The following is a 54,045-nucleotide window of genomic DNA, read 5'->3' as shown; positions in this document are numbered from 1 at the left end:
GCACTCGATCGACGCTGAAGGCTGCGCCCGCCTGAGCGAGCTGTTCCGCAGCTGGATGCCCCAACAGATCGACATGCGCTGGGTCGGCGGTGAGCGCCTGCTGCAGGTGCTGTCCGATGCGGCACCGACCGGCGTGCGCGATGCCGACCCCGTTTTCTGGCAGGTCCGCCTCGATGCGCTTCGCCTGGCCAACCGCCCGGACCAGTTCGACGAAGCGGCCATCGACTACTGCGTCACCTATGAGGTCTCGCCCCCGTCGTGGGAGCCGGTCACCTGCCAGGTGCGCATCAGCGGCTCCAACCTCAGCACGCAGTCGCCCCCGATGTCCGTCATCAGCGACGTCTCCACGAGCTTCCAGGAATCGCAGCTCATCGACGAGCCGGGCGTTGTCCAGGTCGCAGGCGTCGAGTTGTCCGGCCAGCTGGTGGGCGACATCAGCGCCACCCTGGCCAAGATGCAGGACGAGCTCGGCGACTCCACCATCGTCAACGTCTCCTGCGCCCGCCTGATCCGCGTCGATTTCATCGCCGCCGGTGACCTGCTCAACTGGGTGCTGGCTCGCCGCAGCGAGAACCGCTCGGTGAGCTTCTCGGACGCCCACCGCCTGGTGGCGCTGTTCTTCGGCGCCATGGGCATCAACGAGCACGCCAAGGTCAAGGTTCGCACCGTCTGACCTGGCACGCGCCGGCCGCCGTGCCGGCGCAGCGGTTTTTCGTGGGCCGGACTTGAATCCGGCCGGGCCGCCCGGATATGTCTCCGATGGAAAATTATCACGGCACCACCATCCTGAGCGTGCGCCGCGGCAACGTCGTGGCCCTCGGGGGCGATGGCCAGGTCACCCTCGGCAACATCGTCGTCAAGTCCACCGCCCGCAAGGTCCGCAAACTGCACCGCGACCAGGTGCTGGCAGGCTTTGCCGGCGCCACCGCCGACGCCTTCACCCTCTTCGAGCGCTTCGAGGCCAAGCTCGAGAAGCACCAGGGCCACCTGGTGCGCGCGGCCATCGAACTGACCAAGGACTGGCGCACCGACCGGGTACTGCGCCGGCTGGAAGCCATGCTGGCCGTGGCCGACCGCGAGGCTTCGCTGATCATCACCGGCAACGGCGACGTGCTGGAGCCCGAGATGGGCGTGGTGGCCATCGGCTCCGGTGGCGCCTACGCACAAGCCTCGGCGCGCGCGCTGTTGCAGCACACCGACCTCGCACCCCGCGACATCGTCAAGCGCTCGCTCGAGATCGCCGGCGACCTGTGCATCTACACCAACCAGCAGCACACCATCGAGGTGCTTGAATGAGCGGCATGACCCCCCAGGAGATCGTCTCCGAACTCGACCGCCACATCGTCGGCCAGAAGGACGCCAAGCGGGCGGTGGCCATCGCGCTGCGCAATCGGTGGCGCCGCCAGCAGGTCGACGAGACGCTGCGTGCCGAGATTACCCCCAAGAACATCCTGATGATCGGCCCGACCGGCGTCGGCAAGACCGAGATCGCCCGGCGCCTGGCGCGCCTGGCCGATGCGCCGTTCATCAAGGTCGAGGCGACCAAGTTCACCGAGGTGGGCTACGTGGGCAAGGACGTCGACTCCATCATCCGCGATCTCGTCGAGATGGCGGTCAAGCAGGAGCGCGAGAAGCAGATGCGCCTGCAGCGCGTGCGCGCCGAGGATGCCGCCGAGGAGCGGGTGCTCGACATCCTCGTGCCGCCGCCACGGCAGGCGGGCAGCGAATTCGGGCTGACGGCCGCGCCCGCCCCCGCACCGGCGGCTGACAACACCGCGCGCCAGGTGATGCGCAAGCGGTTGCGCGAAGGCGTGCTGGACGACAAGGAGATCGAGGTCGATCTCGCCGAGCCGCGGCAGAGCCTGGAGATCATGGGCCCGCCCGGCATGGACGAGATGACCGAGCAGCTGAAGGGCATGTTCGCCAACATCGCCCCCGTCAAGCGCAAGACGCGCAAGCTCAAGATCGCCGAGGCCCTCAAGCTGCTCACCGACGAGGAGGCCGCCAAGCTCGTCAACGAGGACGAGATGAAGACCCGGGCCCTCGCCAACACCGAGCAGAACGGCATCGTCTTCCTGGACGAGATCGACAAGGTGGCCTCGCGCTCCGAGACGGGTGGGGCCGACGTCTCCCGCCAGGGCGTGCAGCGCGACCTGCTGCCGCTGGTGGAGGGCACGACGGTCAGCACCAAGTACGGCATGGTGAAGACGGACCACATCCTCTTCATCGCCTCGGGCGCGTTTCACCTGAGCAAGCCGAGCGACCTCATCCCCGAACTGCAGGGCCGCTTTCCCATTCGCGTGGAGCTCGGCTCGCTGAGCGTGGACGACTTCGAGGCCATCCTCACCCAGACGCATGCCAGCCTGCTCAAGCAGTACCAGGCGCTGCTGGCTACCGAGGGCGTGACCCTGGAGGTGGCACCGGACGGCATCCGCCGCCTGGCGCAGATCGCCTGCGAAGTGAACGAGCGCACCGAGAACATCGGCGCCCGCCGCCTGGCCACGGTGATGGAGCGGCTGCTCGACGAGATCAGCTTCGACGCGCCCAACCGGGGCGGTGAAACGATCTCGATCGGTGCGGCCGAGGTGGACGCCAAGCTCGGCGAGCTGGCGCACGACGAAGACCTGTCGCGCTACATCCTCTGAGGTTGGCGAGCCCTCAGCGGCGCACCGGCGCCGCGAGGGCTCGAGCCGCCCGGCCCCTTCTGCTCGCAGAGATCGCCGGTGGACAGCGGCCTACAGCGCCAACCGGTGCGACTGCAAGGCCAGCAGGCCGTCGAAGATGAGCCGGTCCACCGTCTCGAACTTCAGGTCGGTGATGGCAGCGAGCTTGGGCGACGCACCGCCGCTCATCAGCAGCACCGGCTCCTGGCCGCAACGCTCGGTGAGCTTGCGGTGCATGCGCTCCACCGCGCCCACCATGGCGCTCGAGCCGCCCGTCATCAGGGCGTCGCTGGTGTTGGTGGGAAAGTCGACGATCTCGCCGGTGGGCACCTTCAGGCCTGCCGTGCTCATCTCGAGCGCCCGCTGCATCACGCCGAAGCCGGGCAGGATCATGCCGCCGAGGAAGCGGCCGTTGGCATCGAGGGCGTCCACCGTCACGGCCGTGCCCACCATCACCACCAGCACCGGCCGCGGCCCGCCATGCGCATTGACCCGCTGCCAGGCGCCGATGAGGGCGACCCAACGGTCGGTGCCCAGGCGGCCGGGGTGGTCGTAGCCGTTGGTGACGCCGGCCGCATGGGCCGACGACACGACCCAGCGCGGGTCGATGTCCCACAGTTCGAGCTGCTCCTCGACGCGGCGGCGAATGCCCTCGCCCGCCACCACGCAACCGAGCATGCTGCCGGGTGGCGTGAGTTGCTTCCACTCCTTCTCGGCCAGGGTGTCGATGGTCTCGAGGAACACCGCACCGTGCGCGATCAGGGGCGAGCCGGGAAAAGGCGTGGCGTACTGCCCCCACTTGAGGCGGGTGTTGCCGACATCGATGGCCAGGAAACTCATTCGGGGAAGGAGACCGCCGGTCAGCTCACCGAGTGGGTCGCCAGCAGTTCCCTGACACGCGACATCGTCTGGCTGGCCCACAGTCCCTTGAAGGGCTTGGTGATGCGCAACTCTACCTCTTCCAGCAGGTCTTCCAGATCGGGTCGCGTGCGGGCGCGGCGCAGGCGCAGCAGGGTGAGCGAGCCGGCGACCGGTGCCTCGGCACGCACGGCCCGCACCAGCAGTTCGCGAGCCTCCTCGAACGCCTGGTCCTGGCCGGCGGCGGTGTAGAGGTCCAGCTCGCCCATGTCCGAGGCGGGAGGCTCGTTCAGCACGGAATCGTTCAGCGACGATTCGGGGTGCAGCGACAGCGACGCGGGCAGGAGACTCGCGACGGAGTCGGGGCCGAGGGTGGAGATCGGCGGGATGGCGTCGAGGGGCACCGGACGCGAGGTGGGCACCGACTGCGCCACCGGCAACGCGGGCGCTTCGACGTAGTCGATCATGCCCAGCCCGACCAGTTCGTCGAAGCAGGTCTCGGCAGCGCCGGCCTGCAGGGCCATCTCGCGCACCTGCGCTTCGCTGCGCCGGCCATCCACCAGCAGCAGCACGGTGCGGTGCCGCTGGCTCAATCGGCGTTGTCGACTGCCCAGTTCGGCCAAGGCCTCCGGGGTCTTCACGGGAACATCTGTCGCGGCCAAGGCGTACTCCTGTTCTTGTCTCCGCAGCGGGTGGTTCCCCCGCCATTGTGGGAGGATTGTGCCGCGAAACCCGTCACGGCAGTCCCCCCGGCCGGGGGTGCCTACACTGGGTCACCAAATGCACCTTGCTGGAGCACCGCCGCCATGCCGAAACCCAAGTCCGATCTCGACCGCTATCAGTTCGCCGGCGCCGGCGCGGCTCGCTCGGCAGGACGCTTCGACCTGTCCAAGGTCTCGCCGGGCGACAAGCCGTTCTCCAGCGGCGACAAACAACGCGACCGGGCGGCCGTCGAACTGCTTGCGGACGAACTCGACGGCCTGCAGAACCTGCTCTATGCCGACGGGCGCTTCAAGCTGCTCGTGATCCTCCAGGGCATGGACGCGAGCGGCAAGGACGGCACCTTGCGCGGCGTATTCGGTCGCATGAGCGCCCTTGGCGTGAAGACCATCGGCTGGAAGGCACCGAACGAGACGGAGCGGGCCCACGACTTCCTCTGGCGGATCCACCAGCACGTGCCGGCGCGCGGGGACGTGATGGTGTTCAACCGCAGCCACTACGAGGACGTGCTGGTGCCCGGCGTCAACGGCCAGATCAGCCCGGCACAGACGCGCCAGCGCTACGCGCACATCAACGACTTCGAGCGGCTCCTGACCGAGACGGGCACGGTCGTCTGCAAGTTCATGCTGCACATCTCGAAGGACGAGCAGCGCGAGCGCCTGCAGGAGCGGCTCGACGACCCGACCAAGCGCTGGAAATTCGCCGCCGGAGACCTGGACGTGCGCCGGCAATGGGACGCCTACCAGGCCGCCTACGCCGACATGATCTCGGCCACGGGGACGAGCTGGGCGCCATGGACCATCGTGCCTGCCGATTCCAAGACGCACCGCAACCTGATGATCGCCACGCTGCTCAAGCGCACGTTGGAAGGCATGGGGCTGCGCTACCCGCCGGATGATCCCGCCCTTGCCGGGCTTCGGGTCAAGTGATGCGTGGCGAAGGCCCCGGCTGAACCACTGACCCACCCGCTTCACTCGTTGGCGATTCCTTCGACCTGCACCCGCAGCGTGACATCCATGGCGAACCCGTACGGCTTGCCCGCATCGATGCCGAAGTCGTCGCGGTTGAAGCTGCCCAGCAGGTCGGCACCACACAGCTCGCGCTTGAGCATCGGGTGCGGCACGCACTTGAAACGGTTGACCTTGAGCGTCAGCGGCTTCGTCACGCCGTGCAGGGTGAGCTCGCCGACCACCTGCGAGGGCACTCCCTGCGCAAAGCCTTCCAGCCGCCCCTTGTAGGTGGCCGTCGGGTACTTCGCCGCATCGAAGATGGAGGGCTTCTTCGCCTCGGCGTTCATGATGTCCAGGCCGAAATCGATGCTGTCGATCTCGACCGTGACCTCCACCTCGCCCGTGCCGGCGGCCCGGTCGAGCACTGCCCGACCGCTACTGCGGTTGAACTTCCCCCGCCACACCGAGACGCCCATGTGGTCGGCTTCGAAACTCGGAAACGTGTGGGTCGGATCCAGCGTGTAGCTGACCGGTGCGGAGGCGGCCAGGCTGGACGCGGTGAGGAGGGCGAGGACGATCAACGGCTTCATGGGCACTCCGTGCGGCGCGCCCGGAGGTGGACGCAGTGGGGTGGCAGTCTATCGCTCGAGGTCCGGCTCGTGTGCGGCAGGCGCCATCTCGCCACGTCGACGCGCGATCGCGCCTCGCTGCAGATGAAGGTGCAGCACGGCCGTTCATTCTGCACACCGCAACGACAACCGCTCCGTACAAACTGTTTCCCCAAAACAGCACGATCACCCAGAGGCTGCTGAGGTTTTCCCTCGCGGCGTTGTCACGTTGGCTGCTTAGCATCTGCACGCCCATGCACATTCGTGCCGAGGGCGTCGCCACCCGGCCGCCTCGGCCGCGGCCCGGCGTTCCCCCAAGCAAGAGGAGGAGACAACGATGAACCTGAACCGAAGAGATGTACTGGTCACGGGCGTGGCCAGCGGAACCCTGTGGGGGACCGGCCTGGGCTCGGCCCAGGCGCAGGTCGTGCCACCGGTGTCGGCGCTCGACGCCGCCTCGCTCGCCATCGTGCGGGTGTGGGTGCCGGTGGTGCTCGGCGACAGCGCCTTGCCGTCCGACCCCGTGGCCCGGCAGAACGCCATCCAGCTGGTCGCCCAGCGGGCGGGCGAACTGGTGAGCAACTACCACCCGTTCAACCAGGCCTCCGTCATCGGGTTGTTCAACACCCTGAAGCAGGGGCCGCAGATCTTCAACCCGGCCTTTCCGGCCACCTGGGAAGCGATGCCCCCCGCCACGTTGAGCGCCCTGCTCGACGCGTTCCGCCTCAGCGCCGCCGCCGGCCAGCGCTCGATCTACAGCGCGTTCATGGGGATCATCCCCAACGCCCACTACTCGAACCCCATCAACTGGCCCGCCATCACCTACCCCGGACCGCCGAGCATCACATGAGCACACGCATCCCCCAAATCGTTCCCGTGCCCTCGAAGAAGCCGGTCGACCCCTGGGTCGTCGGCAAGCGCGCAGGCTGGAAGATCACCGACGCCTCCACCCTCGCGGCCGACCAGACCATCACCGTGGACGTCGTCATCATCGGCACCGGTGCCGGCGGTGGCATCACGGCCGAGATGCTGGCGGCCAGCGGCCTCAAGGTCGCGCTCATCGAGGAAGGTCCGCTCAAGAGCTCGACCGACTTCAACATGAAGGAGTCCGAGGCCTACCCGGCCATGTACCAGGAAGCCCTCGGCCGGCGCACGCTCGACGGCGGTGTCGGCATCCTGCAAGGCCGCACCGTGGGCGGTGGCACCACCATCAACTGGGCGACGAGCATTCGCACGCCGGCCCCGGTGCTCGAGTACTGGCAGCGCCGCTACGGTCTGTCCGAACTCACGGCCGCCCGCATGGATCCCTGGTTCCGCGCCGTCGAGACACGCCTCGGCATCCAGCCGTGGGGCGGCGTGCCCAACGCCAACAACGCCATCCTCTCGAACGGGATGTCGCGGCTCGGGTACTCGTGGGGCATCCTGTCGCCCAACGTCAAGGGCTGCGCCAACCTGGGCTACTGTGGCCTCGGCTGCCCCATCAATGCCAAGCAGTCGATGCTGGTGACGACCCTGCCCACCGCGCTCGCCCTCGGCGCCCGCCTCTACACCCGGCTTCGCGCCCAGAACTACGTGTTCAACGCGGCACGCGACCGTGTGGAGTCGCTGGTGTGCGACGCCCTCGATCCCTCCGGCCTTCGCCCGAGCGGCCGCAAGGTGACGTTCAAGGCCAAGCACTTCGTGCAGGCCGCGAGCGCGATCAACGGCCCGGGCCTGCTGCTGCGCTCGGCCGCGCCCGACCCGCACGGCACGCTGGGCAAGCGCACCTTCGTGCACCCGTCGGCGGCGGTCAGCGGCATCTTCCCGACGCCCGTCAAGGCGTACGAGGGCCTGCCCCAGTCGGTGTACTCCGACCACTTCCTGTACCGCGACGCGATCACGGGCCCGCTCGGCTTCAAGCTGGAGGTGGCTCCGCTGCACCCGGTGCTCGTGGCCAGCTCGGTGGCGGCCATCGGTGAAGGCCATGCCGACGTCATGCGCAACTTCGCGAACTACGGCACCGTCATCTCCTTCGCACGGGATGGCTTCCACCCCGACGCACCGGGCGGCTCCGTCCAGCTGCGCGCGGACGGCTCGCCGATCCTCGACTACCCGCTCACGCCGACCGTCTTCGAGGCACTGCGCCGCGCGATGAAGGTGCAGGTGGACGTGCAGTTCGCGGCCGGGGCGACCCGGGTGTTCACCGGCCACCAGCAGTCCAAGCCGGGCGGCTACACCAGCAATGCGGAGCTGCAGGCGGCGATCGACGGCTTCAACTTCGCGCCCGGGTTGCTGCGCATGCAGTCGGCCCACCAGATGGGCGGCTGCGGCATGTCGGCGGACCCGACGCAGGGGGTGGTGAACGGCGACGGACGCCACCATCAGCTGAAGAACCTGTCGGTGCACGACGCCTCGGTGTTCCCGACGAGCCTGGGTGCCAACCCGCAGGAGACGATCTTCGCCCTGTCGGCCCGCATGACAGCCAAACTGGCGCTCGACATCTTCCGCATCAGCAACTGCACGCTGAAGACGAGCTGACCGGTCGGGTCGGCCGCGGGAGCGGCCGACCCGGGAAGCCGGCCCGGCGCCATGCCGGGCCGGCCGTCAGCGCGGTCGGAGTCGGCAATTCCCCATCCACCGTCGGACCATTGCACGTCCCCTTGCCCTCGGACGTGGCGAGGACGAGGATACGGTTCGTCGATTGCGAGGATGCGTCCATGTCGAACGACCGCCACGTCACCTTGTTCCACGCCCCCAACACCCGCTCCTTCGGCGCCCGCGTGCTGCTCGAGGAGCTCGGCGCCGATCACGACCTGCATGTGCTCAACGTGAAGGTCAACGAACAACGCGGCGCGCGCTACATGGACATCAATCCCATGGGCAAGGTGCCGGCGCTGCGCCACGGCGAAGTGCTCGTCACCGAGCAGGCCGCGATCTACATGTACTTGGCCGACCTCTACCCCGAGGCCGGCCTCGCGCCGGCGCTCGATGACCCCCTGCGCGGCCCCTACCTGCGCTGGATGGTGTTCTACGGGTCGAGCTTCGAGCCGGCCCTGGTCGACCGGGCCATGAAGCGGGCGCCCGCGCCGCTGTCCACCTCGCCCTATGGCGACTGGGCCACGATGTTCTCCACCTTGACCGGCCAGCTGGCGCGCGGCCCCTGGATGCTGGGCGAACGGTTTTCCGCGGTCGATGTCCTGTGGGGTGCGGCGCTCACCTGGACCAGCGGCTTCCAGCTGGTCCCGCTCGAGCCGGTCATCAAGTCGTACATCGACCGCTTCAACGCGCGGCCGGCAGTCGCCAGCGTTCGCGCCGCAGACGCCGAGCTCGCGCGCACCCAGGCCGGTTGATCAGGCGCTCCGCGCCCCGGGGACCTGCAGCACGAGGTCGGTCAGGGCGACGGCCACGCAGGGCAGGACATGGCCGGTGCGCTTTTCATCGGCACTCAACCCGGGCCAGTCGATGCGGTACGCCACGGCGCCGGAGGTCACCATGCACAGGCAGGCCCGGCAGGTGCCATTGCGGCAGGAACTCGGCAACACCACGCCCGCCGCCAATGCCGACGCCAGCAGCGTCTCGCCCGAAGGCGAGTGGAAGTGCCGACCGAGCGGCTGGACCAGCACATCGTGGACTGCGGACGAGGCGCCGTCGACGGCGGGCGGAGACAGAGTGGACGGCTTCATCGAACGTGGCGCTGTGACGGGATTGGCGGCGAGAGAGGCGGAGCGGCGCGCCTTGGCGACAGCCGGCCGCACGACCCCATGTTAGAACCTGCGGCACAGGACTCACCGCCTTCCGACATGTCGATCATTCTTGTCCGTCACGGCGAAACGCTGCTCAACGTCGCCCGCACCCTGCAACCTGCCGACACGCCCCTGAGCCCGAACGGGGTGGCGCAGGCCGAGGCGCTCGCCCGCCGGCTGGCACCCCTGCAACCAGCCGCGGTGCTGACGAGCGATCTGCCCCGGGCCCTGGCCACGGCGCAGACCATCGCGGCGGCCTGCCAGGCCCCCATCGTCGAAAGCGCCCTGCTGCAGGAACGCAACTACGGCGAGCTGCGAGGCCGCTCCTACGACGCGCTGGGCTTCAACCCGCTGCGCATGGAAGAAGCCCCGCCCGGTGGGGAGTCGGCCTGCGCCTTCCACCTGCGCGTGGCCCAGGCCTTTGCCGAAGCGCTCGCGCTGCGCGAAACGCTCGATGGGCCGCTGGTGGTCGTGACCCACGGCCTAGTCATCCATGCGCTGCTGCAGCGCCATCTGCGGCTCACCGCTGAACAGATGCTGCCCGTCCGCTTCGGAAACACCTCGATGACGGTGTTCTCGCCGCAGGCGCCTTACGCGGTGGAGCTGCTGGACTGCACGCGGCACCTGGGCGCGGCTGGCGTGCACGAAGACGCCCGCAGCCTGTCCGGCGGTTGACGCCTCAGGCGGTGGGCGGCTTCCAGCCCAGGCGCGCGAGCAGTGCCTGCGCTGCAGCCGGGGCCTTTTCCTTGGCACCGGCGATGAAGAGCATGAACACGTCCCGCGGCGCCTTTGTCCCGGCCTTCGGGGGTGCCACGCGGGGCAGATCCGCCGGCTCGCCGCCTGCCTGCCAGGTGCGCGCCGCCTCGGCCCAGGCATCGAGTGCCTTGGGCGCGTAGCCCGCCTTCAGGCGCGACTGCGTGCGCATCAGGCGGGCGTACACGAAGGGCCCGGTCACGTCGGCCAGCATGGGGTACTCGTCGGAGTCGGCGAACACCGTGGCCACGCCATGCCGACGGGCGAGCGCCAGGTACTCCGGCACGAGGAAGCTCTCGTGCCGCACATCGAGCACGTGGCGAAGCCGCAGCCCGTCGACCTCGGGCGGCAGCAGGGCCAGGAAGGCGGCGAGGTCATCCGGGTCGAAGGCCTTGGTCTCGGCGAACTGCCAGACGATCGGGCCGAGCTTGGGCCCCAGTTCGGAAATGCCGCTGTGAATGAAGCGGTCGATCGACTCGCCGGACTCGGCCAGCACCCGGCGCGCGGTGCAGTAGCGCGAGGCCTTGACCGAGAACATGAAACCGTCCGGCGTGTCGTCGCGCCACTTGGCGAAGGTGGCGGGCTTCTGGGACCCATAGAAGGTGCTGTTGATCTCGATCATCGAGACCTGCCGACTGGCCCAGGACAGCTCGCGTGAGTTGGGAAGGTCGGCGGGATAGAACGTCTCGCGCCACGGCTCATAGCTCCAGCCGCCCATGCCCACCCGGATCGTCGTCTCTTTTGCCACGTCTTGCTCCTTCCCCGAAGGGCTGCAGCATGCACGCTGCCATGGGCTTGTGCACGATGCCCCCGGAGGCCTTGGGTGGTTGCGGCGCCACGACGAGGCCAGGCCCTGCCCCGCCGCTAGACTGCGCCGCTCACGCTACGCCCATTGCCATTGGAGTACCCGCATGCCCTGGATCCTGCTCATCATCGCCGGCCTGTTCGAGGTGGGCTGGGCCGTGGGCCTGAAGTACACCGAAGGCTTCAGCCGGCCACTGCCCACGGTGCTCACGGTGGCGGCCATGCTGGCGAGCGTCGGGCTGCTGGGGCTGGCGATGAAGCACCTGCCGGTGGGCACGGCCTACGCCGTCTGGACCGGCATCGGCACGGTCGGCACGGTCGTGCTCGGAATCGTGTTGATGGGCGACGCCACCACCCCCGCGCGCCTGGCCTGCCTGGGGCTCATCGTCGCCGGCATCGCCGGGCTGAAGCTCACCAGTTGAGGCCGGCCGGCGAGGCTCGCGACCTCAGCGGGCGGCCAAGGCGACCCAGGCCAGGCCGCCGCCGAGCAGCGCCAGCAGCACCAGGTTGATGGCCACCAGCCACCGCGCCCGCGCTCGCAGGATGGAGAGGGTGGCAACAATGGCTGCGTTCTGTTCGGCCAGGGCTTCGATCAGCTTGGCCGACGCCTGCTCGCGCTCACCCATCTCGCGCAGCTGGACCTCGAGCCGCGCCAGCCGCTCCGGAGGCTCGCCGGTGGGGACCGGCGCCGTGACGGGAGCGGCCTCCTCGGTGCGCGAGAACATCTTGCGCGCGCCCTTGACGATGGAGGGCGCCGCATTGATCACGTCACCCCAGGGCACCACCTTCAGGGCGGTGATCAGGTTGCCGATTGCCACGGGACGAGCCTTTCAGGGAGAAGCGGAATGCATGAGGGCGAGTGTCGCACCAGCCCGGCGAGAGCGGCGTAGTCGTCGTCCTACGAAGCGTCGGTCGATCGCCCGATAGCCGAACCTGGACGCCTCCAGCAGCATCCTGTCCCATGATCCTGCGCGGCGCGGGGTCGTGCAGGAGCTGCAGCATGAGCAACGATGAGCAATGGCTGGAAGACGTGCACCGCTGGTACTACGGCGGCACGGCCCCCGAGGCCTACCGGGACGACCCCTACCCCCAGGACGATGCCATCGGCTATGAGGCCGCGCACCCTGCACTGCAGGCGCAGCACTGGCCCGATGCGCCGTGGGGCAGCGTGGCACCGGCGGCTCGATGAACTCCGCCTCGCCCACGAGCGCTCGGCCAACGCACCGGCCGCCAGCGCTCGGGCGGCTGCCCGCCTGGGTGCGCTCGCCCTCGGTGCTGGTGCCGGCGTCGCTGGTGCTGGCCCTGGTGCTGCTGGCCACGCTGGCCCTCGTGGTCCGGGGCGAGGTGGAGCAAAGCGAGGCGCGGCAGCGCGGCAGCGGCACCAGCCTCGCCGCCTCACCAGGTATCGATCGGGTGGCTGACAGCCGGATGGACCCGCGCTGAGGCCAGGCCCAGCGACAGCCAGCGGCGGGTCTCCGCGGGGTCGATGACGGCATCGATCTCGAGCGCGCCCGCCATGTGCACCGCTCGACCCCGCTCGTACTGCTCGGCCACCAGCCGCTGATACAGCGCCTCGCGCTCCGGTCCCTCGGCCGCGGACTCAAGCTCCTTGCGGTAGCCGAGCCGCACCGCGCCTTCCAGGCCCATGCCCCCGAACTCCCCGCTCGGCCACGCAGCGGTGAACACCGGCGCATGGAAGCCGCCGCCCGCCATGGCCATCGCGCCCAGCCCGTAGCCCTTGCGCAAGACCAGGGCGAACACCGGCACCCGCAGGTGCGCCGCGCGCACGAACAGGCGACTCACGTGGCGGACCTGCGCCTGGGCCTCGGCCTCCGGCCCCACCATGAACCCGGGCGTGTCGATCAGGCTGACGACCGGCAGGCCGTGCCCGTTGCACAACTGGAGGAAGCGGGCTGCCTTGTCGGCCGCCTCGGCGTCGATGGCGCCGCCCAGATGGGCAGGATTGCTGGCCAGCAGGCCGACCGGACGGCCTTCGATCCGGCCGAGCGCGGTGAACACGCCGGTGCCGAATCCGGCGCGCAACTCGAGCAGCGTCCCCACGTCCACTACCCCGCGCAGCACTTCGCGCATGTCGTAGCTGCGCACCCGGTTCTCCGGCAACACCTCGCGCAGGCGCTGCGGGTCCGGCGCTTCGCCGCCGGGCAGGGGGCCCTGGAAGTACGACAGGTACCGGCGTGCCACACGCACGGCCTCGGCTTCGTCCTCCACCAGCACGTCGATGACGCCGTTGCGGGCCTGCACTTCACTCGGCCCGATGTCCTCCGGCTTGAAGACGCCCAGGCCGCCGCCCTCCACCATGGCCGGTCCGCCCATGCCGATGTTGCTGCCGCGGGTGGCAATGACCACGTCGCTGCAGCCCAGCAGGGCCGCGTTGCCGGCGAAGCAGCGGCCGGCCGCGATGCCGACCACCGGCACCTGGCCGCTCAGGCGCGCATAGCTCGCGAAACTGGTGAGGTGCAGCCCCGCGATGGCGGTGGAATCGGTGTCGCCCGGACGACCGCCACCCCCTTCCGCGAACAGCACCACCGGCAGGCGCTGCTGCAGGGCCACCTCGACGAGCCGGTCCGTCTTCTGGTGGTTCCGCATGCCCTGGGTGCCGGCCAGCACCGTGGCGTCGTACGCCATGACGGCGCAGCGGCTGGCTTCGGCGCCGAACAGGCTGCCGTTCACGCTACCCAGGCCGGTCACAATGCCGTCGGCCGGCGTGTTGCGGATCAGGTCGTCCAGCGGCCGGCGGCGCGTCTGTGCCGCGATGGCCAGGGCGCCGTACTCGATGAAGCTGCCCGGGTCGCACAGGTCGGCGATGTTCTCCCGCGCGGTGCGCAAACCGAGCGCATGGCGCTTGGCGACGGCCTCGGGACGCGCGGCGTCCAGCGTGAAGGCGAGGCGCTGCTCCAGGGCCAGCAGGTCAGGCCGCGCCGCGGCAGGCGCCGTCCCCGCGGTCGGTTCATGGGTGGCGGCTTCTCCCGCCACAGGCACGACCGGTCGGGCCGGCCCGAGGCGCAGCAAGGCCTCTTCCTCGGCCACCAGGTCGCCGGCACCGACGAGCAGCGTGGCCACCGTCGCGTCGGCCGGCGCCCTCACCTCGTGCTCCATCTTCATGGCCTCGAGCACCAGCAACAGCTGCCCGGCGACAACGGGATCGCCGGCGGCCACACAGGTCTGGACGACGGACGCGGACATGGGGGCACGGAGCGTTTCGTTCATCCGCTGACTTTAGCAAGCCCCCGGGACTGCTCGCTGTCACCCGATCGCCGCACAATGGGGCCATGGCCACACCCACCCTGCTCAAAGCCCAGTTCTTCACCGACGCGGAGGCGGCCCTGGCGCATGCCACCAGCATCTACAACGCCGGCATCGCCCACCTGCGCGACAGCCTGCAGCGCTTCGTGGCTGGCGAGGCGCTCGGGCAGCATGTGCGGGCCTGCTACCCCTACCTGCGGGTGCACACCGACACGGTGGCCCGCGCCGACAGCCGGCTGGCGTACGGCTTCGTCGCCGGGCCCGGCACCTACGAGACCACCCTCACCCGGCCGGACCTCTTCGGTCGCTACTACCGGGAGCAGTTCTCGCTGCTGTTGAACAACCATGGTGTCTCGCTCGAAGTGGGCATGAGCTCGCAGCCGATTCCGGTGCACTTCTCGCTCGCCGAGAACGACCACCTGGAGGGCAGCCTCACCCGCGAACGCCGCCTGCTCCTGCGCGACCTCTTCGACCTGCCCGACCTGGCCGCCATGGACGACGGCATTGCCAACGGCACGCACGAGCCGGAGCGCGGGGCGGACGGCCGCATCCGCCACCCGCTGGCGCTCTTCACCGCGCCCCGGGTCGACTACTCGCTGCACCGCCTGCGCCACTACACGGCCACGGCGCCCGAGCATTTCCAGAACTTCATCCTCTTCACCAACTACCAGTTCTACATCGACGAGTTCGTGCGCCTCGGCCATGAGGAGATGGCCAAACCCGATGGCCAGTACGACGCCTTCGTGGAACCGGGCAACGTGGTGACGCGGCGCACCGGCCTGCCGAGCGAATCCGGCGACGAAACCGGCATCGCCCCGCCCCGCCTGCCCCAGATGCCGGCCTACCACCTGGTGCGCGGCGATCGCGCCGGCATCACCATGGTGAACATCGGCGTGGGCCCGGCCAACGCCAAGACCATCACCGACCACATCGCGGTGCTGCGCCCGCACGCCTGGATCATGCTGGGCCACTGCGCGGGCCTGCGCAACACGCAGGCGCTGGGCGACTACGTGCTGGCCCACGGCTACGTGCGCGAGGATCACGTGCTCGACGAGGAGCTGCCGCTGTGGGTGCCCATTCCACCGCTGGCCGAAGTGCAGGTGGCGCTCGAATCGGCGGTCGAGGAAATCACCCAGCTCAAGGGCTACGAGCTCAAGCGCATCATGCGCACCGGCACGGTCGCGAGCACCGACAACCGCAACTGGGAGCTGCTGCCCTCGCACCATTCGGCCAACGCGCCGGAGCGCCGCTTCAGCCAGAGCCGTGCGATCGCGCTCGACATGGAAAGCGCCACCATCGCGGCCAACGGCTTCCGCTTCCGCGTGCCCTACGGCACCCTGCTGTGCGTGAGCGACAAGCCCCTGCACGGCGAGATCAAGCTGCCCGGCATGGCCAACCACTTCTACCGCGAGCGGGTCGACCAGCACCTGCGCATCGGCATTCGCGCCGTCGAACTGCTGCGGGACCAGGGGGTCGACCAACTGCACAGCCGCAAGCTGCGCAGCTTCGCCGAAGTGGCGTTTCAGTAAGGCGCGTCGTCCACGCGCCAGGTGCGCGGCGGTTGGCTCGCGAACACCGACTCACCGTGCAGCCAGCGCGGTGGGCCGTCGACATGCACCCATGTCAGGGCGAGATCCGCGCATTGCCAGGTCCAGGCATCCACCGGCGTCCCGACGGGCGCTCGCCGGGTCGCCACGCGGGCCAGCCGGTCGGGGCTCGCGCCTTCCGTGAGCCGCTTGATCCACGCTTCCTTCACGGTCCAGAGTTCGCGGAAGGCCTCCTGTTGAGGCGTGTCGGAGAGCATGGCGAGTCGCTGCTGCTCCTCGGCATTGCAGACAGCTGCGGCCAGGCCCATCACGTCGCGACGGCGGCCGGCCGCCTCGATGTCCAGGCCGGCCGGCGTGTTCGAAATGGCCGCCGCAACCCAGTCGCCGCTGTGGCTGAGCGCCAGCGCCGGACCGCCGCCGGGAACGACAGGCGGCAGGTCCTCGGGCGCGTCGAGCGGCCAGTCGAAGGCTGGGTCACCGCCGCACACCGTCGCCAGCAGGCGGCGCAGCAGCACGCGGCCCGCCAGGAAGGAGGCGCGTCGCCGTGCCGAGGTGAGGCGCGCCAAGCGCGCCTGCTCCGGCGCGCTCAGCCAGGCGATGAGCCCGCCTTCGGCCTCCGCCGCCAAGGGGGCGATGCGGTCCAGCCAGAGGACCGCGCCGTTCAGCGCGACTCGGGCCACCGCCGGAAGACCAGCGAGGTGTTGAGGCCGCCGAAGGCGAAGTTGTTGCTCATCACCAGATCGGTCCGGATCTCGCGACCTTCGCCCACGATGTAGTCGAGGGGCGCGCAGCGCGGGTCGACGCGGGTCAGGTTGATGGTGGGCGCGAACCAGCCCTCGCGCATCATCTCGAGCGTCATCCAGGCCTCGAGCGAACCGCAGGCCCCGAGCGTGTGGCCCATGTAGCTCTTGAGCGAGCTGATGGGCACGCGGTTGCCGAAGACGGCATGCGATGCGGCCGATTCGGCGATGTCGCCCTGGTCCGTGGCGGTGCCGTGCGCGTTGACATAGCCGATGTCGTCGGCCGCCACGCCGGCGTCCTCGAGGGCGAGGCGCATGGCCATCGCCATGGTGTCGGCATTCGGGTGCGTGACGTGCTTGCCGTCGCTGTTGGTGCCGTAGCCGACCACCTCGGCAATGATGCGCGCGCCGCGCGCCTCGGCGTGCGACAGCTCCTCGAGAATGAAGCTGCAGCCCCCTTCACCCAGCACCAGGCCGTCTCGTTCGGCATCGAAGGGCCGGGGCGTGAGCTCCGGTTCGTCATTGCGGGTGCTGGTGGCGAACAGCGTGTCGAACACCGCCGCGTCCATCGGGTGCAGCTCCTCGGCGCCGCCCGCGATCATCGCGACCTGGCGGCCGGACTGGATCGCCTCGTAGGCGTAGCCGATGCCCTGGCTGCTCGACGTGCAGGCGCTCGACGAGGTGATGACGCGCCCGGTGATGCCGAAGAACACGCCGATGTTGACCGCCGCCGTGTGCGCCATGCACTTGATGTAGGTGTTGGCGGTGATGCCTTCGGTCGTGGTGCCGACGATCATGCGGCCGAAGTCGCCGATGGCGGCCGGCGAGCCGATGGACGACCCGTACGAGATGCCCATGCGGCCGCTCTGCACGAGCGGGTCACCCAGCAGGCCGGCATCGGCGAGCGCGAGCTCGCTGGCGCGCGTGCCGAACAGCGCGACGCGGCCCATGCTGCGCATGGTCTTGCGGTTGTAGTGCTCCGGCAGGTCGAAGTGCTGCACGAGCGAGCCGAGCCGCGTGTTCAGGCCCTCGTAGACCTCCCAGCCGGGCATCACCTGGATGCTGCTGCGCCTGGCCAGCAGGCGCTCACGCACGGTGGGCCAATCGTGACCGAGGGGGCTCAGGGCACCGATGCCCGTGACGACGACGCGCTTGCTCATCCGACCATCCCTCCGTTCACCGAGATCACCTGCCGCGTGATGTAGGCGGCATCGGCCGACATCAGGTAGGCCACCAGCGAGGCCACCTCTTCGGGGCGGCCCATGCGGCGCAGCGGGATCATCTTCATCGCCTCGTCGAGCACCTCCTGCGGAACCATCTCGGTGTCGATCAGGCCGGGGGCCACGCAATTGACGGTGATGTCGCGCTTGGCCAGCTCGATGGCCAGCGCCTTGGTCGCACCGATGATGCCCGCCTTGGCCGCGCTGTAGTTGGTCTGCCCGCGGTTGCCCACGAGGCCGGAGACCGATGCCAGGGTCACGATGCGCCCGGGACGGCGGCGGCGAACCATCGGCATCACGACCGGATTGAGCACGTTGTAGAAGGCATCGAGGTTGGTGTGGATGACGGCATCCCACTCCTCGCCCGACATGGCCGGAAAGGCGTTGTCGCGGGCAATGCCGGCATTGCAGACGACGCCGTAGTAGGCGCCGTGGGCGTCGGTATCGGCTTGCAGGGCGGCGGCAGCCGCCGCACGGTCGGCCACGTCGAAGCTCAGCACACGCGCCTGGCGGCCGGCCGCGCGGACCTCGGCAGCCACGCCTTCAGCCTGCTCGAGCCCCGTGCGGCAATGGACGACGATGTCGTGCCCGGCCTGCGCCAGGCGCAGGGCGATGGCGCGGCCGATGCCGCGGCTCGAGCCGGTGACGAGGATGGTGGTGGGATCGGACATCAGGGGGTACTGCCTCTCAGAATGCTTTCGCCATCCTCGGGCTCGAAGATGGACAGACGGGCGGTGGCGACTTCCTCGCCTTCGCGCAGGATGCGGCAGTCGAACATGCCGAGGCCGTTGGCGCCCACGAACTCCTGGTGCACCTCGACGCGCAGCCGGGTGCCGGCCGCGAAATCGGGCACATGGGCCTGGTAGCGCCGGGTGCCGAGCAGCATGCCGAGGCGGGGCGATCCGCCCTGCAGCGCATGCTGTGCGCCCGACCATGCGGAGATGGTCTGGGCCATGTATTCGAGACCCACCCAGCCCGGCATGCGGCCTTCGTGCACGAAGAGCCCGTCGGCCGGCACGGTGACCTCGGCCACGGCATCGGTGGGGCCGGCCTCGACGAGCCGGTCGATCAGCAGCATGGCGCCGCGGTGGGGGACGTAGGCTTCGATCGGGTTCATGCGGCACCGAACAGCAGAGCGGCATTGCTGCCGCCGAAGGCGAAGGACTGGCTCAGCACGTGGCGCGGCGAGCGCCCGAGGCGCTGGCCCGGCGCCACCAGGTGCAGGGCCGGCAATTGCGGGTCGCGCGCGCCATCCCACCAGTGCGGCGGCAGTCGGCCCTGCGGATTGTCGACCAGCGTGAGCCAGGCGATCGCCGCCTCGATGGCCCCGGCCGCGGCCAGCGCATGGCCGGTGAGCGGCTTGGTGGAACTGACCGGCACGTCGCGGCCGAGCACCTGTGCCACCGCGGCGCTTTCCATCGCGTCGTTCAGCGGCGTGGCGGTGCCGTGCAGGTTCACGTAGTCGATCGCCGCGGCGGCCAGGCCGGCGCGGGCCAGCGACTGGCGGATCACCTCCTCGGCGCCGCGGCCGGTGGGGTCCGGCGCCGACATGTGGTGCGCGTCGGATCCTTCGCCCCAGCCGGCCAGGCGCAAGGGACCCGGCTCGCGCGTCATGAGAAAGAGCGCCGCCCCTTCGCCGATGTTGATGCCGTTGCGATTGACCGACATGGGGTTGCATCGCGCCGCGGACACCGACTCCAGCGCGCTGAACCCGGCGATGGTGAACTCGCACAGGGCGTCGACGCCGCCAGCCACGACCGCATCGACCAGTCCCGCGCGCAACAGGCGGGCGCCGGAGGCCAGGGCCTTGGCACCCGAGGAACAGGCGGTGGAAATGACATGGGCCGGACCACGGGTGCCCAGTTCCCCGGCCAGCCACTGTGCGGCGTTGCCCATCTCCTGCAGCGCATAGCTGAAGCCGTCGGGCCAGCGGCCTTCGGCCTGCCAGAGGCGGCTTGCCCGCTCGCCCTCCTCGACCCCCGACGTGCTGACCCCCAGGATCACGGCCACGCGGCCGGGCCCGAAGCGCGCAATGGCGGCATCGATCGCTGCGCGTGGTTCGGCCAGGGCCGCGGCCAGCACCGCGTTGTTGCGGCTGCGCTGGTGCGGCGGCGCATTCACCGGCAGCATCACGTCCGCCGGCAGCAGGCCGAGGTGCAACGGCCGGCCCGGCGTGTAGCGATCGGTCTCGACGACGCCTCCGCAGGCCTCGGCGAAAAGGCTTCGCCGGACCGCGGCCTGGTCCATGCCAAGGGCGCACACCACGCCCATGGCGTTGAGGAACACGGAACCGCTCATGGCCCGTCCCTCGTGTCGACGACGAGGTGATAGCCGTCGCGAAGGTGGTGGATCTCGATGCGCTGCGCCGACGGATAGCTGACGGTGACCACCGGCGCGGCCGCCTGACGCAGCACGCGGCCGCCGGCGGGCGTGTCCAGGAACCAGCCGCTCGGCAGCGCCGCGCGCACCACGTCCTCGGGCCACATGGCCAGCTGCAGGTCGCTCAGGATGCGCTCGCCGGATACCACGGCGGGCAGCCACGAGGCGCGTTGCTCGTCCAGCCGAACGCCGTCCCAGGTGAGCCGCGCCGCGGTCTGGCCCATGCTGACAAGGGCCAGCCGGACCGCCTGTGCATCGGCCTCCAGCAGCACGTCGATGCGCTGGGTACGCCCCTGCACCGTGGCCGCGAGCTGCTGCTGCACCGCCAGGCTGCGCCCGAGCGACGCCGGCGAGAGGCGCAGGGTCGGGGCGTCGTCCGTTGCCGCCGGGCCGCACTCGGCCGCCGCGGGCGACGCAGGCGGCTGGGGCCGGGTGGCCGCGCAGCTGGCCAGCAGCGCCAGCACCACGAGCGGCATCAGGGGCGTCAGGCGAAGCATGAGTTCAGGCCGCCTTGCCGAAGCGCAGCAGCGAGTGGCAGTAGCCGATGCCGTCGCGCGAGGTGATGAGCTCGAGGCCGGCGTCCTTGGCCAGACGCAGGTAGTCGGCGCTCTCGTAGACCTTGCTGTTGCCGCTCGCCATCGCGGTGAAGTACGGCGAGGTGTTGATCAGGCAATAGGCCGCGATGTCGTAGCGCTGCCGGTCCCAGAGGGTGTCGAGGATGAGCACCTGCCCACGCGGCGCCAGCGCATCGGCGGCGCGTTTGAGGATGGAGGCGATCACCGGCTCGCTGAAGCAGCTGAGGAACTGGCTCATCCAGATGAGGTCCATGCCGCCCGGGAACGCGGAGTCCGGCTTGAGCATGTCCACCGGATGAAAGTGCGCCCGTTCGGCGAGGCCCTCTTCCTCCAGCCGCCGTTGCGCCACGGCCAGCTGCTGCGGCAGGTCGACCAGGTGCAGCGCCACCGTGGGCTGGTGGTTGAGCGCCGCGATGCTGAACTTGCCCGTGTTGGCCCCGATGTCCATCACGCGGGCCGGCGCGGTGGCGAACACGTCCGGGAGGATGGACGGGAAGGAGGTGTCGGAGTAGAGGTGGTCGAAGGCGAACCAGCTGCTCTGCGCGGGCTCGGCCAGTTCGGCAAGACCCTGGTACAGCGTCGGCCACTGGCCGAGGGCCGGCAGGCCGGCCGGTGTTTCAGTGACGAGGGACTGGTCCAGATGGAACAGGCCTTCGTAGCAGACGTCATTCACGAAATCGATGTTGACCTGGGTGATGCTGTCGCTCAGCACGCAGTAGCCGGCCTTGTCGAGGACGTAGCGGCCCTCCACCAGCTGCACCACGCCGGCGGACAGGCAGGTCTCGAGCACCACCTTCAGGCGGTAGGGGCTCCACCGGCCGGTCGCGGCCAGCTGCTCCACCGCGATGCCGGCCTCGCCGGCGGCGGCCAGCGCATCGAGCATGCCGTGCTTCCAGGCGTGCCGCACGCACTGGAACACCACCGGACCGAAGGCAATCTTCTGGGCTTCGAAGCGGGCCTCGAAGGCGGACTGGCCCTCGGGAGAAAAACGTTTGGTGAGCAAAGGAAGTCGCCTTGAAGTCAGAGTGAAGTATCCCAGGCTGCGCGGGGCGTCAGCTGCAGATCTCGGCCAGCACCGCCAGGCGGCGCTTGGGTTCGGCCACGAAGGGGTTGCGCGTGTCCCAGGCGTAGCCGGCGAGGATGGAGGAAATCATGCGGTGCACCTCGGGCGAGCCCCCCTCGTGGAAGATGATCTTCTGGAAGCTCCCCTGGTACCAGGCCTCGACGTAGGCACGGAAGGTGTCGACGCCGGCCTTGAGCGGCACGGCGTAGTCACGCTGCCAATCCACCGTTTCGCCGGCGGCCTCGCGGGCGAGGCACTCCGAGGCAAGGCTCGCCGACTTGAAGGCAATCGTCACGCCGCTCGAGAAGACCGGGTCGAGGAACTCGCCGGCATTGCCGAGCAGGGCGAAGCGATTGCCCCAGAGCGAGCTGACGTTGGCCGAGTAGCCGACGATCTGGCGCGCCGGGGTGTCCCACACCGCACCGGCGAGCAGCGTCGACAGGCCCGGGTCCTCGGCGACGATGGCGCGCAGGCGCTCGGTCTCGGTGCCGGTGCAGCGCGACAGGAAGTCGTTGTGGGCGACCACGCCCAGCGAGCAGCGGCCGTTCGAGAAGGGAATGGTCCAGTACCACACGTCCGGGTGCTCCGGGTGCACGGTGACGCGGATCTTCTGGCGGTCGAAGTTGCTTCCCATGGGGATGCGGTCCTCGACGTGCGTGAAGATGGCGCCGCGCACCGGGAAGTTCGAAGGCGACTCGAGCTTGAGCAGGCGCGGCAGGATGCGGCCGAAGCCGCTGGCGTCAAGCAGAAAGCTCGCCTCGATCTCGCGCACGGCGCCTTCGGCGTCCTTCACGGACACGCGCGGGCGTGCGCCCGTGACGTCCACGGCCACCACCTCCTGGCGGTAGCGCACGTCCGCCCCCGCACGGGCGGCCGCGTCGGCCAGCACCTTGTCGAAGCTCGCACGCTGGACCTGGTACGTGCTGCCCCAGCCGGGCGAGAACTTGTCGCGGAAGTCGAACTCGGTGTACTTGCCGTTGCAGGCGAAGGCCGCGCCGTTCTTGTACTGGAAGCCGGCTTCCACCACGTCACGCAGCATCCCGGCCGCCTCGATGTACTCCATGCTCTGGGGCAGCAGGCTTTCGCCGATCGAGAAGCGCGGGAACTGCTCGCGTTCGATCACGGTCACCTGGCGCCCCTGCTTGCGCAGCAGGCCGGCGGCCACGGCGCCGGCAGGCCCGGCGCCGATGATGAGGATGTCGGCTTGTTCGGTTGTTTGGGGCATCGCGGCGTCCGGAGATGGGGTCAAGAGGTGGCGCAGGCCAGGGCCGCGTCGTCGCGGACGGCCTGCAGGAAACGGAAGGGGCAGCCGCATTCGTCCTGCTCGACACGGAAGCCGTGCCGGGCCAGCAATGCGGGAAGGGGTTGACGGTGCCAGGCGTCGGCGAAAGGCTCGAACACCCGCAGCGCCAGCAGCTTGTAGTACAGCCCGGCCAGGCCGTGGGCGCGCCACACCTGCCAGGGCGACTGCTGCCATTGCACCGGCGAGGGTTCCAGCATCACCACCCGGCCGCCCGGCCGTACGATGCGCTGCATCTCGGCCAGCACCTGAACCAGGTAGCGCGGAGGCACCTCGTGCAGCAGGAAGCACACGGCAGCTCCGTCGACGCTGGCATCTGCCAGCCCGGTGTGCTCGGCCATGCCCTGCTGCCAGTCGATGCCGGGGTAGGTGCGGGCCGCACACTGCAGCAGGTACGGCGACGGGTCGAGCCCGATCACGTTCGGGATGCCGGCGGCCTTCAAGGCACCCGCCATGTGGCCTGCGCCGCAACCGAGGTCGATGACCCGGCGCGCGCCCGCGGCGGCCAGCACCCCGGCCACGCGGGCACGGCCCCGGGCCATGCTGCCCAGCATCACGCGGTCGAACCAGCGGGCATAGCCGGCGCTGATGTGCTTGGAGTAATTGCCGTTGGGCAGGTTGTGGAACTCTTGCAGGACGTAGCGACTGATGCGCTCGGTGCCCGGCATGCCCGGCGGCAGCTCGACGCGCGCGCGAGCGCGGCCCAGCACATGTCGCGCCAGGCGCCACGGCGTGCCCGGGCGGCTCCAGTCGAGCCGATCCGGCCAGGCGTCAGGCAGTTCCACTGCCGCCCAGTCGATCGTCGAATCGGCAGATGTCCCCTCGGTCATGGCTCGCGCTTGGTCGAAACCAGCGATTTTGGCTGATTGAACGGCCGTCCGATTCACCCATGCAGGGGAATCGACAGCGTGGGTTCACATCCCCGGGATTTGTGCACGGCGGCCGGGCCGTGCGAAGTAGAACCATTCCTGGCCCGGTTGGGCGCGAGGGTTCGGAAAGACCACGTGGCCATCGGCCGGGGCCCGGACGGGGGTGCCGTCGTGCCGGGTGCCGATGAGCTCGCCTTCGGACACCGGGTCGAAGCTGGCCCAGTCACGGGCCAGCCGGTCGCCCGGGTGGTCCAGGTCGGCCACGTCCACGAGGGTCAGCAGCTGGAAGGCGGCCGCCGGCGGGGCGAGCGGGCCGTCGCAGAGGCCGAGCAGCGCCAGCGTCTGGCGGATGGCGCGATAGGCCACCTCGGGCGCGGCCGGGTCGTCGTGCTGGCCGCACTCGAGCGTGATGCCGTAGCCCCCTCGGGTGCGCATGTACTCGGTGGTGCCGACACCGTAGGCCGGGTCGCATTCCAGGCCGGCAGGCCCGGGACGCGCGCAGCGACGCGCCACGCCGCGGGCGTAGGTGTCGAGCCAGCCCTCCACCAATCGGGTGGGGCCCAGGTGGACGGCCAGGCGCGTCTCGGCCTCGGCATGGCCGAAGGCCTCCAGCGGGCCCGGATTGTCGGGCGGGCCGATCATGGCGAAGGGTTCGCCCGCGGTATGGAAGGAGTGCAGGTCGAGCAGGACCTCGTGCGCCGACAGCATGGGGCACAGCACGTTGGCGAGGTGGTCCTCGTAGTCGCGCGGCGTGTCAGTGGGCAGGAGGCGGCGGTTGAGGTTGCGCTCGCCCTGGCGCTCGCGCCGGGCGTGCGCCAAGGGGTTCGCCACCGGGACGAGGGTCAGCAGGCCGCGGCTGATCGCAAGCTCGCCGCGCTCGATCTCGGCCAGCAGGCGGCGGATTGCCAGGGTGCCGCAGACCTCGTTGCCGTGCACGCCACCCAGGATGATGAGGCGCGGGCCCGGGCGCAGGCCGGCGAACTGGTGAGCCCGCAAGGTGCCGGTCGCGCCGGCCGTCACGTGAGGAGAAACCATGCGGCATTGTGACGCGCGGCCTCGCCGGGCGCGGTGACGAGGGTCATGGCCGCTCGGTACACTGCGCCGCGACGCCACCTTGCGGAGTTGCCATGCCCCTCTTTCCCCAAGCAGCGCTGAACGAGGGCGTCAGGCGGCGTGAACTGCTCGGCTGGGCCCTGTACGACTTCGCCAACTCCGGCTACACCACCGTCGTGTTGACCGCGGTGTTCAACGCCTACTTCGTGGCGGTGGTGGCCGGCGGGGCGCCCTGGGCGACGCTCGCCTGGACCGGGACCATCGCCCTGTCGAGCCTGATCGTGATGATCGCCCTGCCCCCGCTGGGCGCCTGGGCCGACCTGCACGGTGCGAAGAAGCGCCTGCTCGGCGCTGCCACGCTGGCGTGCGTGCTGGGCACCGTGGCACTGGCCTTCGCCGGCCCCGGCATGCTGGTCTGGGCGGTGGCGGCCGTCGTGGTGTCGAACGTGGCCTACGCGAGCGGCGAGTCCCTGATCGCGGCCTTTCTGCCGGAGCTGGCACGTCCCGAGTCGATGGGCCGGGTGTCGGGCTGGGGGTGGAGCCTGGGCTACCTCGGCGGCATGCTTGCGCTCGGACTGTCGCTCGCCTGGGTGCTGTGGGCGCAATCGCGTCAGCAACCGGCCACCGACTACGTGCCGGTGACGCTCTTCATCACCGCCGGCATCTATGCCCTGGCGGCGCTTGCGACCTTCGCGCTGCTGCGGGAACGTGCCGCGCCGGCGCGGCACGACGCCGCGCAAGGGACCGGCTTCGCAGCGGCCTGGCGCCGCCTGGCCGCGACCTGGCGCGACGCCCGCCGTTACCGGGACTTCGTCTGGTTCCTCGCCTGCAGCACCAGCTACCAGGCCGGCATCGCCGTGGTCATCACGCTGGCGGCCGTCTACGCCAAGGAGGCGATCGGCTTCGGCGACGCCGAAACCATGCTGCTCATCTTCCTCGTGAACATCGCCTCGGCCGTGGGTGCCTTCGGGTTCGGGTATTGGCAGGACCGCATCGGCGACCTGCCCGCACTGCGCATCACGCTGTTCGGGTGGATCCTGATGTCCGGGCTTGCCGTGGCCTCGACCGGCCCCGGGCTGTTCTGGGCGGCCGCTGTCGTGGCGGGCCTGTGCATGGGGTCGAGCCAGTCGGCCGGACGCGCCATGGTGAGCCGCTTCACTCCGCAGGACCGCCACGCCGAGTTCTATGCCCTGTGGACCTGGGCGACGCGGCTGGCCACCATCGTGGGGCCGGTCACCTACGGGCTCATGACATGGCTGCTGCAAGGCAACCACCGCGTCGCGATGGGGGTGACCGCACTGTTCTTCGTGGGCGGCCTGCTGTGCCTGCGACGCGTCGACATGGCCCGGGGCCAGCAGGCCGCAGCCACCGCATGAACCGCCCACACGCCAAGGTGGCATGACCAACGTCATTTTTTCGAGACACTCCCCCCAGATGATGCATGACAGCAGGGCACCACGAGGCCTAACCTGCAGCCAGGGTCACGGTTGGACGGCCCTGTGAGGAGCAGCAGATGAAGACGTCGACGATGAACCCATGTCGCTACGAACTTCGATTCCAGCCGCTCGTGCCGGAAGGGGAAGTCTTTGCCTTTCCCTGCGACGCCGAAGGCCACGTCGACCTCGACGGGCTGAGCGACCGGGACCGCGGCGAATACCTCTACGCGCGGGCCGTCATCGGCCGAGAGGTGGCGATGCCGGCGGTGCGCCAGAGCGGGCACTGACAGGCAGGCGGAACATCGGCGCCAGCGCCCAGACGAGCAGGATCCCGAACAACAGGGTCAGCCCGAAGGCGCGCAGCGCCGGCGTGGACGACAGGCCGAGCAGGCCGAACGACAACCAGGTACTGGCCGCGCCCAGCGCCACGGCGAGCCAGGCGGAACCGTCTCCATCGTGCTCGATGAGGAAGATGCCGTAGTCGACGCCGATGCCCAGCAACAGCACGAGCGCCAGCACGTTGAACAGCTGGAAGGGCTGGCCGATCCACCCCAGGATGCCGAGCGTGAGGCCGGTCGCGATGAGGGTGGGCAATGCGGCGCGCCAGGCCAGTCGCCGCAGCCGCCACCACAGCACGCCGTAGACGATGGCGTGGGCCGCCACCAGCAGCCACGTCATCGCAAGCCGGTAGCGGCCGAGCAGGCGCGACACCTCGGCGGTCTTGTCGACCCAGCGGACGCCAGCGAGCCCCTCGGGCACCTCGGCGAGCGTGCCCAGCAGCGACGGGTCGTGCAGACCGCGCAGCATCACCACGCTCGCCACCCCGTCGCGCACCGGGCCGAGCCACAGGTCACGCGCGGGTGCCGACACCGGATGCGCCCGCCAGCGCTCGATGTCGAGCGGGTCGGGCTCGAAGTCGGCGCGTTGCAGCGTCTCGCCGAGCGAGGCGTTGACCGCCGCGACGACAGCGCCCTCGATGCGGGCCGTGAGGCGCGCATCCTCGGCCTGCCGTGCCGCGGACGGCACCCAGTCCGAGACGGCACGGTAGCCCCCGAGGCGACCTTCGCGCACCAGCGTGTCGAGTCGCGACTTCAGGGCCTCCTCGCGGACCAGCACCTGCTCGGCGTCGGCACCCGACACGAGGTAGAACTGCGCCGGACTCGGCACCCCCAGCAAGCGGCCGGTCTCGCGCTGCGATTGCACCAGCGCCGCGGGCGAGCCCTGGAGCTGGCGGATGTCGTCGCGTGTCTGCAGCTGCCACCAGCCGGCAGCGCACACGGCCGCGACGACGACGTGGAGCGCCATCAGCGACGGCGAGCGGCTGAAACGGGGCCAGCGGGACAGGCTGGCGGCAACCGCCGCACCGAATCGCGTGGGGCGCACTCGGCCGCGGTCGAGCAGCGGGAACCAGCACACCGCCGTCAGGAAGGCCGCGGCCAAGCCGATGGCCGAGAACACGGCCATCTGTCGCAGGCCGGGGAACGGGGCGAGCCCGAGCGTCAGGTAGGCGACCACGCTGGTCGCCAATGCCAGCAGCAAGCCGGGCAGCAGCTGGCGCATCATGGTGCGCGGCGCCACCTCGGGATGCCCCTGGCGACTGGCGAAATAGTGGATGCCGTAGTCCTCCGCCACACCCACCAGGCTCGCGCCAAAGACAAGGGTGATGAGGTGCACCTCGCCGAAGAGCCAGGCCGTCACCGAGAGGGCCGACGCCACCCCCACCACCAAGGACAACGCCACCAGCGTGATCGGGCGCAAGGACCGGAAGGCGAGCCACACGAGCAGCAGCACCGCGGCGAGCGACCCCCAGCCGATGGTGTTGATCTCGCGGCTGGCCTGGACGGCGGCCGCCTCGGCATGAAGCGGAACGCCTGCCTGCAGCACGAGCAGGTCGGGGGTCTTCTCACGGGCCGCTCGTTCGCCAGCGCCCAGCAGGCCACCCAGCACCGGCTCCCCGTCGAGCGCGAAGGCGGAGCCCTTGACCTCGTACGGGAGCGCGATCCATTCGCGCCCTTCGGCGCTCAGGGCAAGTTCACCGTCGCGCGGACGCAATCGCGTGTCCGCCGCGCGCTCGCTCCACCAGGGCGCCCAGAGGGACAGCGGGTCGGCCGTCCAGTCGGACAGGCGGCCTCCGGCCGCCGGTTGGTACAGCGCGGCCAGCGCCCCCTGGACCCAGCGATCGGCCGGCTCGGTGCTCAGGCGGGTGCGCTGCTCGGGCGTGAGAAGGCGGTCACGCCAGGGACGGTAGAACTCGATGCTGCGGCCGAGCGCCTGTGCATCCATGCCGGCCGACGGGACCAGGGCCGCTGCCCCGGGGTCGCGCGCCATGGCGGCGCGCCATGCCGTGGCCGCTGCACGGGCTGCCGCCCAGTCGGGCGCTCCCAAAAGCACGATCACCTGGCGCGACGCGCTGTCGGCGAGCCGGCGGGTGGCCTCGCTCACCTCGGGTGCATGCTCGTCCTCGGGCAGCAGCGCCAGCACATCGGTGTCGATCGCAGGGGCGCGCCAGAACTGCACCTGGTGCACGACCACCACGGCCACGAACACCAGCCACGCCAGGGCCGCGAAGGGCCAGGCGCGTGCGCGCCAGGCCGGTGCCGCCATGGGAACCCGATCAGTCAAAGCGGGCGCCGTCTTCGCGGCTGAGCGAGGTGGCCGTCGCCTGGCCGGACAGCGCGATGGCGCTGCTGTCACCACCGGCCTCGGCCAGTCGCACCTGGCGCACGAAGCGGTCACCCTCGAGCTCAATGCGGGCCACCCACTGGGCGAGGGCGGCATCCTTCGGGGTCAGCACCAGGCGCCAGGCGGCTGCCCCTTGCAAGGCACCCTCGATCTGGAAGCGCTGGGCCAGCACATCGAAGTCCGCGGCCATCAGGGCGAACAGCATCTCGTTGACGGCGCGGATGCCGGGCTCGCGCGCCGCATCGACCTGCGTGTCGACGGCGCCACCGGCCTGTCGGGACAACAGCCGGTCACGCGTGATGACGAGTTCGGAGGCGAAGGGCTCCCGGGTGTGCCACAGCACGCCGCGGTCGCGCGCAACGATGAAATCGCCTCGCGACACCAGCGGTTGGCGGAATCCCTTGACCGTCTTGCGCTGCTCGAAGCAGCCCTTGAGCACCGGTGCGTCGGCGAGACGGCGACGCACCTGCTCCAGCAGCGAGGGTGCAGCGCCCGCCGGGGCTTTGGCGGCCGGCGCGGCACCAAGGGCCATGCCGCCGAGTCCCGCCAGGCCGAGGCCGAGGCCGAGGCCGAGCATCGAGCCCCTCAGCAGGGTGCGGCGCTTCATGCCGACACCCCCAGGCGGTCCCACAGCACCTGCGGGCAGACATAGCACATCTCGCGGGTGGCCACGTCGATCGCCACCTGGATGGTGTAGCCGGTGGTGAGCTTGCGGCCGGTGGACTGCTCGCGAATGACGTACTCGACGCGCACCCGGTTTTCCCACTCGACGACCTTGCAGTGCACGACGACGGGCTCGCCGTACGTCGCGGACGCCACGTACTTCAGCCGGATGTCCACGATGGGCCAGGCATAGCCCGACTCGCCCATCTGCCGGTAGCCGTAGTTGAATTTCTCGAAGAGCGCGGCGCGGGCTGCCTCGAAGAACTTGACGTAGTTGCCGTGCCAGACGATGCCCATCGGGTCGACGTCGTAGAACTCCGGGCGCACCACGTGCGCATGGGTGAGGTCAGGCGTGCTCATGCAGGGACTTCCAGTGGCCGCCCCGCTGGCGCGTCAGCAGCGCCTGCAGGTCGGTGTCGAGCGCCCGGTCTTCGGCGACGAAGGCGATCAGGTCGGTGAGTTCGGACTCGAAGGCCGCCAGGGGCGCGGAGAGCACGAGCGTCGGTTCAAGCCGACGGCGCAGGGCCAGGCCCTGGCGTGCGGTGATGAGCATGGCTGCCACGACCTGCTCGGTGAGCTCGAGCACGCGCAGGCAATCGCGGGCGGCAATGGTGCCCATGCTGACCTTGTCCTGGTTGTGGCACTCCGTCGAGCGCGAGAACACGGAGGCGGGCATCGCCTGCTTGAGGGCCTCGGCCGTCCATGCGGACACACTGATCTGCAGCGCCTTGAGGCCATGGTTGATCGCCGCGCGCGGGCCGGTCGCGCCCGACAGGTTGGACGGCAGGCCATGGTTGAAGCGGGTGTCGACGAGCAGCGCCATCTGGCGATCGAGCAGGTCCGCCACGTTGGCCACGGCGGTCTTGAGCCCGTCCATCGCGAAGGCGATGTGGCCGCCGTAGAAATGGCCGCCGTGCAGCACGCGCTCGCCCTCGGCGTCGATGATCGGGTTGTCGTTCGCGCTGTTGAGCTCGTTGTCGACCAGCGTGCGGAAGAAGGGCAGCGCGTCCTCGAGCACGCCGATGACGTGGGGCGCGCAGCGCAGCGAGTAGCGATCCTGCAGGCGCTGGTCGTTGCGGCTGGCACGCGCGGCGTGCCCCGTGTCGAGATCGGCGCGCAGGCGGGCCGCGACCCGCTGCTGGCCGGCGTGTGGCTTGACGCTGAACAGCGTTTCGTCGAAATGGTGGGCATTGCCGCTGCTGGCCACGACGTTGCAGGCCGTCAGCCGCGTGGCGAGACGGCTCACCTGTTCAGCCCGCTGGAACGCGAGGCAGGCGAGCGCCGTCATGACGGCCGTGCCATTCATGATGGCCAGGCCCTCCTTCGGCCGCAGGCGCAGCGGCTGCACGCCCAGCTCGGCCAGCGCCTCGGCGGCGGGCCGCCGGCGGCCCGCATGCAGCACCTCGCGTTCGCCGCAGAGCACGGCGGCCACATAGGACAGCGGCGTCAGGTCGCCGCTGGCGCCCACCGAACCTTCGGCGGGGATGAGCGGCAGCACGTCGTTCACCAGCAGGCACTCGAGCTGCTGCAGCAGCGCCACGCTGACGCCGGACATGCCCTGGGCGAGCGACGCCAGCCGCACGGCCAGCACGGCCCGCGTTTCCTCGGGCGTGAGGAATCGGCCCGCCCCGCAGCCGTGGTAGGTGTACAGGTGATGGGGCAGCTCGGCCACCAGGGCCGGCGGAATGGTCACCGTGCACGAATCGCCATAGCCCGTCGTGACGCCATAGATGACGCCGTCCTCGCGCAGCAGGCGATCGAGGAAGTCGGCGCCGCGGGCGATGCGCGCGCGAAACGCCGGGTCTGTCGACAGTTCCGCACGGGCGCTGCGGGTCGACAGGGCGACGATGTCGTCCAGCGTCAGCCGGCTGCCGTCGAAGCGGACGCAGGGAAGCGCAGAGGGAGAGGCAGTCATGGTCGGGCCCAGAAGGGAAAGAAGTTGAACCACTCGTACGGCGCCTTGGCCAGCATGGCTTCAAGGCGCTGGGCGTAGCGGTTGGCGCAGTCAGTGAGCACCTCGTCGCGCACCTTGCGCGGCAGGGCCAGTTGTTCGGCGAGCGGTTCGAACCGGACGGTGTGGCCGTCGCCTTCGCGCAGGCAGGCCATCAGGTAGAGCGGGCACTTGAGCAGCGCGGCCAGCACGTAGGGGCCGACCGGCCAGCGGGCATCCTGCCCCAGGAAGGGCGCCGTCACCGTGCGGCCACCACCGACGGGCACTCGGTCTCCGGCGATGGCGACGAACTCGCCGGCCGCCACCCGTTCGCCCAGCAGCACGGCCGTGGCCGGCGTGATGTCGGTGACCTGGATCAGGCGCACGGCACCAGCCGGATCGAGGCGCCCGAGCACTCGGTTGAACTGCTCCGCATGGGCCGTGTGAACCAGCACGTTGAGGCGAAGGCGGCGGGTGTGGGTGGCGGCGGCCTGGCACATCTCGAGGCAACCCATGTGGGCGGTGACGAACACGCCGCCCTGCCCGCGCGCGATCATGTCGAGCACCGCCTCGGCGCCTTCGAAGCGCAGGCGCTCGAAGCGGTAGCGGCCGCTCATGGCCAGCGTCTTGTCGAGCAGGGTGTCGGCGAAGGACAGGAAATGCCGAAGCCCATGACGCCATCCGGGCGGGCCGCCCAGCGCGCCGTGCGCTGCCTGCATGCGCTGCAGGTAATCCATGGAGGCGCGCCGCGCCAAGCCACGACGCAGCCAGTAGTACGTCACGACCGGGTACAGCACGATCAGGAAGGGCACCCGCCCGAGAAGCCGGTGCACGGCCATGAGCAGGCGCATGCCGAACACGAAGGTGCTCTCGCCGATGTCCGCCCAGTGCGGCGATGCGCCGTTCGGCGCGGCCGCCACGGCGGGCTCGGCCGCGGGCGTGTCCGTGCGTTCCTGCGGCCTCACGTGCGCACCTTGCGCCACAGCAGCAGGGGCAGGCGCAGCAGCATGCCGGCAAAGAGCCGGGCGTGCATGCGCGAGATCAGGACGTTGTCCTGCAGGCCGCGAAAGTGGGAGATGCCGTCCTGCGGGTAGGTGACGGCGGTGGGCACGTTGACCATGCGCACGCCGCGCCAGTGGAGCCGGACGAGCACTTCGGAGTCGAAGTCCATGCGGCGGCCGAGCCGGGCGCTGTCGAAGACGGCGACCGCCGCCCGCAGCGGGTAGACCCGGAAGCCGCACATCGAGTCGACGATGTCCAGCGAGAGGGTATTGATCCACACCCACACGTGCGTGAGGTAACGGCCATAGAGACGCCCCTTCGGCACGGAACGGTCGTACACCGGCGTGCCGCAGATCACGTCGGCGGGGTGGGCACGGGCAAGGTCGAGGAAGCGAGGGATGTCGCCCGCGGCATGCTGGCCGTCGGCGTCGATCTGCAAGGCGTGGCTGTAGCCGAGGCGCAAGGCCTCGCGCAGGCCGGCCATCATGGCGCCGCCCTTGCCTTGATTGAGCGGCAGGCGCACCAGCGTGACGCCTTCGACTTCCGCAGCCAGACGGTCCAGCACGGCCGCGCAGTGCGGCTCGCTGCCGTCGTCGACCAGCACGCACGGCAGGCCGTGGGCGCGCACGGCGGCCACCATGGCGCCGATGGTGGCCGGGTGGTTGTAGACGGGAATCACCGCCGTCGCGCGGAAGGAGGAAGCGTCAGTCATGGCCATCCGGACGGAACACCACCGACCCGCCAGCATGCGTGCCGGCGTCCGATGTGTAGACGAACCCCAGCACGCGGTCGGCCGCGCGCCAGTGCAGGCTCAGTTCCAGTGAGGTACCCGGGCGCACCGGTCGCTGGAACTTGAGCGCATCGAGCCGCAACATGCGGTCCGGCAAGGAGAAGCACTCGGCGGCATAGCGAACCGCCCAGTCGACCTGCGCCACGCCGGGCAGCACGGGCGTGCCGGGAAAGTGGCCGTCGAAGACCAGCAGGTCGGCCGCCACGTCGAGACGGGCCACGGCGCGCTCCGCATCGCGCGACACCCACTGCGCCTCGGGTCGCAGCGGGCGGAACAGCGCCTGCAAGGCGGCCAGCGGCGTCTTGCCCTGCGCGTTCGCCGGCAACCGGTCGACAAAGCGGAACCGGCGCGGCAAGGCGACGCGCTCCACACTCTGCAGCAACACCGCACGCAGGCGGTCGTTCAGGGCGCGCTTGCCCTCAGACAGCACCGCGCGGCCGGCGTCGTTCGGCACGCCGACCACCCCCAAGCGGGAGGACGACGCATCGGGCAGTTCCACCACCCGCGCCTCGACCAGCAGGCCGCTGGACAGCAGGGCTTGCTCCATGGCGTTGAGGGACACGCGCTTTTCCTCGATCTTGACGATGCGGTCGGCACGGCCGCGCAGCAGGAACCCACCGTCGGCATCGGCTTCGGCCCGGTCGGCCGTCACGTACCAGCCGTCGTCGGGCAAGTGGGGGGATTGCACGGCCAGCAGGCCATCGGAGTCGACCTCCCAGCGCACGCCGGGCAGGGCCGTCCAGTGGTCCGCGTGCAGGGCACGCTGCCGCCAGGCGATGCCGCCGGTCTCGGAGCTGCCGAACACCTCGATCGGCGACTGGCCGAGCAGGGTCTGCGCGGCCTCGCTGGCCTCGGGTGGAAGCGGCCCCCCTGACGAGAACACCGCCACCAGTCGGTCGCGAGCGGCTTGCCATGGCAAGGATTGGGGCAGGCGCTTGAGATGGGCCGGACTCGTGACCAGGACACCGGGAGCGTCGGCCAGGCGCGCGGCAATGTCTTCCGGGTAGCGCAGGCGCTCGGCGACCAGGGGGCGACCGGCGGCCAGCGGCCACAACGCATGGAACAGCAGGCCGTAGATGTGCTGGTGCGACACGGTGGCATGCACCTGGACCGGCCCCTGTGTGGATCCGCGCGAGGACAGCAGCGGACCGAAAGCCTGCTCCAGCGTGCGGACCTCGGCATCGAGCTGGGCCAGGGATTTGTCGATGGCCAGCGGCTCGCCGCTCGAACCGGAGGTGTGCACCACCACGCGGGTGCCCTGCAGGTCCAGGGGCGCGAGAGCCGACGGACGGGCAACGTCGATCGCGATCGGCCGCACGGCCCCGGGCAGGTCGCCTGCGCAGGCCGCCACGTCAGGCAGCAGGCGGGCCAGGGTGTCGGCCTGGGTGTCGCCCGGGAGGGCCACCGACTTGCCGGCATGCCAGGCGCCGTACAGTGCGCCGACGAAGGCGTAGGTGTCCTCGAAATGGAGGGCGACGCGGGGACCCTCGACGCGAGCGAAGGCGGCGCGCCAGCCGAGGACCTCCTCGATGAACTGTTCGCGGGTGCGGATCACGTCGCCGACACGGGCCACGGGGCGCTGCGACAGGCCCGCCATGCCCGTGGCCGACACCACATCGGCAAGCGACAGCCACTCACCCATGGGTCACTCCCGCTTCGGCACGGGCGCGAACCCGGCGGCGCACCAGCCATTCGCCCGCGAACAGCAGGCCCATCAGCAGGTAGCTCACGAGCCCGTTGTAGAGCGCCCAGACTTCGTTCGACGCCCACAGCGCCGACCAGAGCGCCACGGCCCCGTTGAACACGAAGAAGCCGCACCACACCTGCGTGACGCGGCGGGTGTAGGCGACGCCGGAGGCCGGCAAGTCGGGTTCGGCGAGTCGGGCGAGGCGCTCGATGGCGCTGGGAGGGTGCGAGAGGCTCACGGCAAACACGATGAGAAAGACGGCATTGACCAGCACCGGGTAGAGCTTGAGCGGCAGCAATGCGTTGCCCACGGCACTCAGCGCCGCCAACAGCACGGCCCCGGCTGCGGCCGCCGACCAGAAGACGGTGCGCGCGACCAGCGCGCGCACCAGGGCGAGCGACCCGAGCAGCAGCGCCAGCCACTGCGGCTGCAGCCGCGTGATGCCCGCGTAGACCAGGAACGGGTACGCGACCGTGACGGCGCCGAGCAGCACCGCCATCGGTTTGACGGACCGGTTCACGCCCGGCCGAAGGGCATCAGGCGGGGTCATGCACCATTCGGTGCAGCGAATCGACGACGTCCTGCACGGTGCGAACCGACTTGAACGCCTCGGGCTGCAGGCGCTTGCCCACCAGCGGCTTGAGCTGCACGATCAGGTCGACGGCATCGATGCTGTCGATGTCCAGGTCGGCGTTCAGCGAGGACGAGAGCGAGATGCGCTCCGGCGCGATGTCGAAGGTCTCGTGGAGGATGGAGACGATCCGGTTGAAGATGTCGTCTTTGGTCATGATGGTCGGCCCACGGTCAGGCAATCAGGTCGAAAGGGAAGGCTTGCGGTTGGCCGCGACGAACGCAGCCAGGGCCTGCACGCTGGCGAAGTGCTTGCGGGTCTCGGCGGAGTCGGCCGACATGTGCACGCCATAGCGCTTCTGGAGCGCGAGGCCCAGTTCGAGCGCGTCGATCGAGTCGAGGCCGAGGCCTTCGACGAACAGCGGGGCGGCAGCATCGATGTCGGCCGGCTGGATGTCTTCCAGCGCCAGCGACGAGATGATGAGCTCCTTGATCTCTTGCTCAAGTGGCAACACGGTGGATCTCCTTGGAAAAGTATTCGGTGAGGTGGTCGGTCAGCTGGCGCGTGGCAAGCGCCTGGCTGCGGGCCTCGAGAAAGGGCGCGACGGGGATGTCGTCGCACACCTCGATGACGAAGTGCCCGCGCTGTGGCGGCACGCGGTACCAGGGCACGCCCTTGGTCAACATGGGCGGCTGGCAGCGGATGCGGACCGGGGTGATGTCGAAGGCGCCGCGCACCGCCACGTTGGCCGCGCCGCGCTGCAGCGGCAACGGAGCACCCACCGGTGTGCGCGAGCCTTCGGGAAAGATGATGAGGTTGTTGCCGCGGCGTACCGAGGCGACACAGTCGTCGACGAGGCCTGCGCCGGAGTCGTTGCAGATGAAGTTGGCCGCCACCACCGGCCCGCGGGTGAACGGGTTGCGGGCCAGCGAACTCTTGACGATGCAGTCGGCCCGCTCCACGAAGGACATCAGGAAGACCACGTCGACGAGCGACGGATGGTTGGCGATGATCAGGAGCCCTTCGCGACGCAACTTGTCGAGGCCGTGCACCTCCAGGCGCAACACGCCCAGGCGCCGCATCATCGAAACGAACACCCGGAAGGTGACCCGGATGATGCCTTTCACGCGGTCGGAGCGTCGGGCCGGATCGGGGGTCGCGAGACGCACGAGCGGGAAGACGACGAGGCGCAGCAGCAGGCCGCCGATGCCGAAGGTGGCGAAGCACAGGCCCGTCGCGACGATGCGCCAGGCGCGATCAAGGCGCTCACGCATCATGGCGCCGCCAGGTCCAGGTGGCGTGGGCATCGCTGCGGCACAGCGCGGCGGCGCCCGAGGCGACGAAGCGCATCAGGTCGAGCGCATGCGGCAGGCGCGCATCACCGACATCGCCTGCCGCGCCACCGGTCAGGCTGTAGCGGGGCTCGGACTCCACCGGCCTGGTGACGCGCCAGGCCCAGGCAAACAGGCAGGCGGAATGGTCGTCGAATGCGGCGTAGGGCTCGGGCAACGGCGCTTCGCAATGCACGACGAGCACTTCGGGTGCGCCGTCGGCGAGCAGGCCGGCCGCCTCGATCAGGGCGGCCGCAGGGGTGGCGTCACCGGCGGCCACGGCCACATGATTGGCCCGGTCGCCGCGGATGATCGCGTACATGGCGCCGATGGCGTTGTGCACGGAAAGCCCGAACGCCGTGGGCGACAGCGGTTCGCCGCGCACCAGCTCGGCCAGCAGTTCCAGTGAACGGCCGGCGTCGCCATAGCGCGAGCCGAAGACCACGGGCACGTCGGCGGCCGGCGCATGCACCTCGAAGGCCGCCTGCAGCGCCGTGCGCCCGAGCGGGCTGAGGCGGCGGCGCACCATGGCCGGAACCTGCGGCAGGTCGGCGGCAGCAGGGCCGCAGGGCAGCTTCGGCTCCCCCTGGGCCCACGCCGCCCATTGGGCGGGAGTGACCAGGCCGGGGGCGAATGCGGCCCACGCAGGTATCGCGAAATCGAGGTTCACACTCATGTCGGGTTGGGGGGCGCTTGGGTCGATTCGGGACCGACGCATGCGCTCGCTCCGCCTCGTGCCGACGCTCCGCCCCATTGCGGACCGCCGGCGCTCCACCCGATTACTCCAGGGTGAATTGTAAGGAAGGCACCTCCGCTCAAAAGGCCGGAGAAGGCCCCCAAAGCGGGGTGTTTGCCACGGAGGGACCCACGGAGTTGTCAGCGGGTGTACGGCCGGGTCAGGGCAAACCCGTGCGCTTCGACCGGCTCCGGGTCACGCCTGTCGTCGATTGCCAGGGCGCTTGCCTTGAGTCGTTCGATCTCGGCGTAGGCATGCTGCAGCTGTGCTTCGAGCCGTCCGACGCCGGCTCGGTGTTCCGCGGCGGCCGCGGTCAGCCGGCCCTGCAAGGCCTTCTTTTCCTGGTCCAGCGCGGCTTGCAGCCGCGTGTTGGCGGCACGCAGATTCTTCGTGCCGTTCACGTACTGCTCCTTGGCGAGCACCACGAGCTGGCGCTGCTTGACACGTGCCTGCCGGGAGCGAACTTGCCAGGCGACCAGCGCGCCCAACACGCCACCGGCCGCCACTGCGGCGCCCGTGGAAATCATCCAAGCCAGGTTCATGAGGGTGCCTCGTTCGTGGGCCGTCGGGCCCACGAATGGCGGGCCCGGTCGGCACACTACCAGTTGGCACCCGTCAGGCGGGCCGCTCGACCGGCGCCAGCGTGACAAAGTGGACCGCTGTGCACTTGGACGTCAGAACTGTCCCTTGACGTACACACCCACGCCGTTGCGGCGCACCTTCACGGACATCCGGTAGCCGGAGTCCAGGCGGAACGCGAGGCTGCGGGCGGCGCCATCGAGGCCGAAGCGACTGCTGCTGCCCTTCCATTCGACGCCCACCTTCGTGCTGTAGCGATCAGCGCCCTCCTCGTTGAAGGCGCGCTGACCGGACGCGTCGGCAAAGACGGTCGATCGGGCGTTGACCTGGTAGCGCCAGCCGAGCGTCAGGACCGACGCGCCGGGGGTGAAAGCGGGGGAGCCGCTGGCGTCCGGGCTGGGCACGAGATAGCCCACGGTGCCGAAGCCCACGCCGAAGTTCGATGCGCCGCGGTTGACCCACCACCGGTAGGTGACGCCGCCGAGTTCGACCAAGGGGCGACCGTAGACGTCGAGCCCGTGCTGCGCGGCCTGGAACCGTTCCGACTCGAGGGCGCGACTGCGCTCAAAGGTGACGCGGGGCGCAGGGATGCCCCGGCTGGCGGCGACCGCGACCGGTGCAATGCGGCCCAGCAACGAGTTCATGGACTCGCCCGAAGCGGCCGGCAACGCGGCCACATCCTGGGCACTCACGGGGTCGGCGCCGAGCAGCAGGCCGCAGCACAGGGCGATGGCGAGCCAGCCGGTGGTGCTCAGTGCAGAGGCTGCGCCCGGTACGGGGCGAGTCGGGAAGAAGCAGGGACCGGTGGCGGTATGCATGGCGACCTCGGCGAGCTGGCGGTTGAAGGATTCCGCGGCGGCCGGTGCATCGATGTGGACGCGACAGCCGCCTTGGAGAAACTATCCGTCAAAGCCCCGGCGATGATTGTCGGCACCCCTTGCAATTGCCTGTAGGACAAGGACACTGCGCGCCAGCTGCGCCTGCGCCCCTGGGATGTCGGTTCAGCGCCGGGGGCGCACCTTGGCCGCGGCATCCTTGGCGCGCGCCCGGGCCTGCTCGACATCCTCGGCGCAGGCCAACGCCACGCCCATGCGCCGCTTGACGAAGGCTTCCGGCTTGCCGAAGAGTCGCAGGTCGGTGCCGGGTACATGCAGGGCCTCGGCCACCCCGTCGAAGCTCACGCCCGTGGCATCGAGGCCGCCATAGATGACGGCGCTGGCCCCGGCGCTGCGCAGCGTCGTATCGACCGGCAGCCCCAGGATGGCACGGGCGTGCAACTCGAATTCGCTTTGCCACTGCGTGGCCATGGTGACCATGCCGGTGTCGTGCGGACGAGGGCTCACCTCGCTGAACCAGACATGATCTCCCTTGACGAAGAGCTCGACGCCGAAGACGCCGTGGCCGCCCAGGTCGTCCGTGATGGCGCGGGCGATGTCCTGCGCGCGGGCCAGCGCGACGTCGGGCATGCGGTGCGGTTGCCAGCTCTCCACGTAGTCGCCCTGCACCTGGATGTGGCCGATGGGTTCGCAGAACCGGGTTTCGGTGCCGCCCGCCGCGGATCGGGCGCGCACCGTCAGCAAGGTGATCTCGTAGTCGAAGTCGATGAACCCCTCGACGATGATGCGGCCCTGTTGCACGCGCCCGCCGGACATGGCGGCGTCCCAGGCCGCCTGCACCTCGGCAGGGCCGTCGATCTTGCTCTGCCCTTTGCCGGAGCTGCTCATGACCGGTTTGACGACGCAGGGGTAGCCGATGCCGCCGTCGATCGCGGCCTGCAACGCGGCGAGCGAATCGCAGAACCCGTAGGGGCTGGTCGGCAGGCCGAGCGTCTCGGCCGCCAGGCGGCGGATGCCTTCGCGGTCCATCGTCAGCCTCGCGGCCCGGGCCGTCGGAATCACACGGACCACGCCTTCCGATTCAAGCGCCTCCAGCGTCGCCGTGGCGATGGCCTCGATCTCCGGGACCACGATGTGCGGGCGTTCGGCCTCGATCAAGGCGCGCAACTGCGCCGGGTCCGTCATGGTGACGGTGCGCGCGTGATGCGCCACCTGGTGGCCGGGCGCGTCGGGATAGCGGTCCACCGCGATGGTCTCCACCCCGAGGCGCTGCAACGCGATGAGCACCTCCTTGCCCAGCTCGCCGCTGCCGAGCAGCATGACCTTCAAGGCAGAGGGCGAGAGCGGGGTTCCGATGGAGCTCATGGTGGCGGCAGGAGGTGGCAAGGAGGACCTGGATTGTCCCCCACGCCGCGCCCGCTGCGAGCTTGCGGCACACTCGCGCCCATGCCCCCGCCCCTCATCTCCCTCCATGACGTCGACAAGCGCTTTGCCTCCGGCACGCTGGCGCTGCAGGGGGTGTCGCTGTCGCTGAATGCGGGCGAGTTCGTCTCCCTGCTCGGCCCTTCCGGCTGCGGCAAGAGCACCGTGCTGCGGCTGGTGGCAGGGCTGGACCAGCCGACGCGCGGCGTGGTCAGCGCGCCGGCCCTCGACGCCGCAGGAAAGGTCGGCACCGGCCTCGTGTTCCAGGACGCCACGCTGCTGCCCTGGGCCGACGTCTTCGACAACGTCTGGTTGCCGCTGCGGCTGGCCGGCGTGCCCCGCGCCGAGGCGGCGCCCCGGGTGGCCGCGCTGCTGGCCGAGATGGGGCTGGCCGACTTCGCCAGCGCCCACCCGTGGGAGTTGTCCGGCGGCATGCGCATGCGGGTGGCCATCGCCCGTGCCCGCGTGACCCGTCCGAGCGTCCTGTTGATGGACGAACCGTTCGCGGCGCTCGACGAGATCACGCGACAGCGCCTGAACGGCGAGCTGCTCTCGGCCTGGCAGGCCGAGCCCATGGCGGTGATGTTCGTGACGCACAGTGTGATGGAGGCGGTGTACCTGAGTCAGCGCGTGCTGGTGATGGGCGCGCGCCCGGGTCGGGTGGTCGACACCGTGATGATCGACGCGCCCTTCCCGCGCCCCCCCGGCTTTCGGAATGCACCCGCCTTCGCCGCTGCCTGCGCCCGACTGTCGGCCTCTCTGGAAGTGGCCATGGCGACGAGCGACTGATGGACAGCCACGCCGCCACGGGGTTGTCCGCGCTGTTCGACCGGCTGCTGCCTGCCGCCGTTGCGGTGCTGCTGGTGCTGGCCTGGGAAGGACTGGTTCGCTGGGCGGAAATCCCCCACTACACGCTCCCGGCGCCGTCGCTCGTGGCCCAGACCCTCGCCGCCCATGCCGCCTCGCTGGCGGCCAGCTGGTGGTTCACCCTGAAGGTGACCTTCGGTGCGTTGGCCCTGGCCGTCGCAGGCGGCGTGCTGGCAGCCTGCGCGTTCGCCCTGTCGCGCCCGTTGGAACGCGCCTTTCTGCCCGTTGCCGTGATGCTCCAGGTGACGCCCGTGGTCGCGGTGGCCCCGCTGATCCTCATCTACATCGAGAGCACCACCGCGGCCCTGCTGCTGTGCACCTGGCTGGTCGCGTTCTTTCCGATCCTGTCCAACACCGTCATCGGCCTTCGCGCGATCGACCCCGGGCTGCGCGACCTGTTCCGGCTGTACCGTGCCACGCCGCTGCAGCGGCTGCGCCTGCTGCTCGTGCCGACGGCCTTGCCCTATTTCGTGGCCGGCCTCAAGATCTCAGGCGGCCTGAGCCTGATCGGCGCCGTGACCGCCGAGATGGTGGCCGGTGCCGCCGGGCGGGAGACGGGTCTGGCGTCCCGCATCCTGGAGGCCAGCTTCCGCACCGAGACACCGAAGATGTTTGCCGCCCTCGTGCTGTTGGTGGCGACCGGTGTCCTGATCTTCTGGATGTTCGACGGCTTGTCGAGGCGCCTGTTGCGCCGGTGGCAGGGTGCCGCCATCCAGCACGCCGACCCTTGAGCCTGGAGCCCTCGTGATGCCACAGCCGCTTCGCCCGTTCGTTTCGTCTTCATTGGCCGCCCTGCTCGTCGCGCCTGTCATCGCGTTCGCCCAGGACAAGGTGAGCTTCGCCACCAACTGGAAGGCGCAGGCCGCCCACGGCGGCTTCTATCAGGCGCTGGCAGACGGGACCTACCTGCGGCACGGGCTGGAGGTGAAGCTCATTCCCGGCGGCCCGCAGGTGAACAACCGCCCGCTGCTGCCCGCCGGCCGCATTGATTTCCTGATGACGGGCAATCTGCTGCACAGCTTCGACAACGTCAAGAACGGCGTGCCGACCGTCGTGGTGGCCGCGATGTTCCAGAAGGACCCGCAAGCGCTGATCGCGCATCCGGGCCAAGGCCGCGAACGTTTCGAGACGCTCAAGGACGCGCCGGTGGCCCTGGTTGCCAAGGACGGGCAGTTCAGCTGGTGGCAGTGGTTGAAGGTGCGTCATGGTTTTCGCGACGAAGCGCTCAAGCCGTACAACTACAACCTGGGCCCCTTCCTCGCCAACCCGAAGTCGATCCAGCAGGGATACTCGGTGGCCGAGCCCATCTACGTCGAGAAGCAGGCCGGCTTCAAGCCGGTGGTGCACCTGCTGGCCGACCATGGCTTCAGCACCTACTCGACGCTGATCGAAACCCGGACCGAAACGGTGCGCAAGCGGCCGGAGCTTGTTCAGCGCTTCGTCGACGCGTCCGCGATCGGGTGGGTCAACTACCTGTATGGCGACCGCCGAGCGGCGAACGCGATGATGCTCAAGGACAACCCGGAGATGACGATCGAGGAAATCGAAGCCTCGGTGGCGCTGATGAAGGCACAAGGCGTGGTGGACTCGGGCGAGTCACTGCAAAAGGGCATCGGTGCGATGAACACCGCGCGCATCCGTGACTTTCACAACCAAATGGTGCAGGCCGGGCTGTACAAGCCTGGAGAGGTCGACCTCTCCAAGGTGGCCACCTTGCAGTTCGTGAACCGCAAGGTCGGCCTGGACCTCAAGGCGTCCCTGGGCAAACCCTGAGCCCCGGGCGCTTCAGCCGGGGGGCGGCCTGACCGATAACCAGCGTACGTACTGCCTCACCGTGTGACACCGTGAACACTTCTTCGGCCTCCCCTGCTTCAGCGCTGCTCGACGGCGCGCTGCCGGACCTGGCGTCATGGACCGCCTGGTTTCGCCGGGCCGACATTCCGGTGCTGGCCGACACGGCCGACGCGCTGGAGGCCATGCGGGCCAACGAGGACGAGGTCGATGCCAACCTGATCGGGGAGATGGTGGCCGACGACCCGCTGATGTCCCTGAAGATCCTGGCCTATGCCGCAACCCATCGCCCCGCTCGCCGGGTGACCGACGTGGAAACGGTGACGGCGGCTATCGTGGTGCTGGGCATCTCGCCTTTCTTCGGCACCTTCGGTGCGCAGCCGACGGTCGAGGACCGCCTCGGCCCGATGGAGGGCGCGCTCGACGGCCTGCGCAGCGTGATCCGCCGCGCCCATCGAGCCGCGCGCCTGGCGTTCGCCTTCGCCGTGCACCGCATGGACCTCGACGCCGCGGTCATTCACCAGGCGGCCCTGCTGCATGACTTCGCCGAGATGCTGCTGTGGTGCCATGCACCCACGCTCGCACTTCGGGTGCGTGCCGCCATGCAGGCCGACCCTGCACTGCGGTCCAGCGCGGCGCAACGGGCCCTGCTCAACATCGACCTCGCGGAGTTGCAGCAGGCCCTGATGAAGGCCTGGGCCCTGCCCGACCTGTTGGGCCGCATCAGCGACGAACGGCAGACCCGCCATCCGAGCGTGCAGAGCGTGGCGCTCGCCATCCGGCTCGCCCGCCACAGCGCCGACGGTTGGGAAAACCCGGCAATTCCGGACGACATCGCCGACATCGCCCGCTTGCTGAACCTCTCGAAGGACGCTGCGCTGGAATTCGTGCACAAGGTCGAGGACTGAGTCGCCCCCCTTCGGTGTGATTGCCCGGGGACCGGCCGGGCCCGGACACTCCGGGCGGTGAATCCGAAGTGCCCCTATCCCGCCGTGTCCTGCGTTGCCAGCCGAACGACCTCGTCGTACACGGCAGGGTGATGGACCATGTCGACATGGGCGGCGCCCTCGACATGCCGGTTGTCGGCGCCTGCCAGCGCGCCGGTGGACGCCGGGTGCACGATGTTGTCGCAGTGGCTGTAGAAGCAGGTGAAACGGCCATGCAGCCCGCGCGGCTCCCGTTCGGCCAGGAAGCCGAGGAGCGGGCTGCCGCTGCGCATCTCCACGGCGTTGTCGGTGGTGCCGAAGCGCGCGGTCCAGGTACCTTGGTGCGGCGTGCCGATGGTCACGACGCGGTGCACGCGCTCGGCAGCACCCTCACGAGTGAGCCAGGCACGCACCGCCAGGCCGCCCATGCTGTGGGCCACGATGACGACCGGCCGGCCCGTCACGGATTGCGCGCGACGTACCGCGGCGTCGATGGCGTCGGCATACCCGTGGATGGAGCCGAACACCGGCTCCAGGTTGATGGCCACATGAGGAATTTCCTGTGCGCGAAGCCGCGGCATCCAGGCATTCCAGAAGCCGCGGTTGCAAACATAGCCATGGACGAGCACCACGGCGCGCGCGGCACCGGCGGAGGGCAGGTAGTCTGGATGCACGCGCGACCTGAACGGCTGCTGCCAGCAGAACACCGCCGGCGACGTGGTGACTTCAGCCCACCAGGCGCGAGCAATCTGACCGAGGCGCGGCCGAGGAGCGGGATCGTCGCGATGCAACACCGCCATGACGATGAACTCGAATGCCATGAAGCCGGTGTAGCCGGCCAGCACGATGGCCAGTCCGCCCGCGGCCCAGGCGGGTCGACCGAATTGCAGGGCAGTCAGCGCCCAGATGCCGACAAACGTCAGCAAGCCAAGGGTGATGAACTTCTGGAGGCGGGCAAGCATGACGCGGATGCTAGCAGTCGCCAAGCAGATGAAGACAGCGTGCCTGAGGGTCCAGGCGGCAACCTTTGCTTACAAAAAGGTCGGCACGCCCCCCGCAATCGGGCGAATCGCAGTCGAGCTGACGCGTGTGACACTTCCGCCGCTCCGGGCCACGGCTCATCGGTGCAGCCGCAGGACGGCACCGCTGGCGTCGGCCCCTTCTTCCTTCTCCTTTCTCTTTTCCAAGGACACCTCGTGCGGTCGATTCTGATCAGCCTGCTCGCGTTCGCTTGCGGTCCCGTCTGGGCCGTGACCGTATCGCTGGCCGGCTTCTCCTATTCCGGCGACCACCAGTCGATCGCCTCGCGCTTTCCCTACACCCAGCGATTCAGCCAGGCCATGGCTGCCGAGAACTCCTCGCCGGACCGCCTGATCGCGCAGACGTTGGCCGGCACCCGCATCGAGAACTTCACCTTGCAGCAAGGTGAACTGGCGCAACTGAAGGGTCGTGACCAGGCGATCGCCGTGTCGCTCGTGATGACCAGCGAGACCGTGTCGTACGAGCAGATCGGCCGCGCGTACAAGCTCTTCATCAACCTGCGCGGCCAAGCCCTGTTCTTCGACTTCAAGACGATGACGGTGCTTCGCTCCTATCCGGTGACGGTGGCCTACCTCGACATCCTGGCCAATCCGCCGAGCGATGAACTGATCGATGACCGTGTGCGCCAGTTGATGATGGGCGGCAGCAAGCAGGGCCTCGTGCAGCGGTTCGCCAACCAGCTCGCCGTGGCCACGATTCCGCAGAACGTGCCGCGCTTCCTGCAGGTCGGCAAGGTGAGCATTTCGCCGGAAGCCCGCAAGGAACTGCCCGAGGCCTTGAGTGCCACGCCGACCACCGCCGAGACCTGGCTTGCCGACCAGTTGAGCGAGGCCATTGCCAGCCGCACCGGCGTGCCGGTGCTGCCCTATGCCAAGGGGTACGCCATCGGCAACACGATGGCGATGCGCTTTGCCGACGGCACGGTGTTCAACCTCAAGATCCCGGAGGCCGACTATGCCTTCTCGATCGACCTGACCGGCTTCAAGCGGGTGAAGACGGGTGAGTCCGTGGCGGGTGCGAGCTACGTTTACGGCGCCCTGATGGACCTCAAGCTCGTGGAGCCGGTGTCCGGCCGCGCCTACCTCGATGCCAAGTTCAAGAACGGCGAGGTGAAGGTGGTGCCGGCCTCGCAAACCGAGACCGACGACTTCCCGGCCTATTCGGACGCCGTGCGCGGCCTCTTCGGCAAGCTTTCTTCGGTGCTGGCCGGCAAGGACGATCCCTGGATCAAGTCCGCCACCACCGCCGACAACATCAACGCTCAACTTTCCGCAACCAAGACGGTCCTCCAATCATGCAAGTAATCCGCACCCTCCTGCTCGCGCTGTTGGCCTTCAGCGCGCAGTTCGCGCTGGCGCAGGTCGAGAACGCCAAGGGCTCGGCGACCATCACCTACGCCAAGAAGCTGACTGCCGACGAGAAGGCGCGCGCCTTCCGCGAGGCGCAGGTCAAGGCCGTCGAGCGCTACTACGCCGAGAGCGGCGATTCCGAGAGCGCCAACTTCGACAACGTGCGCGACAAGGTGCTCGAGAACCTGGACAAGTTCGTGCTGGGCGCGACCCTGATCAGCGAAGAGGACATGCCGGACCGCAAGCAGTACAACGTCGTGGTCCGCATCGAACTGAACGTGGCGCGCCTGCGCAACACGCTCAAGGCCAACTCGGCCGTGGGCAGCACGGCCGCCGCCAACAAGTCGCCGCTGACGTTCGTCTTCATGGCGCGCCAGGTGGCCTCGGTGAAGGCCTATGACGCCCGCGTCGTGCAACGCGCTGAAGTGCGTGGCGAAGCCTCCGGCAGCCTGCAGGCGCGCGAGAAGACCGCCGAATCGGAACGTGTCGGCCGTGGCTCCGTGAAGACCTCCACCGCGGTGGACCGCTCGGTCAATGCATCCGCCTCCCGTTCGCTGACCACCGAGACCGGTGGCAGCTCGACGCAGAAGTCCGACGACACCACGTGGCGCCTCATTCCGGCGCAGAGCCTCAATTCCCAGTTCACCGGCGTGTTCGCCAAGGCCGGCTTCGACGTGGTGGAAGCCGCCTATGTGGAGCCGCAGTCCAATGGCTTGCTGAGCGTGAAGTCGATCGAGCGTGACTACGAGACCGGCAACGACCTGAGCCCCGAGACGCTGCGCAACACGACGCAAGGCCTGAAGAACGCCCAGATCCCTTACCTGGCGCTGGGCACCCTCGACGTGGGCACCAAGGACACCGATCCGGGCACGGGCCTGGTGCGCGTGTACGTGACCGTCACGGGCAAGATCCTCGACCTCAACAGCCGCTTCCCCCGCGTGGTGTCCTCCGTCGGCCCGGTGCAGTTCGCCGGCACCGGCCCGACCGAGAGCGTGGCCCAGACCAACGCCCTCAAGCTGGCTGCCGACAACGCCGCACGCGACCTGGTGAGCCAGATCAACAACGTCGGCGTGCGCTGAGGCGCGACCGCTCTTCCCTTCTTCTTCCCTACGAACGCGAACTGAAAGTCCCGAGATGAACAACCACTTCAAGAAGTCCCTCGCCGTTGCCGTCACGGCCCTCTTCCTCGTCCCGGCCGTCACGTCGGCGCAGATGCTGCCCAAGCTCCCGTCCCTAGGCGGCGGATCCTCGAGCGGCGGTGCCGACGCAGCCGCCCAGCAGGACCAGCTCGTGCGCGCCTACGTGGGCGCTGACCGCGAAGTGCTGATCGCGCAATCCAAGATGGCCGATGCCGTGGGCCTGAAGGAGCGCGCCGCCCAGTTGCAGGCCACCAGCGATGCGCTGGGTGAAGGCGCGACCAAGGACAGCCTGGAGCAGTCCGAGACGATGCAGAGCGAAGCCTCCCAGGAGATCCAGGCGCGCCTGCAGGACGGCAACCTCAAGCTCGACGCCGCCGGCAAGAAGAAGTTCAGCGAGGCCTTGGGCTCGCTGGGCCGCGGCATCGTTCGCTACGCCACCCTCAAGGGCCCGATCGCCTCGTTCCAGAGCTCGGTCTCCGGCGGCGGCATCACCGGCGCCCTCGGCGCTGCCAGCAAGCTCAACGCGGGCCGCTACATCGTGACCAGCACGCCGGGCCACGTGAAGAACCTGACGAGCACGCTCAACGGCGCCGTGACGTACGCGAAGAGCAACGACATTCCCGTGCCGGCCGACGCCACCGCCGCGCTCTGAACGCACGCGACCGAGCCGACCGAACCCGCTTGAGCCCATGAGAATCCAGCCAGTGATCATCGCGGTTGCCTGCGCGGCGCTTGCCGCGTGCGACCTTCCAGGCCGGTCGGCCGATGCGCCGACATCGGCCGCCTCGGCGGTGCCGGCCCTGCCTGCGGCCAGTGCGCCGCTGGTGCAGGCGGCGTCGGCGGCCACCGTGACGGCCCCGGCCGCGCCCATGGTGGCGGGGCTCGACGTCGGCCGCACGACCACTCAGGCCGCCCGCGCGCCGGGAGCGGGGAAGTCCCTTGCGGATGCGGTGAACGATGCGATCCGCACGGCCATTCTGCAGGTCAACGGCACGGCGGTGGACCTCAGTTCACAGCAGTTCAAGTTCGCGCTCGACGCGGCCACGCCGTACAGCGACGTCAACATCCGGGCGACCGGGTTCGCCGACGTGCTGCAGCAGCGTTCGCGCGGGGCCATCACGGGCTTCAAGCTGGAAAGCGCCGAGGGTCCGGACGCCAAGGGGCAGTACAAGGTCTGGATCGAGGCCCAGGTGGCCAAGTACAACCCGCCCGAGGCAGAGAACCGCAAGCTCAAGCTCGTGGTGGCGCCGCTTCGCTTCGACGTGGCGAGCTTCACGGTTGGCGGCCGTTCGGTTCCGGCCGAACAGGTGGCGGCCGAGATCCGCAACAGGGTGCTTGAAAGCCTGGCGCAGTCGGGCCGCTTCGCCGTACTCGACCGTGAGTTCGACGCCGAGGTGCAGCAGGAGCTCGACCTCGTCGAGTCCGGGCAATCGCCGAACAGCCAGTTCGGCAAGCTGGGGCAGGCTTTCAGTGCCGACCTCGTCTGGGTCGGCCGCATCCGGTCGCTGGGCTATGTCCGGCATGCCCGCGAACTGCGCGCGACCGACCGCACGCTGGTCAGCTACTCGGGCGGCTGGGCGGTGTCCCAGAAACTGGTCAACGTGGCCACGCGCCAGGTCATGCTGGCCAACTCGCTTCAGGATCAGTTGCCTGCGACCGCGCCCACCACGCTCGGAACGTCGGTGGATGCCGACAAGACCTTGTCCACGATGGTCTCCGGCATCGCCCAACAGGTGGTGTCGTCGATCATGTCGACGAGCTTCCCGGTCAGCATCGTCTCGCGCGATGGTCATGCCGTGGTGCTGAGCCAAGGTGCCAACGCGATGAGGGTCGGCGGCCGCTACCAGGTGGTGGCGCTCGGTGCCGAGTTGAAGGATCCGCAGACCGGTCAATCGCTCGGCCGCACCGAGGGGCCTTGCTGCGAGGTCGTCATCGACCGCGTGACGCCAACCCTTTCCTACGGGCACCTGGAGTCTGTGGCCATCGCCATCGATCAGGTCCCGCCCGGCGGGCTGCTGGTTCGCGAGGCGGTGGTGGCACGTTCTGCCGCGGCCACGACGCCCGGACGCGCCCCTGCGGCACGCCGCGCTTCGCGCGACGACGACATGGGCGGCCCGACACCGCCTGCGTCGACCCGCCGCTCCGACGCGGACTGGTGACGCGCAGGCCGAGTCGCTCCGACTTGTCCCCCTTGGCCCGGCCCGTGAGGTGCCGGGCTTTTTTGTGCCCGAACGGGTGGGGTGGGAGAACTCCCGCTAGTGCAACTACCGTAGCTTGCAGCCAGCGAAGCGATGAACATCGGTCCTTTCCCAGCGACCGTCTCATCAGGAGTTCCGCTCATCATGCAAAAGCCCTGGCTCAAGAGCTATCCGCCCGGCGTTCCGGTCGACATCGACCCGAAAGCCTACAACTCGCTGGTGGAGCTGCTCGAGGAGGCGTTCCAGAAGTATGCCGACCGGACGGCTGCGGTCAGCATGGACAAGACCATCAGCTTTCGCGAGGTTGACGAAGGCTCCAAGGCGCTCGCGGGCTGGCTGCAGGCCAAGGGGCTGGCGCCGGGTGCGCGCGTCGCCATCATGATGCCGAACGTGCTGCAGTACATGATCGCCATTGCCGGCATTCTTCGCGCCGGCATGGTCGTGGTGAACGTCAATCCGCTGTACACCGCGCGCGAACTCGAACACCAACTGAAGGACTCCGGCGCCGAGGCCATCATCGTGCTGGAGAACTTCGCCTCGACGCTGGAGCAGGTGATCGTGCGCACGAACGTGCGCCATGTCGTGCTGGCCGCCATGGGCGACATGCTTGGCGTGAAGGGCCTGCTGGTGAACTTCGTCGTCCGCAACGTGCGCAAGATGGTGCCGCCCTTCCGGCTGCCCACCGGCGAGGGCCGGACGGTCACCCCCTTCAACACGGTCATTGCCGAAGGCCGGCGCCTGCCGTTGAAGCGCCCGACCCTGACGCCGGAGAGCGTCGCATTCCTGCAGTACACCGGCGGCACGACGGGCGTGTCCAAAGGGGCCACGCTGCTGCATCGCAACGTGGTGTCGAACATCCTCCAGTCCCAGGCCTGGTTCACGCCCATGTTGGACAAGATCGGCGACAAGCAGATCGTGGTCGTCTGTGCGCTGCCGCTGTACCACATCTTCGCGCTGACGGCCTGCTACATGCTCGGCGCGCGCCAAGGGATGATGAACGTGCTGATCGCCAACCCGCGCGACATTCCGGGCTTCATCAAGGTGCTGAAGAAGTACCGCGTCAACATGTTCCCGGCGGTGAACACCCTGTTCAACGCACTGGCCCACTCGCCCGAGATCGGCCAGGTCGACTTCTCCGATCTGGTCATCTCCAACGGCGGCGGCATGGCGGTGCAGAAGGCCACCGCGGAGAAGTGGATCAAGGTGACGGGCTGCCCGGTCATCGAAGGCTACGGACTCTCGGAAACGTCGCCGGTGGCCACCATCAACCGACTGGACGCACACGAGTTCACCGGCAGCATCGGCCTTCCGGTGCCCGGGACCGACATCGCGATCCGCGATGACAACGGGGCCGACGTGCCCGCCGGCGACGCCGGTGAGATCTGCATCCGGGGCCCGCAGGTGATGGCCGGCTACTGGAACCGCCCGGACGAGACCGCCAAGGTCATGACGCCTGACGGCTTCTTCCGTTCCGGCGACATCGGCATCATGGATGAGAACGGCTTCATCAAGATCGTCGATCGCAAGAAGGACATGATTCTGGTCTCGGGCTTCAACGTGTACCCGAATGAGATCGAACAGGTCGTGGCGCTGCACCCGGGCGTGCTCGAGTGCGCGGCCGTCGGCATCCCCGACGCCAAGTCCGGTGAAGCCGTGAAGCTGTTCGTCGTCCGGCGCGACCCGACGCTGACGGAGGCCGCGCTCACCGACTACTGCCGCGAGAACTTCACCGCCTATAAGCGTCCCAGGGCCATCGAGTTCCGCGCTGACCTGCCGAAGACCAACGTTGGCAAGATCCTGCGGCGTGAGTTGCGGGACAAGTGAGGGCTTGACCCGGCTCGTCTGTCGCGCGGGTCGGGACTGCCGATATGGCGATGCGTGCTCGCCTTGGCGTCCTGCCGCGTGACTGGGGAGGATGTGGGCGGGGTCGCGGGCGTTGTCTTTCCGCAGTGTTGGTTGGTTTGAACGCAAGGCTGCGTTGAGGGGGCTCTCCATTTCAGCGGCAGAGGTTTGTGGCGCTCGGACGTGGCAGATGCAGGTTGATGGCTCGGAGATGCAACTGCCTCCGACCGCGTTTCGGTCGGTGCCACCACGAGGCACCGAAGAGGGCCACTCGCTTCGGACTTCGCCCTCGCCGGGATCCACTACGCATATCCGCATCTGAACGGCAAAAGATCTGTCGTTCGGTGTGGGAGATGGAATCCGTCCCGTCGCGGTCAGCGGTTGGAGTGGGTGGCGCAGAGGGAGTCGCTGGCAGCGGGTTCGGCAGTATGTCGGCCAGCGAATCGACCGCTGAACTCAAGCCGGAATCGCCGGACGGCCGTCTCTCCCGCTGCTCTAGGTGACTGTCTCAAGCCTGCGGGCGAGGGGAAACCGTCACGGTTCTGGCCTCAATTCCTGGCGCATTGTTGATCCGCAGGACGAGAAGAGGTGCCGATGGCAATGGACCGCCGGAATGGTCCATGTCGTCGGATCCGCGACCATTTGCTGCTCGACGGTGATCCGCAGGGCCCGACGAGCGGCGCGGCCCTTCGCGGCGGAGACTACTCCTCGCAGTGCGGTAACCGCGGCGTCTGAAGCGCGTGTGCTCATCGCGGAGACGACGAAGGCAAGAAGGAAGACGATAAGGAAGCGCATGTCCGCTGGCAGTCCCGCCGCTCCAGATGGCTCCGCAAGTCAGCCGTTCGGCCTCTTTCCTTGACGTCGTGGAACTGGTCGAACGTCAGCAGCGTGTTCTTCGGCGCGGCAGCGGCCGTCCCGATCGCGTCGTGGAGCCGGATCGAGCGAAAGCCTTGGTGGCTCCAGAGTCGGTCTCCGGCGCATTGCTGATCCACAGGAGACAAGACGTATTGACGGAAGCGGAGCGCAGCAGTCCGTTTCCATCTTCATCCCGCCAGCGCCTGATTGGTGTCGAACCAGGTCCGCAGAACTAGGTGGCATCTTTCATCGCGCTGCTGCCGGACGATTGACCACCGGGATGGTGATCGCCTGACCGTTGGACAGCGTCAGCACGAGTGACGGGCCGGCCGCCACGACGTTGTTCAGCGTGGCGGTGTAGGTGATTCACAAGGTGCCCTCGCGGTACCCTTGCTTGTGCCTTAAAGGCGCGGCTTCACTACAGAAACGACCTCGATGAGGAGGCCACGCCCAGCGGAAGGTAGATGCTGGCACTTCCGAGCCAGGCCGACGCCAGCGTTGCCGTTGCCGTTGCCGTTACTGTCGCCGTTGCCGCATTTGCTTGTTACCGCTCTTGGTGCCGTTGCAGCTGCAGTCGCGCCGCCGCCCCTGCCAACAGGTCGGCGGAAGCACGGCCTAACGCAGCGGGCGGTGAACCCTTGGCCAAGCTGGCTGTCGACGGAGCGATCCCGACTCGCAAATGCAAGCGACGGACGGGCTGGGCCCGATCAGCAGGGTCGCCCTTGCGAAGATCTGCCCAGCGGCCTCCCGATCGTGCACAAAAGGTGATTCGGATAGCGACCATTCAGCCGTTCGACACGAGCCGCCACATGCGGCGCGCCGAAAGGAGCGCACTCATCGCGCCCGGAAGACTTTGCCGGTCCGATGGATAGTGTGGCAATAACTGGTCGGGCTGCGCGCAATCGGGCTACAGCGCTAACGTCGCCGGGCACCGCGCGAATCGAACCAAAGTCCAGGCGGCCGAGTTCGTCGCTTGCGGCTCAGGTGTTTACGCAATGGGATTGAATGTCAGCAAGCGGAGGCGCTGTGACGAACCTGAGGGCGGCGTAGCCGACCCGATCTGGAGCATGGAGCGGGAGACGAGGCTCGAACTCGCGACCTCAACCTTGGCAAGGTTGCGCTCTACCAACTGAGCTACTCCCGCGCTGCCAAATCAACTCCGTCAACCGCAACTGCAGTTGGCGTCAAAACACAAAGCCGGCAATTTAACGCACGGCATGCCGAATATATCCGGGCGAAGAAAGCAAACCCTTCTGCGCGCACAAGCGGACATACTCGGTATGT

Annotated in this window: 55 protein-coding genes, 1 tRNA gene and 1 pseudogene (1 of these 57 only partly in view); 23 read left to right on the top strand and 34 right to left on the bottom strand. The window is 69.2% G+C overall.

What is annotated here, in order from left to right; translation table 11 throughout:
* The 3 genes from ACSQ2F_RS00285 to hslU form a co-directional block, all read left to right on the top strand.
* Positions 1-673 carry the 3' portion of a hypothetical protein gene (locus ACSQ2F_RS00285; protein WP_436018597.1) on the top strand. The gene continues 1,022 nt to the left of window position 1, outside the view, so 673 of the gene's 1,695 nt are visible here — the last part of the coding sequence; the start codon falls outside the window, past its left edge; it ends in the stop codon at positions 671-673.
* An 86-nt stretch (positions 674-759) separates the two neighbouring features.
* Positions 760-1,296 (top strand): ATP-dependent protease subunit HslV, encoded by a 537-nt coding sequence (gene hslV / locus ACSQ2F_RS00280; RefSeq protein ID WP_436018595.1) that lies wholly within the window; start codon positions 760-762, stop codon positions 1,294-1,296.
* Positions 1,293-2,645 carry an ATP-dependent protease ATPase subunit HslU gene (gene hslU, locus ACSQ2F_RS00275; protein WP_436018593.1) on the top strand — a complete coding sequence of 451 codons (1,353 nt, stop codon included), beginning with the start codon at positions 1,293-1,295 and terminating at the stop codon, positions 2,643-2,645. The genes hslV and hslU overlap by 4 nt, the downstream gene beginning before the upstream one ends.
* A 90-nt stretch (positions 2,646-2,735) precedes the next feature.
* On the opposite strand, the gene ACSQ2F_RS00270 is transcribed toward hslU, so the two are convergent.
* Positions 2,736-3,503 carry a type III pantothenate kinase gene (locus ACSQ2F_RS00270; RefSeq protein WP_436018591.1) on the bottom strand — a complete coding sequence of 256 codons (768 nt, stop codon included), beginning with the start codon at positions 3,501-3,503 and terminating at the stop codon, positions 2,736-2,738.
* A 20-nt stretch (positions 3,504-3,523) separates the two neighbouring features.
* Positions 3,524-4,183: a hypothetical protein gene (locus ACSQ2F_RS00265; protein ID WP_436018589.1), complete on the bottom strand. Its 660-nt coding sequence runs from the start codon at positions 4,181-4,183 to the stop codon at positions 3,524-3,526.
* A gap of 144 nt (positions 4,184-4,327) precedes the next feature.
* Between ACSQ2F_RS00265 and ACSQ2F_RS00260 the strand changes: the two genes are divergently transcribed.
* The gene (locus ACSQ2F_RS00260; RefSeq protein WP_436018587.1) at positions 4,328-5,170 is read left to right on the top strand and encodes a PPK2 family polyphosphate kinase; all 843 of its coding nucleotides are present in this window, start codon (positions 4,328-4,330) and stop codon (positions 5,168-5,170) included.
* Positions 5,171-5,211: 41 nt separating this feature from the next.
* Here the strand turns inward: ACSQ2F_RS00260 and ACSQ2F_RS00255 are convergent, their stop codons facing one another.
* On the bottom strand, positions 5,212-5,781 hold the full coding sequence (locus tag ACSQ2F_RS00255; RefSeq protein WP_436018585.1) for a YceI family protein: 570 nt from the start codon (positions 5,779-5,781) through the stop codon (positions 5,212-5,214).
* 355 nt (positions 5,782-6,136) lie between these two features.
* On the opposite strand from ACSQ2F_RS00255, the gene ACSQ2F_RS00250 reads away from it, so the two are divergent.
* The 3 genes from ACSQ2F_RS00250 to ACSQ2F_RS00240 all read left to right on the top strand — a co-directional run bounded on the left by ACSQ2F_RS00250 (position 6,137) and on the right by ACSQ2F_RS00240 (position 9,128).
* Entirely contained in the window at positions 6,137-6,649 is a 513-nt protein-coding gene (locus ACSQ2F_RS00250) for a hypothetical protein (RefSeq protein ID WP_436018583.1), read from the top strand.
* Positions 6,646-8,316, top strand: a complete 1,671-nt coding sequence (locus tag ACSQ2F_RS00245) for a GMC family oxidoreductase N-terminal domain-containing protein (protein ID WP_436018581.1) — start codon at positions 6,646-6,648, stop codon at positions 8,314-8,316. Before ACSQ2F_RS00250 ends, ACSQ2F_RS00245 begins: the two co-directional genes overlap by 4 nt.
* A gap of 179 nt (positions 8,317-8,495) precedes the next feature.
* Positions 8,496-9,128, top strand: a complete 633-nt coding sequence (locus ACSQ2F_RS00240) for a glutathione S-transferase family protein (RefSeq protein ID WP_436018579.1) — start codon at positions 8,496-8,498, stop codon at positions 9,126-9,128.
* Here ACSQ2F_RS00240 and ACSQ2F_RS00235 read toward each other — a convergent pair whose 3' ends face one another.
* Positions 9,129-9,461: a 2Fe-2S iron-sulfur cluster-binding protein gene (locus ACSQ2F_RS00235; RefSeq protein WP_436018577.1), complete on the bottom strand. Its 333-nt coding sequence runs from the start codon at positions 9,459-9,461 to the stop codon at positions 9,129-9,131.
* Between the two features lie 117 nt (positions 9,462-9,578).
* Between ACSQ2F_RS00235 and ACSQ2F_RS00230 the strand changes: the two genes are divergently transcribed.
* Positions 9,579-10,196 (top strand): histidine phosphatase family protein, encoded by a 618-nt coding sequence (locus tag ACSQ2F_RS00230; RefSeq protein ID WP_436018575.1) that lies wholly within the window; start codon positions 9,579-9,581, stop codon positions 10,194-10,196.
* A 4-nt stretch (positions 10,197-10,200) separates the two neighbouring features.
* On the opposite strand, the gene ACSQ2F_RS00225 is transcribed toward ACSQ2F_RS00230, so the two are convergent.
* Positions 10,201-10,992, bottom strand: a complete 792-nt coding sequence (locus ACSQ2F_RS00225; RefSeq protein WP_436026683.1) for a DUF72 domain-containing protein — start codon at positions 10,990-10,992, stop codon at positions 10,201-10,203.
* A 193-nt stretch (positions 10,993-11,185) separates the two neighbouring features.
* Here ACSQ2F_RS00225 and sugE point away from each other — a divergent pair, with 193 nt between their 5' ends.
* Positions 11,186-11,500, top strand: a complete 315-nt coding sequence (sugE, locus tag ACSQ2F_RS00220; RefSeq protein ID WP_436018573.1) for a quaternary ammonium compound efflux SMR transporter SugE — start codon at positions 11,186-11,188, stop codon at positions 11,498-11,500.
* A gap of 24 nt (positions 11,501-11,524) precedes the next feature.
* Here the strand turns inward: sugE and ACSQ2F_RS00215 are convergent, their stop codons facing one another.
* Positions 11,525-11,896 carry a hypothetical protein gene (locus ACSQ2F_RS00215; RefSeq protein WP_436018571.1) on the bottom strand — a complete coding sequence of 124 codons (372 nt, stop codon included), beginning with the start codon at positions 11,894-11,896 and terminating at the stop codon, positions 11,525-11,527.
* A 182-nt stretch (positions 11,897-12,078) separates the two neighbouring features.
* On the opposite strand from ACSQ2F_RS00215, the gene ACSQ2F_RS00210 reads away from it, so the two are divergent.
* A complete protein-coding gene (locus ACSQ2F_RS00210; RefSeq protein ID WP_436018569.1) occupies positions 12,079-12,267 on the top strand; it encodes a hypothetical protein in 189 nt (62 codons plus the stop codon).
* Complete coding sequence (locus tag ACSQ2F_RS00205) at positions 12,264-12,521, top strand: hypothetical protein (RefSeq protein WP_436018567.1); 258 nt, start codon at positions 12,264-12,266, stop codon at positions 12,519-12,521. Before ACSQ2F_RS00210 ends, ACSQ2F_RS00205 begins: the two co-directional genes overlap by 4 nt.
* Here the strand turns inward: ACSQ2F_RS00205 and ACSQ2F_RS00200 are convergent.
* Positions 12,474-14,294, bottom strand: a pseudogene (locus tag ACSQ2F_RS00200) (carboxyl transferase domain-containing protein); the annotation flags it as partial. The gene ACSQ2F_RS00205 and the pseudogene ACSQ2F_RS00200 sit on opposite strands and share 48 nt — an antisense overlap.
* Before the next feature lie 74 nt (positions 14,295-14,368).
* Here ACSQ2F_RS00200 and ACSQ2F_RS00195 point away from each other — a divergent pair.
* On the top strand, positions 14,369-15,871 hold the full coding sequence (locus ACSQ2F_RS00195; RefSeq protein ID WP_436018565.1) for an AMP nucleosidase: 1,503 nt from the start codon (positions 14,369-14,371) through the stop codon (positions 15,869-15,871).
* Here the strand turns inward: ACSQ2F_RS00195 and ACSQ2F_RS00190 are convergent.
* The 10 genes from ACSQ2F_RS00190 to ACSQ2F_RS00145 all read right to left on the bottom strand — a co-directional run bounded on the left by ACSQ2F_RS00190 (position 15,865) and on the right by ACSQ2F_RS00145 (position 25,070).
* Positions 15,865-16,569, bottom strand: coding sequence for a 4'-phosphopantetheinyl transferase family protein (locus ACSQ2F_RS00190; protein ID WP_436018563.1), 705 nt, complete (start codon positions 16,567-16,569; stop codon positions 15,865-15,867). The genes ACSQ2F_RS00195 and ACSQ2F_RS00190 overlap by 7 nt on opposite strands.
* On the bottom strand, positions 16,551-17,789 hold the full coding sequence (locus tag ACSQ2F_RS00185) for a beta-ketoacyl-ACP synthase (protein ID WP_436018561.1): 1,239 nt from the start codon (positions 17,787-17,789) through the stop codon (positions 16,551-16,553). The genes ACSQ2F_RS00190 and ACSQ2F_RS00185 overlap by 19 nt, the downstream gene beginning before the upstream one ends.
* Positions 17,786-18,520 carry a 3-ketoacyl-ACP reductase FabG2 gene (locus tag ACSQ2F_RS00180; RefSeq protein ID WP_436018559.1) on the bottom strand — a complete coding sequence of 245 codons (735 nt, stop codon included), beginning with the start codon at positions 18,518-18,520 and terminating at the stop codon, positions 17,786-17,788. Before ACSQ2F_RS00180 ends, ACSQ2F_RS00185 begins: the two co-directional genes overlap by 4 nt.
* Positions 18,520-18,966: an ApeP family dehydratase gene (locus tag ACSQ2F_RS00175; protein ID WP_436018557.1), complete on the bottom strand. Its 447-nt coding sequence runs from the start codon at positions 18,964-18,966 to the stop codon at positions 18,520-18,522. Before ACSQ2F_RS00175 ends, ACSQ2F_RS00180 begins: the two co-directional genes overlap by 1 nt.
* Entirely contained in the window at positions 18,963-20,147 is a 1,185-nt protein-coding gene (locus ACSQ2F_RS00170) for a beta-ketoacyl-ACP synthase (protein WP_436018555.1), read from the bottom strand. Before ACSQ2F_RS00170 ends, ACSQ2F_RS00175 begins: the two co-directional genes overlap by 4 nt.
* On the bottom strand, positions 20,144-20,725 hold the full coding sequence (locus ACSQ2F_RS00165) for a DUF3261 domain-containing protein (RefSeq protein ID WP_436018553.1): 582 nt from the start codon (positions 20,723-20,725) through the stop codon (positions 20,144-20,146). Before ACSQ2F_RS00165 ends, ACSQ2F_RS00170 begins: the two co-directional genes overlap by 4 nt.
* A gap of 4 nt (positions 20,726-20,729) precedes the next feature.
* Positions 20,730-21,806: an SAM-dependent methyltransferase gene (locus tag ACSQ2F_RS00160; protein WP_436018551.1), complete on the bottom strand. Its 1,077-nt coding sequence runs from the start codon at positions 21,804-21,806 to the stop codon at positions 20,730-20,732.
* Between the two features lie 49 nt (positions 21,807-21,855).
* Entirely contained in the window at positions 21,856-23,091 is a 1,236-nt protein-coding gene (locus ACSQ2F_RS00155; protein WP_436018549.1) for an NAD(P)/FAD-dependent oxidoreductase, read from the bottom strand.
* A gap of 20 nt (positions 23,092-23,111) precedes the next feature.
* Positions 23,112-23,996, bottom strand: a complete 885-nt coding sequence (locus tag ACSQ2F_RS00150) for a class I SAM-dependent methyltransferase (protein WP_436018547.1) — start codon at positions 23,994-23,996, stop codon at positions 23,112-23,114.
* 84 nt (positions 23,997-24,080) lie between these two features.
* Positions 24,081-25,070, bottom strand: a complete 990-nt coding sequence (locus tag ACSQ2F_RS00145; RefSeq protein WP_436018545.1) for a succinylglutamate desuccinylase — start codon at positions 25,068-25,070, stop codon at positions 24,081-24,083.
* Positions 25,071-25,162: 92 nt separating this feature from the next.
* Here ACSQ2F_RS00145 and ACSQ2F_RS00140 point away from each other — a divergent pair, with 92 nt between their 5' ends.
* Entirely contained in the window at positions 25,163-26,464 is a 1,302-nt protein-coding gene (locus tag ACSQ2F_RS00140) for an MFS transporter (RefSeq protein ID WP_436018543.1), read from the top strand.
* Between the two features lie 137 nt (positions 26,465-26,601).
* Positions 26,602-26,811, top strand: coding sequence for a hypothetical protein (locus ACSQ2F_RS00135; protein WP_436018541.1), 210 nt, complete (start codon positions 26,602-26,604; stop codon positions 26,809-26,811).
* Here ACSQ2F_RS00135 and ACSQ2F_RS00130 read toward each other — a convergent pair.
* The 15 genes from ACSQ2F_RS00130 to purT form a co-directional block, all read right to left on the bottom strand.
* Positions 26,762-29,146, bottom strand: a complete 2,385-nt coding sequence (locus tag ACSQ2F_RS00130; protein ID WP_436018539.1) for an MMPL family transporter — start codon at positions 29,144-29,146, stop codon at positions 26,762-26,764. The two genes, ACSQ2F_RS00135 and ACSQ2F_RS00130, sit on opposite strands and share 50 nt — an antisense overlap.
* Positions 29,139-29,813: an outer membrane lipoprotein carrier protein LolA gene (locus ACSQ2F_RS00125; RefSeq protein ID WP_436018537.1), complete on the bottom strand. Its 675-nt coding sequence runs from the start codon at positions 29,811-29,813 to the stop codon at positions 29,139-29,141. The genes ACSQ2F_RS00130 and ACSQ2F_RS00125 overlap by 8 nt, the downstream gene beginning before the upstream one ends.
* Entirely contained in the window at positions 29,810-30,229 is a 420-nt protein-coding gene (locus tag ACSQ2F_RS00120) for an acyl-CoA thioesterase (RefSeq protein WP_436018535.1), read from the bottom strand. Before ACSQ2F_RS00120 ends, ACSQ2F_RS00125 begins: the two co-directional genes overlap by 4 nt.
* The gene (locus tag ACSQ2F_RS00115; protein WP_436018533.1) at positions 30,216-31,784 is read right to left on the bottom strand and encodes an HAL/PAL/TAL family ammonia-lyase; all 1,569 of its coding nucleotides are present in this window, start codon (positions 31,782-31,784) and stop codon (positions 30,216-30,218) included. The genes ACSQ2F_RS00120 and ACSQ2F_RS00115 overlap by 14 nt, the downstream gene beginning before the upstream one ends.
* On the bottom strand, positions 31,781-32,764 hold the full coding sequence (locus tag ACSQ2F_RS00110; protein WP_436018531.1) for an LpxL/LpxP family acyltransferase: 984 nt from the start codon (positions 32,762-32,764) through the stop codon (positions 31,781-31,783). The genes ACSQ2F_RS00115 and ACSQ2F_RS00110 overlap by 4 nt, the downstream gene beginning before the upstream one ends.
* On the bottom strand, positions 32,761-33,513 hold the full coding sequence (locus ACSQ2F_RS00105; protein ID WP_436018529.1) for a glycosyltransferase family 2 protein: 753 nt from the start codon (positions 33,511-33,513) through the stop codon (positions 32,761-32,763). Before ACSQ2F_RS00105 ends, ACSQ2F_RS00110 begins: the two co-directional genes overlap by 4 nt.
* Positions 33,506-35,233 (bottom strand): ApeI family dehydratase, encoded by a 1,728-nt coding sequence (locus tag ACSQ2F_RS00100; RefSeq protein ID WP_436018527.1) that lies wholly within the window; start codon positions 35,231-35,233, stop codon positions 33,506-33,508. The genes ACSQ2F_RS00105 and ACSQ2F_RS00100 overlap by 8 nt, the downstream gene beginning before the upstream one ends.
* Positions 35,226-35,828: a hypothetical protein gene (locus ACSQ2F_RS00095; RefSeq protein ID WP_436018525.1), complete on the bottom strand. Its 603-nt coding sequence runs from the start codon at positions 35,826-35,828 to the stop codon at positions 35,226-35,228. The genes ACSQ2F_RS00100 and ACSQ2F_RS00095 overlap by 8 nt, the downstream gene beginning before the upstream one ends.
* Positions 35,815-36,066, bottom strand: coding sequence for an acyl carrier protein (locus tag ACSQ2F_RS00090; RefSeq protein ID WP_436018523.1), 252 nt, complete (start codon positions 36,064-36,066; stop codon positions 35,815-35,817). The genes ACSQ2F_RS00095 and ACSQ2F_RS00090 overlap by 14 nt, the downstream gene beginning before the upstream one ends.
* 24 nt (positions 36,067-36,090) lie before the next feature.
* On the bottom strand, positions 36,091-36,363 hold the full coding sequence (locus tag ACSQ2F_RS00085; protein WP_436018521.1) for a phosphopantetheine-binding protein: 273 nt from the start codon (positions 36,361-36,363) through the stop codon (positions 36,091-36,093).
* On the bottom strand, positions 36,350-37,126 hold the full coding sequence (locus ACSQ2F_RS00080) for a lysophospholipid acyltransferase family protein (protein ID WP_436018519.1): 777 nt from the start codon (positions 37,124-37,126) through the stop codon (positions 36,350-36,352). The genes ACSQ2F_RS00085 and ACSQ2F_RS00080 overlap by 14 nt, the downstream gene beginning before the upstream one ends.
* A complete protein-coding gene (locus ACSQ2F_RS00075) occupies positions 37,116-37,856 on the bottom strand; it encodes a beta-ketoacyl synthase chain length factor (protein WP_436018517.1) in 741 nt (246 codons plus the stop codon). The genes ACSQ2F_RS00080 and ACSQ2F_RS00075 overlap by 11 nt, the downstream gene beginning before the upstream one ends.
* A 200-nt stretch (positions 37,857-38,056) precedes the next feature.
* Positions 38,057-38,458, bottom strand: a complete 402-nt coding sequence (locus ACSQ2F_RS00070) for a hypothetical protein (RefSeq protein ID WP_436018515.1) — start codon at positions 38,456-38,458, stop codon at positions 38,057-38,059.
* Between the two features lie 132 nt (positions 38,459-38,590).
* Positions 38,591-39,313 carry a hypothetical protein gene (locus ACSQ2F_RS00065; protein WP_436018513.1) on the bottom strand — a complete coding sequence of 241 codons (723 nt, stop codon included), beginning with the start codon at positions 39,311-39,313 and terminating at the stop codon, positions 38,591-38,593.
* Positions 39,314-39,496: 183 nt separating this feature from the next.
* Positions 39,497-40,696, bottom strand: coding sequence for a formate-dependent phosphoribosylglycinamide formyltransferase (gene purT / locus ACSQ2F_RS00060; RefSeq protein ID WP_436018511.1), 1,200 nt, complete (start codon positions 40,694-40,696; stop codon positions 39,497-39,499).
* Between the two features lie 81 nt (positions 40,697-40,777).
* Here purT and ACSQ2F_RS00055 point away from each other — a divergent pair, with 81 nt between their 5' ends.
* From ACSQ2F_RS00055 to ACSQ2F_RS00040, 4 genes are all read left to right on the top strand, one after another.
* Entirely contained in the window at positions 40,778-41,542 is a 765-nt protein-coding gene (locus ACSQ2F_RS00055) for an ABC transporter ATP-binding protein (RefSeq protein WP_436018509.1), read from the top strand.
* Positions 41,542-42,351, top strand: a complete 810-nt coding sequence (locus ACSQ2F_RS00050; protein ID WP_436018507.1) for an ABC transporter permease — start codon at positions 41,542-41,544, stop codon at positions 42,349-42,351. Before ACSQ2F_RS00055 ends, ACSQ2F_RS00050 begins: the two co-directional genes overlap by 1 nt.
* A 16-nt stretch (positions 42,352-42,367) precedes the next feature.
* Positions 42,368-43,393 carry an ABC transporter substrate-binding protein gene (locus ACSQ2F_RS00045; protein ID WP_436018505.1) on the top strand — a complete coding sequence of 342 codons (1,026 nt, stop codon included), beginning with the start codon at positions 42,368-42,370 and terminating at the stop codon, positions 43,391-43,393.
* Positions 43,394-43,464: 71 nt separating this feature from the next.
* On the top strand, positions 43,465-44,319 hold the full coding sequence (locus ACSQ2F_RS00040; RefSeq protein ID WP_436018503.1) for an HDOD domain-containing protein: 855 nt from the start codon (positions 43,465-43,467) through the stop codon (positions 44,317-44,319).
* A gap of 74 nt (positions 44,320-44,393) precedes the next feature.
* Here ACSQ2F_RS00040 and ACSQ2F_RS00035 read toward each other — a convergent pair whose 3' ends face one another.
* Positions 44,394-45,299: an alpha/beta fold hydrolase gene (locus ACSQ2F_RS00035; RefSeq protein WP_436018501.1), complete on the bottom strand. Its 906-nt coding sequence runs from the start codon at positions 45,297-45,299 to the stop codon at positions 44,394-44,396.
* A gap of 234 nt (positions 45,300-45,533) precedes the next feature.
* On the opposite strand from ACSQ2F_RS00035, the gene ACSQ2F_RS00030 reads away from it, so the two are divergent.
* From ACSQ2F_RS00030 to ACSQ2F_RS00010, 5 genes are all read left to right on the top strand, one after another.
* A complete protein-coding gene (locus tag ACSQ2F_RS00030; protein WP_436018499.1) occupies positions 45,534-46,682 on the top strand; it encodes a hypothetical protein in 1,149 nt (382 codons plus the stop codon).
* A complete protein-coding gene (locus tag ACSQ2F_RS00025; RefSeq protein ID WP_436018498.1) occupies positions 46,673-47,806 on the top strand; it encodes a hypothetical protein in 1,134 nt (377 codons plus the stop codon). The genes ACSQ2F_RS00030 and ACSQ2F_RS00025 overlap by 10 nt, the downstream gene beginning before the upstream one ends.
* Positions 47,807-47,861: 55 nt before the next feature.
* Positions 47,862-48,518, top strand: coding sequence for a hypothetical protein (locus ACSQ2F_RS00020; RefSeq protein WP_436018496.1), 657 nt, complete (start codon positions 47,862-47,864; stop codon positions 48,516-48,518).
* Positions 48,519-48,555: 37 nt separating this feature from the next.
* The gene (locus ACSQ2F_RS00015) at positions 48,556-50,025 is read left to right on the top strand and encodes a CsgG/HfaB family protein (RefSeq protein ID WP_436018494.1); all 1,470 of its coding nucleotides are present in this window, start codon (positions 48,556-48,558) and stop codon (positions 50,023-50,025) included.
* A 183-nt stretch (positions 50,026-50,208) separates the two neighbouring features.
* Entirely contained in the window at positions 50,209-51,888 is a 1,680-nt protein-coding gene (locus ACSQ2F_RS00010; RefSeq protein WP_436018492.1) for a long-chain-fatty-acid--CoA ligase, read from the top strand.
* Positions 51,889-53,829: 1,941 nt separating this feature from the next.
* On the opposite strand, the gene ACSQ2F_RS00005 is transcribed toward ACSQ2F_RS00010, so the two are convergent.
* Positions 53,830-53,905, bottom strand: a tRNA-Gly gene (locus tag ACSQ2F_RS00005).
* Positions 53,906-54,045: the final 140 nt, after the last annotated feature.

This window comes from Rhizobacter sp. LjRoot28 (genome assembly GCF_964253025.1).
In the GTDB taxonomy this organism is placed as follows: Bacteria; Pseudomonadota; Gammaproteobacteria; order Burkholderiales; family Burkholderiaceae_C; genus Rhizobacter.
Note: the sequence above shows the minus strand (reverse complement) of the source record. Positions and strands in the feature narration are given on the sequence as shown.

Excerpts from the sequence above, each read along its gene's own strand:
- ACSQ2F_RS00175 (WP_436018557.1), bottom strand. The coding sequence starts at position 18,966 with ATGAACCCGATCGAAGCCTACGTCCCCCACCGCGGCGCCATGCTGCTG.
- ACSQ2F_RS00165 (WP_436018553.1), bottom strand. The coding sequence starts at position 20,725 with ATGCTTCGCCTGACGCCCCTGATGCCGCTCGTGGTGCTGGCGCTGCTG.
- ACSQ2F_RS00105 (WP_436018529.1), bottom strand. The coding sequence starts at position 33,513 with ATGACTGACGCTTCCTCCTTCCGCGCGACGGCGGTGATTCCCGTCTAC.
- ACSQ2F_RS00045 (WP_436018505.1), top strand. The coding sequence starts at position 42,368 with ATGCCACAGCCGCTTCGCCCGTTCGTTTCGTCTTCATTGGCCGCCCTG.
- ACSQ2F_RS00210 (WP_436018569.1), top strand. The coding sequence starts at position 12,079 with ATGAGCAACGATGAGCAATGGCTGGAAGACGTGCACCGCTGGTACTAC.
- ACSQ2F_RS00255 (WP_436018585.1), bottom strand. The coding sequence starts at position 5,781 with ATGAAGCCGTTGATCGTCCTCGCCCTCCTCACCGCGTCCAGCCTGGCC.
- ACSQ2F_RS00080 (WP_436018519.1), bottom strand. The coding sequence starts at position 37,126 with ATGATGCGTGAGCGCCTTGATCGCGCCTGGCGCATCGTCGCGACGGGC.
- hslV (WP_436018595.1), top strand. The coding sequence starts at position 760 with ATGGAAAATTATCACGGCACCACCATCCTGAGCGTGCGCCGCGGCAAC.
- ACSQ2F_RS00195 (WP_436018565.1), top strand. The coding sequence starts at position 14,369 with ATGGCCACACCCACCCTGCTCAAAGCCCAGTTCTTCACCGACGCGGAG.
- ACSQ2F_RS00230 (WP_436018575.1), top strand. The coding sequence starts at position 9,579 with ATGTCGATCATTCTTGTCCGTCACGGCGAAACGCTGCTCAACGTCGCC.
- ACSQ2F_RS00260 (WP_436018587.1), top strand. The coding sequence starts at position 4,328 with ATGCCGAAACCCAAGTCCGATCTCGACCGCTATCAGTTCGCCGGCGCC.
- ACSQ2F_RS00250 (WP_436018583.1), top strand. The coding sequence starts at position 6,137 with ATGAACCTGAACCGAAGAGATGTACTGGTCACGGGCGTGGCCAGCGGA.
- ACSQ2F_RS00070 (WP_436018515.1), bottom strand. The coding sequence starts at position 38,458 with ATGAACCTGGCTTGGATGATTTCCACGGGCGCCGCAGTGGCGGCCGGT.
- ACSQ2F_RS00035 (WP_436018501.1), bottom strand. The coding sequence starts at position 45,299 with ATGCTTGCCCGCCTCCAGAAGTTCATCACCCTTGGCTTGCTGACGTTT.
- ACSQ2F_RS00145 (WP_436018545.1), bottom strand. The coding sequence starts at position 25,070 with ATGGTTTCTCCTCACGTGACGGCCGGCGCGACCGGCACCTTGCGGGCT.
- ACSQ2F_RS00075 (WP_436018517.1), bottom strand. The coding sequence starts at position 37,856 with ATGAGTGTGAACCTCGATTTCGCGATACCTGCGTGGGCCGCATTCGCC.
- ACSQ2F_RS00010 (WP_436018492.1), top strand. The coding sequence starts at position 50,209 with ATGCAAAAGCCCTGGCTCAAGAGCTATCCGCCCGGCGTTCCGGTCGAC.
- ACSQ2F_RS00135 (WP_436018541.1), top strand. The coding sequence starts at position 26,602 with ATGAAGACGTCGACGATGAACCCATGTCGCTACGAACTTCGATTCCAG.
- ACSQ2F_RS00090 (WP_436018523.1), bottom strand. The coding sequence starts at position 36,066 with ATGACCAAAGACGACATCTTCAACCGGATCGTCTCCATCCTCCACGAG.
- ACSQ2F_RS00125 (WP_436018537.1), bottom strand. The coding sequence starts at position 29,813 with ATGAAGCGCCGCACCCTGCTGAGGGGCTCGATGCTCGGCCTCGGCCTC.
- purT (WP_436018511.1), bottom strand. The coding sequence starts at position 40,696 with ATGAGCTCCATCGGAACCCCGCTCTCGCCCTCTGCCTTGAAGGTCATG.
- ACSQ2F_RS00225 (WP_436026683.1), bottom strand. The coding sequence starts at position 10,992 with ATGGGCGGCTGGAGCTATGAGCCGTGGCGCGAGACGTTCTATCCCGCC.
- ACSQ2F_RS00025 (WP_436018498.1), top strand. The coding sequence starts at position 46,673 with ATGCAAGTAATCCGCACCCTCCTGCTCGCGCTGTTGGCCTTCAGCGCG.
- ACSQ2F_RS00205 (WP_436018567.1), top strand. The coding sequence starts at position 12,264 with ATGAACTCCGCCTCGCCCACGAGCGCTCGGCCAACGCACCGGCCGCCA.
- hslU (WP_436018593.1), top strand. The coding sequence starts at position 1,293 with ATGAGCGGCATGACCCCCCAGGAGATCGTCTCCGAACTCGACCGCCAC.
- ACSQ2F_RS00235 (WP_436018577.1), bottom strand. The coding sequence starts at position 9,461 with ATGAAGCCGTCCACTCTGTCTCCGCCCGCCGTCGACGGCGCCTCGTCC.
- ACSQ2F_RS00170 (WP_436018555.1), bottom strand. The coding sequence starts at position 20,147 with ATGAGCGGTTCCGTGTTCCTCAACGCCATGGGCGTGGTGTGCGCCCTT.
- ACSQ2F_RS00270 (WP_436018591.1), bottom strand. The coding sequence starts at position 3,503 with ATGAGTTTCCTGGCCATCGATGTCGGCAACACCCGCCTCAAGTGGGGG.
- ACSQ2F_RS00050 (WP_436018507.1), top strand. The coding sequence starts at position 41,542 with ATGGACAGCCACGCCGCCACGGGGTTGTCCGCGCTGTTCGACCGGCTG.
- ACSQ2F_RS00150 (WP_436018547.1), bottom strand. The coding sequence starts at position 23,996 with ATGACCGAGGGGACATCTGCCGATTCGACGATCGACTGGGCGGCAGTG.
- ACSQ2F_RS00065 (WP_436018513.1), bottom strand. The coding sequence starts at position 39,313 with ATGCATACCGCCACCGGTCCCTGCTTCTTCCCGACTCGCCCCGTACCG.
- ACSQ2F_RS00055 (WP_436018509.1), top strand. The coding sequence starts at position 40,778 with ATGCCCCCGCCCCTCATCTCCCTCCATGACGTCGACAAGCGCTTTGCC.
- ACSQ2F_RS00155 (WP_436018549.1), bottom strand. The coding sequence starts at position 23,091 with ATGCCCCAAACAACCGAACAAGCCGACATCCTCATCATCGGCGCCGGG.
- ACSQ2F_RS00180 (WP_436018559.1), bottom strand. The coding sequence starts at position 18,520 with ATGTCCGATCCCACCACCATCCTCGTCACCGGCTCGAGCCGCGGCATC.
- ACSQ2F_RS00185 (WP_436018561.1), bottom strand. The coding sequence starts at position 17,789 with ATGAGCAAGCGCGTCGTCGTCACGGGCATCGGTGCCCTGAGCCCCCTC.
- ACSQ2F_RS00015 (WP_436018494.1), top strand. The coding sequence starts at position 48,556 with ATGAGAATCCAGCCAGTGATCATCGCGGTTGCCTGCGCGGCGCTTGCC.
- ACSQ2F_RS00020 (WP_436018496.1), top strand. The coding sequence starts at position 47,862 with ATGAACAACCACTTCAAGAAGTCCCTCGCCGTTGCCGTCACGGCCCTC.
- ACSQ2F_RS00100 (WP_436018527.1), bottom strand. The coding sequence starts at position 35,233 with ATGGGTGAGTGGCTGTCGCTTGCCGATGTGGTGTCGGCCACGGGCATG.
- sugE (WP_436018573.1), top strand. The coding sequence starts at position 11,186 with ATGCCCTGGATCCTGCTCATCATCGCCGGCCTGTTCGAGGTGGGCTGG.
- ACSQ2F_RS00140 (WP_436018543.1), top strand. The coding sequence starts at position 25,163 with ATGCCCCTCTTTCCCCAAGCAGCGCTGAACGAGGGCGTCAGGCGGCGT.
- ACSQ2F_RS00095 (WP_436018525.1), bottom strand. The coding sequence starts at position 35,828 with ATGACCCCGCCTGATGCCCTTCGGCCGGGCGTGAACCGGTCCGTCAAA.
- ACSQ2F_RS00115 (WP_436018533.1), bottom strand. The coding sequence starts at position 31,784 with ATGACTGCCTCTCCCTCTGCGCTTCCCTGCGTCCGCTTCGACGGCAGC.
- ACSQ2F_RS00245 (WP_436018581.1), top strand. The coding sequence starts at position 6,646 with ATGAGCACACGCATCCCCCAAATCGTTCCCGTGCCCTCGAAGAAGCCG.
- ACSQ2F_RS00120 (WP_436018535.1), bottom strand. The coding sequence starts at position 30,229 with ATGAGCACGCCTGACCTCACCCATGCGCACGTGGTGCGCCCGGAGTTC.
- ACSQ2F_RS00240 (WP_436018579.1), top strand. The coding sequence starts at position 8,496 with ATGTCGAACGACCGCCACGTCACCTTGTTCCACGCCCCCAACACCCGC.